This window comes from Bacteroides fragilis, from assembly GCF_019583405.1.
Classification (GTDB): domain Bacteria; phylum Bacteroidota; class Bacteroidia; order Bacteroidales; family Bacteroidaceae; genus Bacteroides; species Bacteroides fragilis_B.
This window is the reverse complement of the sequence record NZ_SZUU01000003.1, coordinates 576,714-634,384: the sequence shown is the minus strand read 5'-3', so window position 1 is coordinate 634,384 and position 57,671 is coordinate 576,714. Positions and strand designations below refer to the sequence as shown.

The 57,671-nt window shown below is 43.2% G+C and carries 49 protein-coding genes, 1 tRNA gene and 1 pseudogene (2 of these 51 cut by a window edge); 15 read left to right on the top strand and 36 right to left on the bottom strand.

All coding sequences use genetic code 11. The features are described from left to right. The 4 genes from FDF36_RS09940 to nudC form a co-directional block, all read left to right on the top strand. Positions 1-379, top strand: the 3' portion of a protein-coding gene (locus FDF36_RS09940; RefSeq protein ID WP_005786253.1) for a DUF417 family protein. The gene continues 224 nt to the left of window position 1, outside the view; 379 of the gene's 603 nt are visible here — the last part of the coding sequence; the start codon falls outside the window, past its left edge; it ends in the stop codon at positions 377-379. A gap of 56 nt (positions 380-435) precedes the next feature. Beyond that, positions 436-1,812 (top strand): FAD-dependent oxidoreductase, encoded by a 1,377-nt coding sequence (locus FDF36_RS09935; protein WP_195317091.1) that lies wholly within the window; start codon positions 436-438, stop codon positions 1,810-1,812. 273 nt (positions 1,813-2,085) lie between these two features. After that, the gene (locus FDF36_RS09930) at positions 2,086-3,675 is read left to right on the top strand and encodes an ABC-F family ATP-binding cassette domain-containing protein (RefSeq protein ID WP_220391222.1); all 1,590 of its coding nucleotides are present in this window, start codon (positions 2,086-2,088) and stop codon (positions 3,673-3,675) included. A 31-nt stretch (positions 3,676-3,706) separates the two neighbouring features. After that, positions 3,707-4,489, top strand: coding sequence for an NAD(+) diphosphatase (gene nudC / locus FDF36_RS09925; RefSeq protein WP_220391221.1), 783 nt, complete (start codon positions 3,707-3,709; stop codon positions 4,487-4,489). A 127-nt stretch (positions 4,490-4,616) separates the two neighbouring features. On the opposite strand, the gene FDF36_RS09920 is transcribed toward nudC, so the two are convergent. From FDF36_RS09920 to FDF36_RS09865, 12 genes are all read right to left on the bottom strand, one after another. Next, complete coding sequence (locus FDF36_RS09920) at positions 4,617-5,513, bottom strand: histidine decarboxylase, pyruvoyl type (protein WP_101602925.1); 897 nt, start codon at positions 5,511-5,513, stop codon at positions 4,617-4,619. Positions 5,514-6,122: 609 nt separating this feature from the next. Next, positions 6,123-8,138 (bottom strand): beta-galactosidase, encoded by a 2,016-nt coding sequence (locus FDF36_RS09915; protein WP_220391220.1) that lies wholly within the window; start codon positions 8,136-8,138, stop codon positions 6,123-6,125. A 232-nt stretch (positions 8,139-8,370) separates the two neighbouring features. Next, the gene (locus FDF36_RS09910) at positions 8,371-10,242 is read right to left on the bottom strand and encodes a family 20 glycosylhydrolase (protein WP_220391219.1); all 1,872 of its coding nucleotides are present in this window, start codon (positions 10,240-10,242) and stop codon (positions 8,371-8,373) included. Between the two features lie 46 nt (positions 10,243-10,288). Continuing rightward, positions 10,289-12,112, bottom strand: coding sequence for a right-handed parallel beta-helix repeat-containing protein (locus tag FDF36_RS09905; protein WP_220391218.1), 1,824 nt, complete (start codon positions 12,110-12,112; stop codon positions 10,289-10,291). A 201-nt stretch (positions 12,113-12,313) separates the two neighbouring features. After that, entirely contained in the window at positions 12,314-12,772 is a 459-nt protein-coding gene (locus FDF36_RS09900) for a DUF5018-related domain-containing protein (RefSeq protein WP_220391217.1), read from the bottom strand. A gap of 37 nt (positions 12,773-12,809) precedes the next feature. After that, positions 12,810-14,507: a RagB/SusD family nutrient uptake outer membrane protein gene (locus FDF36_RS09895; RefSeq protein WP_220391216.1), complete on the bottom strand. Its 1,698-nt coding sequence runs from the start codon at positions 14,505-14,507 to the stop codon at positions 12,810-12,812. Between the two features lie 15 nt (positions 14,508-14,522). Continuing rightward, positions 14,523-17,915, bottom strand: a complete 3,393-nt coding sequence (locus FDF36_RS09890) for a TonB-dependent receptor (protein WP_220391215.1) — start codon at positions 17,913-17,915, stop codon at positions 14,523-14,525. Between the two features lie 148 nt (positions 17,916-18,063). Next, positions 18,064-18,999, bottom strand: coding sequence for a FecR family protein (locus FDF36_RS09885; RefSeq protein ID WP_005776247.1), 936 nt, complete (start codon positions 18,997-18,999; stop codon positions 18,064-18,066). 52 nt (positions 19,000-19,051) lie between these two features. After that, positions 19,052-19,630, bottom strand: coding sequence for an RNA polymerase sigma-70 factor (locus tag FDF36_RS09880; RefSeq protein ID WP_005776245.1), 579 nt, complete (start codon positions 19,628-19,630; stop codon positions 19,052-19,054). A gap of 759 nt (positions 19,631-20,389) precedes the next feature. Further along, on the bottom strand, positions 20,390-22,135 hold the full coding sequence (locus FDF36_RS09875) for a phospho-sugar mutase (protein WP_220391214.1): 1,746 nt from the start codon (positions 22,133-22,135) through the stop codon (positions 20,390-20,392). 106 nt (positions 22,136-22,241) lie between these two features. Further along, positions 22,242-23,879: a C69 family dipeptidase gene (locus FDF36_RS09870; RefSeq protein WP_220391213.1), complete on the bottom strand. Its 1,638-nt coding sequence runs from the start codon at positions 23,877-23,879 to the stop codon at positions 22,242-22,244. A 70-nt stretch (positions 23,880-23,949) separates the two neighbouring features. After that, on the bottom strand, positions 23,950-25,602 hold the full coding sequence (locus FDF36_RS09865; RefSeq protein ID WP_220391212.1) for a M23 family metallopeptidase: 1,653 nt from the start codon (positions 25,600-25,602) through the stop codon (positions 23,950-23,952). A gap of 750 nt (positions 25,603-26,352) precedes the next feature. Here FDF36_RS09865 and ald point away from each other — a divergent pair. Next, positions 26,353-27,462 carry an alanine dehydrogenase gene (gene ald, locus FDF36_RS09860; RefSeq protein WP_032535982.1) on the top strand — a complete coding sequence of 370 codons (1,110 nt, stop codon included), beginning with the start codon at positions 26,353-26,355 and terminating at the stop codon, positions 27,460-27,462. Positions 27,463-27,560: 98 nt separating this feature from the next. Here ald and FDF36_RS09855 read toward each other — a convergent pair whose 3' ends face one another. The 7 genes from FDF36_RS09855 to FDF36_RS09825 form a co-directional block, all read right to left on the bottom strand. Beyond that, the gene (locus FDF36_RS09855) at positions 27,561-28,505 is read right to left on the bottom strand and encodes an NAD(P)H-dependent flavin oxidoreductase (RefSeq protein WP_032530194.1); all 945 of its coding nucleotides are present in this window, start codon (positions 28,503-28,505) and stop codon (positions 27,561-27,563) included. A 58-nt stretch (positions 28,506-28,563) separates the two neighbouring features. Continuing rightward, positions 28,564-29,268: a DUF4858 domain-containing protein gene (locus tag FDF36_RS09850; protein WP_005776237.1), complete on the bottom strand. Its 705-nt coding sequence runs from the start codon at positions 29,266-29,268 to the stop codon at positions 28,564-28,566. A gap of 151 nt (positions 29,269-29,419) precedes the next feature. Continuing rightward, the gene (locus FDF36_RS09845) at positions 29,420-29,932 is read right to left on the bottom strand and encodes a DUF4943 family protein (protein ID WP_005819122.1); all 513 of its coding nucleotides are present in this window, start codon (positions 29,930-29,932) and stop codon (positions 29,420-29,422) included. 36 nt (positions 29,933-29,968) lie between these two features. After that, entirely contained in the window at positions 29,969-31,009 is a 1,041-nt protein-coding gene (locus FDF36_RS09840) for an outer membrane beta-barrel protein (protein ID WP_220391211.1), read from the bottom strand. After that, positions 30,993-31,544: an RNA polymerase sigma factor gene (locus FDF36_RS09835; protein WP_005776233.1), complete on the bottom strand. Its 552-nt coding sequence runs from the start codon at positions 31,542-31,544 to the stop codon at positions 30,993-30,995. The genes FDF36_RS09840 and FDF36_RS09835 overlap by 17 nt, the downstream gene beginning before the upstream one ends. A 194-nt stretch (positions 31,545-31,738) precedes the next feature. Beyond that, positions 31,739-32,578 (bottom strand): carboxylating nicotinate-nucleotide diphosphorylase, encoded by an 840-nt coding sequence (gene nadC / locus FDF36_RS09830; RefSeq protein ID WP_220391210.1) that lies wholly within the window; start codon positions 32,576-32,578, stop codon positions 31,739-31,741. Further along, complete coding sequence (locus tag FDF36_RS09825; RefSeq protein WP_005776230.1) at positions 32,571-32,963, bottom strand: DUF4783 domain-containing protein; 393 nt, start codon at positions 32,961-32,963, stop codon at positions 32,571-32,573. Before FDF36_RS09825 ends, nadC begins: the two co-directional genes overlap by 8 nt. A 96-nt stretch (positions 32,964-33,059) precedes the next feature. On the opposite strand from FDF36_RS09825, the gene rlmH reads away from it, so the two are divergent. Then, positions 33,060-33,533, top strand: a complete 474-nt coding sequence (rlmH, locus tag FDF36_RS09820; protein WP_005776229.1) for a 23S rRNA (pseudouridine(1915)-N(3))-methyltransferase RlmH — start codon at positions 33,060-33,062, stop codon at positions 33,531-33,533. A gap of 9 nt (positions 33,534-33,542) precedes the next feature. On the opposite strand, the gene queF is transcribed toward rlmH, so the two are convergent. The 4 genes from queF to FDF36_RS09800 form a co-directional block, all read right to left on the bottom strand. Next, positions 33,543-33,998 carry a preQ(1) synthase gene (gene queF, locus FDF36_RS09815; RefSeq protein WP_005776228.1) on the bottom strand — a complete coding sequence of 152 codons (456 nt, stop codon included), beginning with the start codon at positions 33,996-33,998 and terminating at the stop codon, positions 33,543-33,545. 14 nt (positions 33,999-34,012) lie between these two features. Next, the gene (gene queC / locus FDF36_RS09810; RefSeq protein WP_005809507.1) at positions 34,013-34,672 is read right to left on the bottom strand and encodes a 7-cyano-7-deazaguanine synthase QueC; all 660 of its coding nucleotides are present in this window, start codon (positions 34,670-34,672) and stop codon (positions 34,013-34,015) included. A 40-nt stretch (positions 34,673-34,712) separates the two neighbouring features. Continuing rightward, a complete protein-coding gene (locus FDF36_RS09805; RefSeq protein ID WP_005776226.1) occupies positions 34,713-35,393 on the bottom strand; it encodes a queuosine precursor transporter in 681 nt (226 codons plus the stop codon). Positions 35,394-35,673: 280 nt separating this feature from the next. Further along, entirely contained in the window at positions 35,674-36,177 is a 504-nt protein-coding gene (locus FDF36_RS09800; RefSeq protein WP_065739595.1) for an RNA polymerase sigma factor, read from the bottom strand. 163 nt (positions 36,178-36,340) lie between these two features. Between FDF36_RS09800 and FDF36_RS09795 the strand changes: the two genes are divergently transcribed. Continuing rightward, positions 36,341-37,630 carry a DcaP family trimeric outer membrane transporter gene (locus tag FDF36_RS09795; RefSeq protein WP_005776129.1) on the top strand — a complete coding sequence of 430 codons (1,290 nt, stop codon included), beginning with the start codon at positions 36,341-36,343 and terminating at the stop codon, positions 37,628-37,630. 333 nt (positions 37,631-37,963) lie between these two features. Here FDF36_RS09795 and FDF36_RS09790 read toward each other — a convergent pair whose 3' ends face one another. Next, the gene (locus FDF36_RS09790) at positions 37,964-39,469 is read right to left on the bottom strand and encodes an OmpP1/FadL family transporter (RefSeq protein WP_195317097.1); all 1,506 of its coding nucleotides are present in this window, start codon (positions 39,467-39,469) and stop codon (positions 37,964-37,966) included. A gap of 221 nt (positions 39,470-39,690) precedes the next feature. Between FDF36_RS09790 and FDF36_RS09785 the strand changes: the two genes are divergently transcribed. Next, positions 39,691-40,701 (top strand): 2-hydroxyacid dehydrogenase, encoded by a 1,011-nt coding sequence (locus tag FDF36_RS09785; protein WP_032543272.1) that lies wholly within the window; start codon positions 39,691-39,693, stop codon positions 40,699-40,701. 101 nt (positions 40,702-40,802) lie between these two features. Here FDF36_RS09785 and FDF36_RS09780 read toward each other — a convergent pair whose 3' ends face one another. The 3 genes and pseudogenes from FDF36_RS09780 to FDF36_RS09770 all read right to left on the bottom strand — a co-directional run bounded on the left by FDF36_RS09780 (position 40,803) and on the right by FDF36_RS09770 (position 43,888). Next, on the bottom strand, positions 40,803-41,234 hold the full coding sequence (locus FDF36_RS09780) for a hypothetical protein (RefSeq protein WP_032543273.1): 432 nt from the start codon (positions 41,232-41,234) through the stop codon (positions 40,803-40,805). A 60-nt stretch (positions 41,235-41,294) separates the two neighbouring features. Next, positions 41,295-41,837 (bottom strand): protease inhibitor I42 family protein, encoded by a 543-nt coding sequence (locus FDF36_RS09775; protein ID WP_032543274.1) that lies wholly within the window; start codon positions 41,835-41,837, stop codon positions 41,295-41,297. Positions 41,838-42,077: 240 nt separating this feature from the next. Continuing rightward, a pseudogene (locus FDF36_RS09770) lies at positions 42,078-43,888 on the bottom strand (helix-turn-helix domain-containing protein). Positions 43,889-44,138: 250 nt separating this feature from the next. Between FDF36_RS09770 and FDF36_RS09765 the strand changes: the two are divergent. The 5 genes from FDF36_RS09765 (at position 44,139) to FDF36_RS09745 (ending at position 47,988) form a co-directional block, all read left to right on the top strand. Beyond that, positions 44,139-44,843, top strand: coding sequence for a pirin family protein (locus FDF36_RS09765; RefSeq protein WP_032530180.1), 705 nt, complete (start codon positions 44,139-44,141; stop codon positions 44,841-44,843). A 17-nt stretch (positions 44,844-44,860) separates the two neighbouring features. Beyond that, positions 44,861-45,568: a pyridoxamine 5'-phosphate oxidase gene (gene pdxH, locus FDF36_RS09760; protein ID WP_220391209.1), complete on the top strand. Its 708-nt coding sequence runs from the start codon at positions 44,861-44,863 to the stop codon at positions 45,566-45,568. A 71-nt stretch (positions 45,569-45,639) separates the two neighbouring features. Continuing rightward, positions 45,640-46,365, top strand: coding sequence for an MBL fold metallo-hydrolase (locus tag FDF36_RS09755; protein ID WP_005776118.1), 726 nt, complete (start codon positions 45,640-45,642; stop codon positions 46,363-46,365). A 19-nt stretch (positions 46,366-46,384) separates the two neighbouring features. Continuing rightward, the gene (locus FDF36_RS09750; protein WP_220391208.1) at positions 46,385-47,464 is read left to right on the top strand and encodes a DUF4468 domain-containing protein; all 1,080 of its coding nucleotides are present in this window, start codon (positions 46,385-46,387) and stop codon (positions 47,462-47,464) included. Between the two features lie 143 nt (positions 47,465-47,607). Next, positions 47,608-47,988, top strand: coding sequence for a VOC family protein (locus FDF36_RS09745; RefSeq protein ID WP_220391207.1), 381 nt, complete (start codon positions 47,608-47,610; stop codon positions 47,986-47,988). A gap of 85 nt (positions 47,989-48,073) precedes the next feature. Here FDF36_RS09745 and FDF36_RS09740 read toward each other — a convergent pair whose 3' ends face one another. Then, the gene (locus tag FDF36_RS09740) at positions 48,074-48,262 is read right to left on the bottom strand and encodes a hypothetical protein (protein ID WP_005776115.1); all 189 of its coding nucleotides are present in this window, start codon (positions 48,260-48,262) and stop codon (positions 48,074-48,076) included. 97 nt (positions 48,263-48,359) lie between these two features. Between FDF36_RS09740 and FDF36_RS09735 the strand changes: the two genes are divergently transcribed. Then, entirely contained in the window at positions 48,360-49,094 is a 735-nt protein-coding gene (locus FDF36_RS09735) for a class I SAM-dependent methyltransferase (RefSeq protein ID WP_220391206.1), read from the top strand. Between the two features lie 44 nt (positions 49,095-49,138). Here the strand turns inward: FDF36_RS09735 and FDF36_RS09730 are convergent, their stop codons facing one another. Both FDF36_RS09730 and FDF36_RS09725 read right to left on the bottom strand, forming a co-directional pair. Next, a complete protein-coding gene (locus tag FDF36_RS09730) occupies positions 49,139-51,004 on the bottom strand; it encodes an SLC13 family permease (protein WP_220391205.1) in 1,866 nt (621 codons plus the stop codon). Between the two features lie 60 nt (positions 51,005-51,064). After that, positions 51,065-51,661 carry a TlpA family protein disulfide reductase gene (locus tag FDF36_RS09725; protein WP_005776111.1) on the bottom strand — a complete coding sequence of 199 codons (597 nt, stop codon included), beginning with the start codon at positions 51,659-51,661 and terminating at the stop codon, positions 51,065-51,067. A gap of 140 nt (positions 51,662-51,801) precedes the next feature. Between FDF36_RS09725 and FDF36_RS09720 the strand changes: the two genes are divergently transcribed. After that, positions 51,802-51,875: transfer RNA gene (locus tag FDF36_RS09720), tRNA-Thr, on the top strand. Between the two features lie 159 nt (positions 51,876-52,034). Here FDF36_RS09720 and FDF36_RS09715 read toward each other — a convergent pair. The 6 genes in view from FDF36_RS09715 to FDF36_RS09690 are tightly spaced (at most 31 nt apart) and all read right to left on the bottom strand, a layout consistent with a single transcriptional unit that may run on beyond the window. Next, positions 52,035-52,622, bottom strand: coding sequence for a sugar transferase (locus tag FDF36_RS09715; protein WP_005776110.1), 588 nt, complete (start codon positions 52,620-52,622; stop codon positions 52,035-52,037). A gap of 31 nt (positions 52,623-52,653) precedes the next feature. After that, entirely contained in the window at positions 52,654-53,877 is a 1,224-nt protein-coding gene (locus FDF36_RS09710) for a DegT/DnrJ/EryC1/StrS family aminotransferase (RefSeq protein WP_220391204.1), read from the bottom strand. A 29-nt stretch (positions 53,878-53,906) separates the two neighbouring features. Then, positions 53,907-54,713 carry a glycosyltransferase gene (locus FDF36_RS09705; protein ID WP_220391203.1) on the bottom strand — a complete coding sequence of 269 codons (807 nt, stop codon included), beginning with the start codon at positions 54,711-54,713 and terminating at the stop codon, positions 53,907-53,909. Positions 54,714-54,721: 8 nt separating this feature from the next. After that, positions 54,722-55,693: a glycosyltransferase family 2 protein gene (locus FDF36_RS09700; RefSeq protein ID WP_032541495.1), complete on the bottom strand. Its 972-nt coding sequence runs from the start codon at positions 55,691-55,693 to the stop codon at positions 54,722-54,724. 7 nt (positions 55,694-55,700) lie between these two features. Then, the gene (locus FDF36_RS09695; protein WP_032543284.1) at positions 55,701-56,957 is read right to left on the bottom strand and encodes a nucleotide sugar dehydrogenase; all 1,257 of its coding nucleotides are present in this window, start codon (positions 56,955-56,957) and stop codon (positions 55,701-55,703) included. 10 nt (positions 56,958-56,967) lie between these two features. Next, on the bottom strand, positions 56,968-57,671 hold the 3' portion of the coding sequence (locus FDF36_RS09690; protein ID WP_220391202.1) for an EpsG family protein. 334 nt of this gene lie beyond the right edge of the window; 704 of the gene's 1,038 nt are visible here — the last part of the coding sequence; the start codon falls outside the window, past its right edge; it ends in the stop codon at positions 56,968-56,970.

Here is a 57,671-nt window from a genome sequence, read left to right as displayed (position 1 = left end):
AGGCGCATACGTCCCCGCCAACCGTGAATGGCACGAAGCGAACAGGACCTACACGTTCTCTTACGGACTGGGAGCTTTGATTATGTCCATCGGCATTCTGGTTTTCTTAGGCATCTTCTTCCCCAAAGTGGCACTTGTGGGCGACACACTGGCCATCATCATGACGCTTGGCACTCTCTCCTTCCTGGTGACTACTCCCGAAGTCTGGGTTCCGAACCTGGGAAGCGGAGAATACGGCTTCCCCTTACTGTCCGGTGCCGGACGTCTGGTTATTAAAGATATCGTAATTCTGGCAAGCGCCGTTACCCTACTCTCCGACTCCTCACAACGTGTACTGAATTCATTGAAGAAAGCCGACTGGGAAAAGCGAAACAAATAAGGGTTGCGGAATGTTATAAACTTACATAAAGATACATCCTAAAAGTAATAAGAATTATGAAACAATATGATGCCATTATTATCGGTTTCGGCAAAGGAGGCAAAACGCTGACTGCCGAATTAGCCAAACGCGGCTGGAAGGTCGCACTGATTGAACGTTCCGCTATGATGTATGGAGGTACCTGCCCCAATATAGCTTGCGTACCCACCAAGCGGCTTATCCACGAAGCCGAAAAGGTGAGTTGGCTCTATCCTACCGATTACGAGAAGCAGGCTGAGGCTTACAAAGCTGCCATAGCACGCAAGAACGAGATGACAGCAGCTTCAAGGGCCAATATATTCAATAAGCTGAGCAGCCTTCCCAACGTGACCATCTATACCGGAATGGCATCGTTCGTTTCAAAGGATGTAGTGAAAGTAACCCTCCCCGACGAAGTGATCGAACTTCAGGGAAAGAAGATTTTCATTAATACCGGCTCTACCAGCATTATACCGGCCATCGACGGGCTGAAAGACAGCAAGCGGGTATATACCAGCACCTCACTGATGGAACTGGACGTATTGCCACGCCATCTGATCATTGTGGGCGGTGGCTACATCGGCCTGGAGTTTGCCTCGATGTACGCAAGCTTCGGCAGTAAAGTGACCGTGCTCGAAGGAGGAAATAAGTTTATTGCCCGCGAAGACCGTGATATAGCGGATGCCGTTAAGGAAACACTCGAAAAGAAAGGGATAGAAATCCGCCTCAATGCCCGTGCCCAATCCATACAAGACACAGCCGACGGCGTGACGCTGACTTACACGGATACAGCCGACGGAAAACCCGTCACTATAGAAGGCGATGCCATCCTGATAGCCACAGGACGCAAACCGATGATCGAAGGTCTGAATCTTCAAGCGGCCGGAGTCGAAGTAGACAGTCACGGAGCTATCGTCGTGAACGGTTATCTGCATACCACTGCCCCGAACATCTGGGCGATGGGTGATGTAAAAGGCGGGTTGCAGTTTACTTATATTTCGCTGGATGATTACCGGATTATCCGGGACGACCTTTTCGGCAACAAAGAACGCACGGCCGACGACCGCAATCCGGTGGCATACTCGGTATTTATAGACCCGCCTCTCTCACACGTCGGACTGACCGAGGAAGAAGCCATCAAACGGGGATATTCCTTCAAGGTGTCACGCCTTCCGGCCTCTGCACTGCCGCGTGCACGCACGCTGCAACAGACTGACGGCATACTGAAAGCCATCGTCGACAGCCATTCGGGACGCATCATGGGCTGCACGCTGTTCTGTGCCGAATCTTCCGAAGTCATTAACATAGTAAACATGGCGATGAAGACCGGACAACATTATACCTTCCTTCGCGATTTCATCTTTACACATCCAAGTATGGGCGAAGGACTGAATGAATTGTTTTCAATAGATTAGTTTAACGAGAAGAGGGGAGAAGTTTCAGATTTCTCCCCTCTCTTTTTGTAATTGCCGGAATATCTTCTATCTTTGCGATCTAATTTCATACATATGGCCATGAGAATATCTAAGTAAGACAACACCTTCCGGTAAACATCACTTTTCCCAAATGCTTCTTTTCATGTACTGTTAAGCATCACGAATCCGTGTTGTTTAACCCCTATTGTGTTTGTCTCTCCCCTACCCGCTATCATCAACAGCAAATATTTACTTTCAAACCAATAGACAAGTATGTGTATCCAAGTACAACAAATCACCTATATCCATCCCGATAAAGAAGTTCTTTTTCAAAATCTCAGTTTCTCTGTCAGCAAAGGACAGCAATTGGCTCTGATCGGCAATAATGGTTGTGGCAAGTCAACATTGCTGCAAATCATATCCGGACAACTGCAACCGTGTTCGGGAACCGTACTCCGTCCATTCGCCCCTTATTATGTGCCCCAGCACTTCGGACAATATGATAAAATGAGCATTGCCGAAGCCCTCGGGATAGACGGAAAACGAAAAGCCCTCCATGCCATTCTGGATGGAGATACTTCCATCGTCAACTTCAATATCCTCGATGACGACTGGAACATTGAAGAAAAAGCCACAGCAGCTCTCAATGGATGGGGGCTCGGAACAATGTCTCTTGACCAGCCCATGCATACATTGAGTGGCGGAGAAAAGACACGCGTATTCCTAACAGGCATGGAACTGCAGGAAACTTCCGTGATATTGATGGATGAACCGACCAATCACCTCGACAGCCAAGGACGCAACAAACTGTATGAATGGGTGAAGAAATGCCGTTCTGCGCTGATTGTAGTCAGCCACGACCGTACTCTGCTCAATCTGCTTCCCGAAACCTGCGAACTGAGCCGTAGCACACTTGTGTTTTACGGAGGGAACTACGAATTCTACAAACAGCAGAAAGAGCTTTTGCTCAGTGCTTTGCAACAACAACTGGATGAAAAGGAGAAAGAACTCCGGCAAGTACGGAAGGTGGCACGTGAGGTTGCCGAACGAAAAGACAAGCAAAATGTACGGAGCGAAAAAACGGTCCTTCAAAAAGGCCTTTCCCGCATGGCCATCAATACCCTGAAAGACCGGGCAGAAAAAAGTACCACTAAACTGGCAGACATCCACCGGGACAAATCGGAAAAACTTGCCGCCGAACGAAGTCAGATACGCAACAGGTTGGCCGAAGTGTCACTGCTTAAAACCGATTTCAACGCTTCGGCTTTACATCCGGGAAAAATATTACTGACTGCCCGTGATATAAACTTCACTTATGAAATTTCGTTTTTATGGAAGGCTCCCCTAAGTTTCCAACTGAAAAGCGGTGACCGGATACGTATCGAAGGAGACAACGGGAGTGGTAAAACTACCTTATTAAAACTGGTCACCGGAGAACTATTGCCTGCTTCGGGCACACTGGAGCGCACCGCGTTCAGTTACATCTATCTCAATCAGGAATATTCCATCATCTGCAATCAGCTGACGGTGCTTCAACAAGCAGAATCATTCAATGTACGTGCCCTGCCGGAGCACGAAATAAAAATCAGGTTGAATCGCTTTCTCTTCCCGGCAACGAGCTGGGATCAACCTTGCATCCAACTCAGTGGAGGTGAAAAAATGCGACTCGCTTTCTGCTGCCTGATGATTAATAACAACACGCCTGACCTCTTTATCCTGGACGAGCCTACCAATAATCTGGATATACAAAGTATCGAAATCATCACAGCCACCATTCGGAATTATACGGGCAGTGTACTGCTTGTATCACATGATGAATATTTTGTAAAGGAAACCGGCATCAAAAAGAGTATCTTTTTATAATTTTGCACCGATTAAAAAGAATAATGCCCAAATGATAAATACAGAAACCAACTACTGGTGGTTTATCTTTTACCAAGATCAGTTACTGTTGGAAAAGAACGACAATGCTTTTTCCATCCCCACGGGCGAGAATGCCCCTGTCACCATTCCGAAAGGAACAACCGTACACACCATCTCCACGGCAACGGGTATGGTATGCAAAGCTTTCTACACCGACTCTCCGATAGCCGAAACTCCGGAATACGTGCAGATAGGATTGCGCACTTCTTATGATTACTTGTCGCAGGAACACTATCAGGCCGCAGGCAAGGTTCACGAAATTCTCTACTGGGACCGCAGCAACCGTTACTGCCCCACTTGTGGAACTCCGCTGGTACAGAAAGAACCCATTATGAAGAAATGCCCGAATTGTGGCAGAGAAATCTATCCGGTCATCTCAACAGCCATCCTGGTATTGGTGCGCAAAGAAGACTCCCTGTTACTGGTACATGCCCGCAACTTTAAAGGTACTTTCAATAGCCTGGTAGCCGGATTCCTCGAAACAGGCGAGACATTGGAAGAGTGTGTGGTAAGGGAAGTAAAAGAAGAAACCGGGCTCGATGTGAAAAACATCCGTTATTTCGGCAGTCAGCCCTGGCCCTATCCGAGCGGACTGATGGTGGGATTTATCGCCGACTACGCCGGTGGTGACATCCGCCTGCAAGATGACGAGCTCAGCTCCGGGAACTTCTATACCAGGGATCACTTGCCGGAACTTCCCCGCAAACTTAGCCTGGCACGTAAGATGATCGACTGGTGGATCGCACAACAGTAAAAACAGAACAAGCTACGGAAGGTACACCTACCACAAACGAACAACCAGGGACGAATAGAAAAGAAACCCGTCCTCAGGATCATAAACCTGTGTACCTGTCCGTAGCTTGTATTTGATTACAAAACTCCTATTCGAAGATCGTCAACTCTTCCAACCCCAGCTTCTCTTCCCAGTCACTGATAGTCATCTGGCAAAGATCGGCCGGTTTCATATCAGCAGGAATAGCGTTCTGCGCCATATAAATGGCGGGAGTGCACGACAGGGCACAACCTACCTGACCGGGCTCTACAAATGTATATTTATAACCGATGTAAATACGGTCGTAGATCACATCCTGATCTTCACCGCAAAGAGCAATACTATTGGTTGCCTTGCGGAGTATGCCTTCCAAAAAACCGATGGCTTCACCTTCTGTTGTCGAATCGTCTCCATAGGTGCCTGCATCTTTTACAAACAGGCAAGCTCCTTTACTACGGTCTTTCAGAATGGCCAGGCCGATTACAGACCATACCCATACGGGACCGCACGCCACAACTTTTCTGCTTCCTCCCGGTACGTAAGCTCCCGGAAGCACAGGGAAACGGCGCTCCTTGGCACGGCCGAACAGACGTTCGGTTGCCTCCAGCAACGGACGGATATTATAAACAGGGATGTCTACTCCATCGGGTTGCGCCTGCATATAGATAGGCATTTCTTTTCTTTTGGCAATGTCATCGTGCATCGCCAGATCAAATCCCCAAATAGCTCCATTCTGTCCGCAAAAAGAAGAAGCTTTCATCAGATTGACTTGCCCGAGATACGCGTCGTTCTTCTCACAACGATCTTTTGCTACAATCCTTTCGGTTATTGCATCGAGGTCTTTCACGTTGACTGTACCGACTGACAATTTCATAGTCGAAATATATCCTTCACCACCCACAACGCCGGGATTTAAATATCCCATGCAAAATTCTTTACTTGGCCCTATAGCCTGACTAATCACATTAGAGGCATCATACCGGATGCCGGACACAAGATCTTTCATACGTTTTTAAGTTTAGATGTTGCTGTAAGAACAATATATCCCTAAGAATGATTGCCCCTTACTCCCTAAAGAAAGCAAAAGAAGACGAAGAAGATAAAATGTTAAAAGAGGTGAGGTTACCAATTTGGCAAGTTCAAACAGATATCCCATCAGTCTGCCTATTACTTAAAGAGTGCGTTCCACGCAATGATCGGCTTTAAAAACGATAGTTTATCTTATAGATAATATCACATTAAGATTGAAGCTAATTCAAAATCAAATAAACCTGGACCATTCGGTTCAAATCGTTCTTTATCATGATGAATCCGGGAAAGGTAAATTTCGTGTTGGACATTTAACCCGGTTTAGGAAATAAATCGAAAGCAATGGAAAGCAAGAATTAAACTTGCGACATAATTGCCAATTCAAAACAGTTTCTAACACTCATAAAAGAATTTCTTTTCAAGTCCAAATTAATTCAGCCGGCAAACCGATAAAGCCTCAACCATCAGCACTTCTATAGACGAAACTATAATACTTTAATAAGTGGGACTTCTCATATAAAAGTACTGAAATTCCATCTATAAAAGACTGCCAAGGTTATCCACTGATTCTTTTTACCTAAATTCCTTATTTACACACTTCGCATGAAATTACCTTTTCACCAGGCGTAGTGTCCGCTTCACGGGGGAAGTAAACAGGTTCATTGGGTTGCATAGGCAAAATGCGTAATTCCAATTGCTTCACCCCCTTAGGCAGACGCCATAGACCGTACAGAAACTCACGTCCATTATAAAAATTGTCGCCTACCAGTTTACCATCGGCATAGAGGCGAGCACAATCGCCTTGATATTTAATGCGGAGCAAACCTCCCTGAGCAGGTACGTCTATGGTGTAAACCGCAGCCTGATCGAAATCAGCATCAACGGGCTCCTCGGCTACACCAGCCACACCAATAGTTATTTTGCGGAGTGAGCCAGCTTCTTTCACTTTGTGGTATTGTACGGGAGACATAGAGGGTATCTTGGGCAAATCCTTGTCCTCAAGGAAGAGAAGTTCGGCATCGAACGGGGTGAGCAAATAGATGTTCTTATACACAGGAGTTTCCACACCAAGTGGCTTTATATTACGCAATACCTTTCCATCAATCGCTATCTCGGTAGGGATACCTTCCACTTGCTCTAAGTAGATATTTCCGTTACGCTTGGCGATGATTTGGGCAGTAGCATAGCGCATTCCATCTATATTGACCGGAAAGATACAAGCCGTACCAGCAGGAATAGTCATAGCCTTGCGAGGGAACTTGACTCCGCATACATCGAAGCGCACACCTTTTTTGGCGGAAAGATTCTGTAAACGTTCATAATTGTTAATAAACACAAAAGCACTATTATCCTTCTGTCGATAACTCCAGCGCAAGTAACTATCTACACCTTTGACAAAGGGCTTGTCAGCTTGCGGAAATACCGCTTCCATCGGAGCCAAGGTCTCACCATAATCATGTGCGAACAAATGGAGCTTGCGCAAAGTATAATAGTGCGGATTCTTTTGTCCGAATTCTCCCAAGGGAGCCTGAAAATCGTAAGTTTTCACCGGTAGGTCATTCCAATTGGTGTAGGGCGTGCGTTGCATCTCGTTAAGGTACGTTTTGCCTTCCGGATTGGTACCACCATGGTACATATAATATCCCAACAAATTGGAACCCGAACCTAATTTCACGACACCTAACGAGTAGGCATCTTTGGGATACACGTATACCCTCCGGTGGTAACTGGTCACCATACCTCCACCCAGTTCACAAGTAAAATAAGGATAAAGTTCATCTCCTTCTGTGATACGTCCGTTGCCCTCTTTCAATTGTTCGCTGGCTATTGCCGAAGAGGAACGGTTTGCTTTGAAATTAAAGGCCGTCCAATGATCACCGACGGAAGCTTCGATACTGCGATCCCAGAAACCATCCGCATAATCACCATAGAGAGGTAACATTTCCCCATAGGGGATGGGACTTTTCAATTCCGGCCATCCTGTACGGGTGTAGAAAGGAAGGTCGAATCCAATCTTTTGAGCGATATGCTTCAAAGTCATCAAGTAGGAACCTTCTCCTCCGAATTCATTATCGAATTGGCAAGCCACTATGGGGCCTCCGTCTTTCCATAAGAGTCCTTGAACTTGGGTGAATATTTGTCGATATAGGGCTTCGACGTAATGTAGGAAACGTGGGTCTTCAGAACGCAACTCGATCCCTTTGTTTACCATCCAGTCGGGAATCCCTCCACATCGTGCCTCACCATGGCAGAAAGGACCGATACGCAAAACTACCGGAAAGTCTTCCTCCTTGCACAATTCAAGGAAATAGCGCAAGGAACGTTGCCCACTCCAGTTGAAGATACCTTCTTCTTCCTCAACGTGGTTCCAAAATACATAATTAGCAATAATGGTAACTCCACCGGCTTTCATCTTTTGTAACTCTTGTTTCCATTCTTCAACAGGAATGCGTGAATAATGTATTTCGCCCATGACGGGAACGATGCGTTTTCCATCAAAGAACAGGCTTTTTAAATCCCATTTTACGGATTGGCCTAACGCTTGTCCATAAAGACTGACAGTACAGCATAAAGCCAATAAACAGCATAATAAATGTTTCATAATATAAATGTTATTAGCATTTGTTTTGTTAAATAATAATTTTAGTGAACCACATTGTGTGGTCTGATTATTCACCTACAATAGCCGGCAAGCAACAGGATACTGATCCAGGCCGCATTCTAAAAGAAACAAGAGAACCTCATGGGGGAGACTGTCTGAGAACTCCATTAGCACTATCCCCCCAGCTTGTCAACCAACTAAAATACGGGTGTTCAGCCTAAAGCACACAACTTCATCTGAATTTGATTCCCTTGCTCTCCGATATATGTCCCTTGCCATCCACTGTAACCGGAATAAAAGTAATCATCCAGTTGTTTTTATTTGGGAAAACCCTCGGACAGTATACTTTTATCTGGTTCCAACCATTTTTTAGCGGAATACGAGCCGGCTCCCTTATCCAGCAAAGTTGTTCGTCTGTATATGGGGTTTCCTCAGGTCCGCGGTTATGCCATGTATGATCATGATAGCGATGTTTTCCTGGCTCGTTCCAAGATTTGGCCGGAAAAATCTCTTGATTTCCTGCAAACACCCGTCCTTGGGCTTCCCAATACCCTTGGTAGCCTATACCGTCTGACATACGGTCAGCCCTATCTGGAGCATCGAATCCTACCCATGCAGTAATTACAGTATCCCTCTCGGCATATATCTCGGTAGTCATCCATGCATCCATTGTCGGAAGCAACTCAACTCCGTTTTTTTTGCATATAGCCTGCATATCTATGACTCCGCCCCATGCTTTTGTCCATTTCATATCATCCGAAGCTGTACCTCTTGCTTGAGGAAGAGTAACCTGCCATGGAATTGAAGCATTGGCCACCCAGCGCATATCCCAATCATATAGAAAATTATCCCTATGAAAAGTAAGTCTCCGCTCAAAGTCTGATAATTTTTCATACCATTCTGTACCAGGAGCAGGTACAAGATTCTCTTCGGCAAGAGGAAGCCTTTTGCCTCCACACCAGAACGACTCGGAATATGCAGCAAGTCCATTTGCAAGGCCGTTATACGTAGAAATTAGATTTTTATCTCCAATTCTTACATCAGGGAACAAAGCTAAATTTCCTCCGAGCGCATACCCGTTTGTTTTCTCAAGACTACAAGGTTGATGAAAATAAAATTTCATCGTGTTGAGTACCGGATGTATGTGGTTCATATATCCCATATAGGAATCAAGATACGGAAACTTGTATCCGTTTGTGGCAATTTCTTCTCCCACGGAAGTGAACCATATCTGGCGTATTGTTTCAGGTGCCGTAGGAAGTCCCGGACTCCAAGCCATAGGAATACGTCCGTGTTCTCTTGCCATATTTTCGCAGAAAGCCATAAATTCCTTAGGATTGTCCACTGACACTTCGTCTGAGCCTATATGAATATAAGGGCAGTCATCGGCATTGATTTCCGTAAAAAGCTCTATCAGGCATTTTTCTAAAACCTTCATTCCTTCTACAGAAGCCATTCCAAAACCAAATGTATCTATGAAATACTGGCTATGTCCGGGCATATCGATTTCAGGTATTATCATAATTCCTCGTTCTTTCGCATAGGAAATGACATCCCGAATTTCATCGTAGGTATAAAATTTGCCTTCGTCACGTCCTTTCCTCTGATAATGCGGATCGTTAAGCTGTGGATATACCTTACATTCTATTCGCCATGCAGGATAGTCAGTCAAATGCCAATGAAAAGCATTGATTTTGTAGAATGACATAAGATTCAGCCAATTCTTAATCATTTCCACAGGAATAAAATTTCTTCCGGTATCATACATAAATGCCCTCATAGGGAAAGACGGATAATCAGTAATAGAGACTATAGGAATCATTCCATCCTTGTCCTTGAGTTGAGAAAGCGTTGATTTGGCCCATACAAGACCTCGTTCATCTTTTGCTCTTATGATGGCTTTTTCCCCTTTAATCTTAAGTGTATATCCTTCGGAAGGAAGATTCATACCAGAAGAGACTCTCGCATCGATAGCCTCTATTTTCACTCTATTTTCTTTTAATGTACGAATCTCTTTCGGAGCAGGGATAATCATTTGGGCTCCAGCATCCAAAGCAATAATCGCAAAAACGGATAGAGCGATAGTATTTAGTTTTATTTTCATCTCATTTTATGATAATTTATTTATTATAATCAAGGCAGATTTCGCCTTATTCTTCACTCAGCACATCCTTTTCCCTATCGTAACCGCCTTCGATGTCATTTTTTTCTATCAATGCTTTCTTTACCCTTTGAAAATAAAACAAATGGGTATTCCAGTGGAACGGAGGATAATCGGAATTGCGACGCACAACATTGTTCCTGAAAACGAGATTGTCAACCGATTTGGCATATACTACAGGCGAATCGTAAATATCAAACTCATTATTCTCTATCACAATACCACTATGAAAATATTTCTTCTGATGGGTGAGATCGGGAATTTCAGGGTAAATAGAAATGACTGCATTCGTGAACTGATACATACTGGTCAAGGAGTTGATAAATTTGTTTTTGCGTATCAGCACATCTTTACAAGCTCCGGTTTCAAACCATCCGTTACAGTCTCCACACAAAAGAATAGCTGTGCCAGAAGTGTGATCGAAAACATTATGCTCTACTATCACTTTCTTAGGAGTGCTGAACAAAGCGCCACGCGCACGGTTGTTCCGGATAGTGTTGTTCGCAAAACAAACTTCCGGAGTCCATTCCAGATTTTCTATTCCGTAAGTACCAGAGCCATTTCCTACAACAGAATCAACAGGGTAGCGGAACGTAATGACAAACTGTTTGACTCCATGTTCGTTGAGCTTGCCTGATGCACAGATAGAATCAATAACGTTCACACCGTCCAGCATTTCCATCGTTTTGGAATGAATGAACTGCACGGTATCGCCCGAATGTCCCCATTCAAAGCCATAACTCTGCGGATGCATATATTCCCCCATAAGAGTGTAGTCATCCATCCGTTTCTGCACTTTCAGATAAGTGCCGTGAACATTGATAGCATCATCCATCATACCTTCATAGAGACCACCGACAGAACGTATCATTCCTTTACAGCCGGAGAAGTGCGTGGCATCAGCTTGGGTCGTAAAATACCTTGGATCATCATCACCGCGCAGGCAAACAGAGAAACGATCCAATGTAATGTTTTCACTTAACTGGGCGAGTAGTCCCATGCCTTCAGCGTAGTGAACTTGTACATTTTCAACCGTTGTATTCTTTGCATGATAAATGAAAACACCTGGTGCCGGGCGTGTCCATGGACGCAAAGCAATGACAGTTCCGGGAATCAGACGGTTATCCTTCCAAGGCGCAAGAATCTTCCGCGGAGCAATCTCCTTAATTTTTTTAGTACCTACCTGAAGATCCCCTGTATTATAGACAAGACGTCTTGTCTTCTCCTCGAAAGCAATTCCAGTTTCGGGAACCAACTGCCATCCTTCTCCTTTTACCACAAGACATTCGTCTTTAATCTCATATTCCACCCAAGGTGCCACTTCATAAGTAATTAATCCCTTCTCAGCATCATTCTCAAGTATTTTTATTTGGGTAATATGAGGATTCTCAAAATCAATACTAAAATTCTTGAGGGTGCAGTTCTCAGAATCAATAAGCGATACCGGAAGCATTCTCCCGTGAAAAATCAGTTCAGCGCCCTGCCCATCAAACACCCAGTTTTTCATTCCCTCAAACGGAAGGCCCACATACTTGGGATTGGTTTGGTCATGATTGGAAATATAATACTCACGTACAGAGGACATTTCCGGATAGAAATCGTATCTACCTTTGGGGAGAGTAACAACGACCGTATCGGCATCAGCCTCCGAAGCAATCTTCTGTAGTGCTTCTGCTATCCGAGCAGATGAATTCTCACCTGTATTGGGAACTATACCATAGGCAGACAAATCATAAATCGCATTGCTTTTACAAGCAGTACATAGTATCGCCAAAAATATTCCGGCAATGAGAGTGAAATTATTTTTTTTCATAATTAAATGAGTGAGTCCACTTGAAAAAGTCTTTTTTATCAGAAATTAACGCCATACAGATACTTCTGAGAGGGGGTAAAAGTGCTAAAGTGTACTTTTTCAAGGGGACTCAATGAGTTGATATAAAAATTTAAACTTATTGCATTAATAAAAGCCTCATTCTAAGTTTTGTTGTAACAGAATAAAAAACGAGGCTTTTAATTAATACCTAAAATCCGTAATCTTTATTGTCCATTCTTTTTTCGTACCATCGGCAGCAGTCACCTGATATTTAAACTCCTTAGCTGAGAAATCGCCAGGAGTACCCAATTCAGGGGCTCCGTTCAAGGGCGCAATCCTGGCAGCAGTAGAAAGATCCATATAGGCAATAAGATTACTTAATGATACATTTTGCCTGACAGCATCTGTAAAGCTGCCACTGGCCGTTGGAACCGTTAGCTTGCAGGTAATCAGATTATCGTCTTTCGAAATTTGTTTTTCAATGTTGAGTGTTTTAACAGCCATCTGATTCTTAGCCTCATCCCACCAACGATATTCAAAGTTCAAATTAGTAATTTCAGCTTCATTATAGGCCTCCAAATCATCCAATCCTGATTTCAGGCACGATGAAACCGTACCTATTAGAAATATTAACAAAATAGTATTCATAAGTTTCTTCATATTCGTAATACTTTAATAATTAGACGTCAGCATTTTTCTACCATCCCTCGTTCTGGTCCAGATTTGGATTCAGATCACGTTCTCCTTGCGGTACAGGGAATAAATAATGTTTCTTGGTGAAAGTACGCTCATTATCACTTTGGTAAATGGGTAGTGGAATTATCTCAAAAGATCTTCCATCAGGAGCTATTTTCATGAACCTTTGTTCAACGGTCAGTTCCGGAACAACCTCCAGACCGTCAGCCTTACCCCAACGAAGTACACTCCAATATCGGTCGCCTTCACTGACCAGTTCTACACGGCGTTCACGTTTATACTCTTTCCACGTTTCTTGCAGCGATAAGGATTTTTGCAATTCCGGCAAACCGCCATGGGCCACCCTCGTCTTATTGATATAGTCAATAGCCGTTTCCTTATCACCTTGGCGCAACTTGATTTCCGCATAATTCAGATAAGAACGTCCCAAACGCAACAAAGTATAATGATAATTCGTTTTTTCCGAGTTCAGCAAACGCTTGGCTTCATAAACACATTTCCGATAAACATATCCTGATACCGGCATCCCCCAGAATTCAGTCGTTTTGGAAGTATAATAAAGATTACCTCCCTCACGAAGCCACACCCTATTAGCGAAATAAGAACATCCGTCGTAAACGATAGAAGCCTTGAATCGTTTATCGCGATTCCTGTAAATAGCATCTTCAACCGTTCCTCCGTCAGCCAAGAATTTCTGATAGTAAGAAGTCTGGTCCCATTCTTTGGCTTTTCCATCCTCATCAACTACAAGATAATCATTCACTAAATCAACAGAAGGAAATCTTTGCGGCCAACCAGCCATCTCCTCTACCAAAGGATATTTTGCCTGCACATCGGCAATCAATTTAGAGGGATCAATATTAGGAACCAGTCTCTGCATCCAAGTATCTGAAAAATTCGTATTTTCAGCACTTCTCCATTGTGCCAGAATTATCTCGCTTGAAACCAATGAATGATCGTAATCATTGAAAATACCAGCGTAGTCACCATCCAGTGAGTATTTGTCCAGTGCAAACAGATCTTCACAGGCCTTTGCTGCTATCCTGTAATACTCTTCCTGTCCATTTTCAATGTATGCAGCTCCATGCAAAGCTGCTTCTCCCAACAATGCGTAGGCAACACCGCGTGATAGTGCACCGGATGGAGCATCTACAGGCAGATCAGGAGCAGCCTCCTTGAGGTCATTCAGTATGAAATCATAAGTTTCTTTCACTGTAGCCGTACGAGGGAACTTCATATCCGCTTCCGGATCAATAAGTTCTTTCACTAACATCAGTTTACCGAACAAGCGAGCACGTGTAAAATAGATCATAGCACGTATCGTCTTAGCCTGTGCTATAAAATTAGCTTTTTCTGCATTCGTAAAGGGAGCTTCCGGAACACGTGCCAACACCATGTTGCAACGACGGATATCTTCATACTTATTCCATCCCGCATCATAATAACGGTCTATCAATTCCGCATTCACATCCCGCCCATCTTCCAAAATAGCTTCATTATCCGTCCAATTGTCTTTCCAAACCATCATATTTGTAGCATTGGCCAACGCAGTATAAATGAATGCTTGTGTCAGGTCTGTACTTTTCCACACGTCATTCTCCGAATATTTGTCAAGTGGTCCCTTGTCCAATATATCACTGCAGGAAAAGGCGACCAAGGCAAATAGCATAATTACAAATAAATTCTTTATCTTATTCATATTTATTCCTCCCTATTAAAAACCTATTGTTACACCAATTGAATAAACTCGCTGTACAGGATATCCGTCGCCACTGGTACTCGATGTTTCCGGATCGAAGAATTTGCCGACGCCCGAAATGGTAAATAGATTGCTACCACTCAGATTTACACGACACGTCTGCAACCAGTCGCATCTCTTCAGGTATTTATATTTGAAGTCATAGCCCAACCGCAAATCCTTCAAACGAAGATACGATGCATTTCGCATCCAGAAAGTTGATCCTGCCTGATTGTTATTTCCGTTCACACCGGAACTGATCGAAAGTCTTGGAAAATCCGCACCTGTATTGTCCGGTCTCCAATAGTTCAGTTGGTTTTCATAATACAGGTATTTCCCTTCACCTTTCTGATAACGATCACCAAGGGTCATGTAGCGTTCGCCTGTTCCATAAAATAAACCAGACAAAGTAAATCCTTCATAGCCCAAAGAAAAATCAAAGGCATAAGTAAAGTGAGGCATTGTCGGCTTTCCGATACGCACTTGGTCTTCGCCGTCTATTTTACCATCACCGTTCACATCCGTATAGCCAATATCTCCGAGCTTAGTTTGGGTAGATCCCAATCTTCGAGGGGAATTCAGAATATCCTCTTTGTTTTGGTAGAGCCCTGTATCTATATATCCCAATCCATAGTAATCGGTCTGATGTGTCTGGCGTTTGTAAGGATTCATCAGGTCAGATAATGCTTCATCCGCTTTGACTTTCCACAGGCTATTAAAGTAAGTCATGTTGAATCCTACCTCATAAGCGAATTTACGTGGAGTCGTATCTGACCAACGCATTGCCAATTCCACACCTTCACGACGTTGTTCGCTATTTGATTTTATTTGTGGCAGAGGTTTACCCAAAGGAGTTGTATAACGGTCTCCCGGACTCATCAAACCACCTTTGGTTACGTAATAAAAATAATCAAAAGTACCTTTCAGGCGACTGTTGAAGAAAGCCATATCCAATCCCAGGTTAAAAGAATTCACCTGATACCAACTCAACAGTTCCGGAGACACCAAAGCCCCTTCACTAAATCCTGATTGTAATTTTCCCCCGATCACTATTTTCTTCTCTTCCAGACTATAGGTAGAAAGATAACCGAAACGGTTTACTCCATTTTCCGCACCAGTCTGTCCATAAGAAGCGCGTAGCTTGAGCAAGTCGAATACATGTTGATCCCACTCTTTGAAGAAAGGTTCTTCACTGATGGCCCACGCCACCGCTCCAGAAGGAAAGAATCCCCAACGGTGTCCTGGTGCGAAGTTATCCGAACCATCGTAACGGAAACTACCTTCCACTATATACCGATTCATAAAGTCATATTTCAAACGGCCTACCAATCCCATACGTCCTCCTTCATTTGAATTACCGCCATTCTGTTGCGTATCTGCCGCACCGGCAAATAGCTGATCCACAACCGTAGATAAGTATTCCCCACGATATGCATTAAAATTCCATCCAGTATTTTCAGCAATATTATAAACGAATTTGGCATCAATCGTATGCTTTTCGGCAAAGGTTTTCACATAGGCGGCACTTACTTCAAAATTATAGGATTCTCCCCAATAGCCTTCTTCATTCAATGTCGGTTTACCTATTGGATATACAGATCCATCTGCGTAATACTGAGGGGCCTTAGTACTGAATTTCTTCACATGTGAGTCGTTCAGACGATAGTTGAACATAGCACCCAAGGTTAACTCCTTTAACCAAGGCAATGTCCAGTCTGCCGCCAGTTGCGTATTAATGAATTTACCGTAATTCCTGTCATATCCCGAACGCTTGTCCATTTCCGCCAACGGATGGTTGGTAACCGCCGCATAAGTACCATCCTTATTATAAGCCGGATTCAACGGAGACTGGTTATAAAGATCTCCCCATATATTTGCCGCTGAGAAAGAAGGATATTCCTTTTTTTCATAAGCCCCGTTCAGATTCAGGCTGACTTTCAGACCAATCTTGTCAAAAGTTGTGTTAACATTACTGCGAACTGTATAGCGGTCATAGTTCAATGCATCCGAAGTATAGATGCTACCTTGATTGAGCATGCCCAGAGAAATATAATAATTCACCTTATTGCCACTCCCACTTAATGATACTGTATGCTTGTATTGAGGAGCAAAAGTTTTCAATCCTTCTCCCAACCAGTCTGTATCAGCATGTCCAGACGTATAAGGATCTGACTGATTTTTAATGATATCCAACACTTCTTGATTAAAAGGCAAGTCCGCCTCGTCCAAACCATCATTGATACCGGCAAGCATTTGATTGTAAGCATAGTCATAGCCACGGGTCTTCTTCAGTAATTTAGTAGGTTGACTAAATTCAGCGTTAAACGTATAAGTTACCGCTGTCTTTCCTTTACCTCCCTGCTTGGTTTTCACCATTACGATACCATTGGCAGCCCGTGAACCGTAAACAGCCAGAGATGCCGCATCCTTAAGAATTGAAAGGCTTTCAATATCATTCGGATTCAGCGTATTGAAATCCCATGCATCGGAAATAACACCATCTATGACATAGACAGGTGCACCACCACCGCGGATCGAGATAGAAGGGGTAGATCCCGGTTCACCACCTGATGATTGTACAATAACACCTGTTGCGCGTCCGGCCAGTGAAGCTGTTACGCTACTAAATGGCAGGTCCTGCAATTTCTCACCTTTCACGGCTGTAACCGCAGATGCCATCTTGCGTGTAGAAGTAGTTCCATAACCAATTACAACAACCTCGTCCAACATTTTATTATCCTCAGACAACGCCACATGGATATGTTTTTGTCCGGCTATGGGAACTTTTGCATCCAAATAACCTATATAACTGATAATAAGCACATCCTTTGGAGCAACCTCCAAGGTGAAATTACCATCGAGGTCAGTAATAGTTCCTTTATCTGTACCTTGTATTTTGACATTCGCTCCAATAATGGCCTCTCCTGTCTTATCTACCACTGTTCCGGCTATCTTTTTAGTTTGTTGTTGAACAACAGATGAATTATTGTGCACTTCTTCTGTTTTCTTCTCTAATATAATATGCGAGCCTTCCAACTTATATTCAATGCCAGTATTCTGTAATATTTGATCTAATACCTTTGAAACGGCCTGCTTATTTGCCTTAATAGTAACTATCTTATTGACATTTATCTGACTATTATAAATAAAAAGATAATCAGTCTGACTCTCTATCGCCTCTAAGACCTTATTTAGTCCTACATTATCCATGGCAAGACTAACTTTTGCATTTTGAGAATAGGAATTTCCGGCATACAAAGAAAAAACACATGCCATCAATAGGAATAATGTAATTCTCATAATTCTAAAAAAATGTTTTATTTGGGGATTTTTAGGGTAATATGACCCCGACAAAGTGTTATTTTTCATACCTTTGTATAGATTTTAAATTGATACATTTTTAATAAAAAATTGTGTTGATTTCTTATGCCGGTAGGTGCGGGAACACTTATCGGCATTTTCAATAGGTTAACTTAGATCATTTTTCATAGGCATTTCGCTTTTAAGAATTAATACTTTATTTTATATAGATAATTTGTTTTTCATTATCTTTCTCATATTGGAAATCTATATTTTTCTGTAAGATACGAAGTGCATAATCTATTCCGTCGGTTTGTCTGAATTTCCCCGTAAAATTAATCTGCAATACATTTTTATTCTCTATCACTATTTTCACTCCGTAATACTTTTCAAAGTCTTTCATAATAGTAGGAAAGGATTCGTCAGAGAAACAGATAAGCCCTTCTTTCCAGCGATAAGGATTATAATCTTCCACTTTAGTCATTACGAACCGTCCTTTTTCTAATGACAATTTATGATCAGGTTTTAATATTACTGTTTGCGACGAATCTGCTTTCAAAGTAACCTTAACACTACCATGCATCAATGTAGTTTCAAATTTTTCTGTTCCCGGATATGCATCTACATTAAACTTTGTACCTAATACTTCAATGCTATAGGCATCTGTGTGCACTATAAACGGTTTGCTTTTATTCTTTTTCACATCAAAATAAGCTTCTCCTTTTAGTATAACGAAACGCTCCCGGCTGTTAAAAGAAGTCGGATATTGTATCGTTGTACATGCATTTAACCAAACATTACTACCATCGGGTAATATGACATTGGTCCTTTGTCCTTCAGGAACAGAAATCGTGTTCATTGCCATTGAATCCAGATCGGCTTTATGCTCCTGATAGAAATAACTAAGCAGAAGTGTCAATATTACAGCAATGGCAATTTTCAGCCACTCTATTCTTTTATTATGTGTAAAATTGAAAAAAGAGATTTTCTTTACCGGAAGCGGATTATTAAGCATCAAGGCATCAAAAATTTTGCGCTCCCTATAAAAGGTACGTTCGTTTTCGTCTGATGCTTCTACCCAAGCCTTGACCCTTTGTCCTTCCTCTATGGAAACCTTTCCTTTATAAAAATTATATAGTAAATCTTTGTCCATGACAATGTATTAATGTCCCTTTATGTATAAGGCACTTCATGGAAAAGGTATCCTAGTGAAATTTCATCAAAAAATAAAGAAATAATGGAAAGTAATCTTTTAGGTTAATCTGTAATGCCTTTAAAGCCTTACAAATATGAAAGTCTACACCTTTGGTGGTCATATTCATTAAAGCAGCAATCTCCTTATAAGATTTGTTTTCATAACGGCTTAAAATAAATATTTTGCGTGTACGTTCCGGCAATTTATCCAAAGTTTGCTGAATCAACTCTTGCATCTCTTTGACTAAAAGTTCATAGGGTTCACAAGCATCTAAAGAAACGATACGTGCATTGAGTTCCCACTCAATATATTTTCTAATATTTTCAGAATGTTCTTCCCGTATCTGCAAATGACGAAGATAATTAAGACTTTTATTTTTTATGATGGTAAGTATATATGCAGGAATATTGGATACTTCAGATAAAGTATTTCTGTTTTCCCAATAGTAAATTAACGCTTCTGTCGTTATATCTTCCGCTACATCCCAATCTCTGACATAGGTATTAGCAAAATTCACAAACCGTGTCTGATAATCATTATATAGCTGATTAAAAGACATTTTATCATTCGGATTGGTCTTAATATGCATTACATAGAATTAAAAGGTTCTAAAATATTTTCATTAACATCGCACAAGACTTCTTCATTTCGTTGTGTATCTTTGATGTGCGAAGGTCACAAATTAATTATAAAACAAAGAACATTTAAAAACATTTTAATATATAATATCATATATTATAATAATAAATTTACTAATTATTATTTATAATTTACAAAAAACTTTGCTTATATATTATTAACACATCAATCACTTTTTACGATAAAGAGTGCATACTCCTGAAAAAATAGATTTACACACCACTTCCCTCTAAAGTAAACTCACTGACAGAAAAAACTATATTTCTATTAGCCATATCTCAATAGCCCTTTTAAATCTCGATTAGGTTGGTAGTAAGATGAAGGACAAACGCAAGAGTTTGTATTCTAAGTAATACCATGGATATATCATCATTTATAGTCGCAAGGTTGACATACACAGCAGTTCTATAAGTGTCTCAGGCAGCACCTCCAAGCTAAAAATTTTTGGACTACTACCAAAAGTACCGTAAAAATATAATAACTACACTTCAGCCGAATAAACAAAGCACAATGAAAAAAGCGTGATTAAAAAACAATTCACAACACAGCCCGATACGCCAGAACACAAGTGCTTAACTGTCGGCTTGCATTCGATAGAAAATCAAATGCCCCATCCAATTCAGAACAGGGCATTTCGATAATACTATAATACTATGGACACATTTATATTACCCAAAGTATCTGTTAAAAGAGTGCTTAAAGAAGTTCCTTAAATACCCAACGATTTCTTCACAGCTTCCACTTTTTCAGTAGCTTCTGCATCGGCAGTGGCAAAGCAGTTGCGGCATCCCATCTGGCCTTTCACTTCGATGTAGAATTTGATCTTCGGTTCCGTTCCTGACGGACGAACAGACACTTTACCACCATCTGCGGTGAAATATTGCAGCACATTCGATGGTTCCGGCATATCGATGTCACTTACATGACCTTCTGCATCTGTCTGCTTCAGAGTTTTATAGTCTTTTGACAGAATCACTTTCGAGCCACCCAACTCTTTCGGAGGATTAGCACGGAAGTTTTCCATCATGGCTTTAATCTCTTCGGCACCGCTCTTACCCGGTTTCACTACGTTTACAGTAAATTCTTTAGAGAATCCATATTCAACGTAAATGTCCATCAGCAACTGATACAGAGTCTTTCCATTGTCTTTAGCCCAAGCAGCCACTTCGGCAATCAGGCAGCAAGCAGAAACAGCATCTTTGTCACGAACAAAGTCTTCAGCCAGAAAACCGTAGCTCTCTTCACCACCACCGATGTATTTCTTCTTACCCTCACGTAAACGAATTTCACGGGCGATCCATTTAAAGCCGGTATAACAGTCGAGCATCTCAATTTGATTTTTGTCGGCAATCTTCTTGATCAGTTCGGTAGTAACAATGGTCTTCACACAGAATTCATTACCGGTCATCTTACCCAGTTTATTGTATTGAGTGATGATATAATACAGATACATCAGGCAAGTCTGGTTACCGTTGATCAATACCCACTCACCCTTATCGTCCTTGCAAGCGATACCTACACGGTCAGCATCCGGATCGGAAGCCATTACAAGGTCGGCATCGATTTCTTTAGCCAGATTGAGAGCCATTGTCAGGGCTTCCGCATTCTCCGGATTCGGCGAAACAACCGTCGGAAAGTTACCATCCTTAATCATCTGCTCGGGAACAGTGTATACATTTTCAAATCCCCACATCTTCAGTGCACGGGGAATCAGCATCATACCCGTACCATGAATCGGAGTGTAGACAATCTTCATATCTTTATGACGAGCAATAGCTTCAGGATCGATAGAAACGGTTTTCACCATATCCAGGTATATTTTATCGACATCTTCCCCGATAATCTGAATCAGATCCGGATTACCCTGGAACTTAATGTCGGCAGCAGAGGCAATCTTGTTCACTTCGTCAATAATACCTTTATCGTGCGGAGCCAATACCTGTGCACCATCATCCCAGTAAGCTTTATAGCCGTTATATTCTTTCGGGTTGTGTGAAGCAGTCAGAATGATACCGCTCTGACAACCAAGGTGACGGATGGCAAAAGACATCTCCGGAGTAGGACGCATCTCCTCGAACAGATATACTTTAATGCCATTGGCAGAGAAAATATCCGCAGAAATCTTAGCGAACAGAGAACTATTGTTACGGCAATCGTATCCTACCACAACAGAAATCTGTTTCAGATTCTTAAAGTTTGCGTTCAGATAGTTAGAAAGTCCCTGAGTTGCGGCTCCAACAGTATAAATATTCATACGGTTGGTACCTACTCCCATGATACCACGGAGTCCGCCCGTACCAAATTCAAGGTCTTTGTAAAAGGCTTCAATCAATTCTGTCTTATCTTCGTTCTCCAACATGCGTTTCACTTCAGCCTGAGTTTCGGCATCATACGCCGGGGTCAGCCACTTCTCGGCTTTCTCAGTCACCTGTTTGATTAGTTCTTCATTCCCCATGGTTATATCTATTTTTAGAGATTAATAATTATTCTATTCAAAATACAAATGTAAAAGAATAAGTTTGAAATTCCTATCTTTTAGCGAGAAAACTCTCCGGAAGCGTTTATTCAGTCACTTTATAACGTTCGCCGGTTTGCTTCACATATTCCTCAAGGAATTCTTTTGAATAGCCCGGACGTACCACACCGGCGGGTTGGCCGATAGCGTTGCGCTCGAACTTACCGTCCTTCATCTTGCGGATGACACCGTCATTATACTTCACAATGATAAATTCTCCCAGACGTTTCCAGGTGTCGAAAGTGCTTTGCGCCGTCATGTTGGTATAATTGGTCAGAAGCGCCACAGCTGCTTCCGGATTTTTCTCGTACAGTTTAACGGCAGCAGACTCAATCCCCTCCTGCGCCTCGTTGAAGGTGGTTTCAAGTTCATTCTGTGTGGAACGTACATCACCGATCATCAAATCGTAACGGGGATATACCATATTAGCCACCCAGTTGAAAATCCAGAAAGCAGAATTCCATGAGAAAGTGATATAATCGGCACCATCCACACGGGTATAGCATACCGGAACTTTGGTAGTACAGCAATATACGGGAGTGAAAACGGTCATGTTGGCATCATCCGTACCGAACCAGAGTACACCGCCTACTGCATCAGGCAGATTGGCACGCATCTGGGCCACAAAAACGAACCCACTCTGCTGTGTAGAAATAGGACGTTCGTTGAAGTATTCCTGATCGCCCACTTTAAAAGTCAGCGGAGAGAGGCGGTAAGGTGTTTTATAAGGTCCGGCACCAAAGTCATTGCTGATATCAAGAGCAGTTCCTTCATAATGGTCACGCATGGCATTCTTTACGTCCTGAACTGAAAGTTTGCGTTTCGGTTTCACGAACAAAGGCATCGGTTCGTTGGTATTTCCCTGGATATAAGGCAGATAAGCCTCACCCTGATCGGTAAACATATTGAAATAGCTCCATACACGGGCCTCGCAAAAACGGCGGGCACCGAAATCAAGCGGCGCATAAGCATCGGCAAAACTGAAATCTTTATTCACTCCGTTGAAATATCCTTTTTCACGGGCAAAGGAAATGACATCGTTGGAGTACATACAGTTTGCCTTGTCATTCATATCAAACTGATGGATACGAGACTGGTTGGCATGTGCCGAGATGCAGTCATCGGGCACACGAACAGCTACCCAGACGGCTCCCCGTATGCCGGGCCCTTTCCCTATCATTTCCATAATCCATATTTCATTAGGATCGGCAATGGTAAATGACTCACCACTGCTATAATATCCATATTCCTGAACCAGCTCAGTCATCACCTTAATGGCTTCACGGGCAGTGCGCGAACGTTGCAGTCCTACGTAAATCAAACTTCCGTAATCGATAATGCCCAGTGTATCTACCAATTCAGGACGGCCGCCAAAGGTAGTTTCACCAATGGTTACCTGAAACTCGTTCATATTGCCGATCACATTATAAGTCTGACGCGCCTGCTCAATCTGTCCCAGATATTTTCCGGTATCCCATTCATGGATATCCATCATCGTACCCTTGGGATAGGTAGCTGCGGGATAATGATATAACTCGCCAAAGAGTCCGTACGAGTCAGCCGAATAGGAAACAATGGTCGAACCGTCGGTAGAAGCATTCTTACCGACAATTAAGTTAGTACAGGCGAAGGTTTCCGCCACTGCCGCAGTCAAGAGAGCGGCAAAGAGAAAGATTCTTTTCATATAACAAATTATTAATACAATATCTTATTCTGTTTTACCCGGATAATATCCGGTTATTTGGTTTTGAAAGCTACCAGACGAAGGTTTCACGAACCGTTGTCTCGTTCCCGCAATCGTCCGTAGCGGTCATCTCTACCGTATGGAGTCCACCTTTCTTTACATATTCAGGATCGAGTTTACACTCCCAATACGATTTTGTCAGGTTAGGACGTCCGAACAGAGCGAATTTTCCATCAATCGTGCCACGATAAGACCGGATGCCGGTTTCTTTGTCCTTCAGCCGATAAACAATTTTCCCATTACGTCCCCAGACATTCTTGCCCACCGGAATAATTTCGGGAGGCACTGTATCTACTCCTACCGTATAAGTGCCCAATTCACGGATACGGGTTTTCATAAATCCACCCTCGTAAGTTCCTCCGGCACTATACATACCACCTTTGGGAGTAACACGAGCCACGTAATATTTCGTTGTATCGGCAACCGGCTGATGACGAAGCCCGATACGCAACTCACAGCCACCGTGCAACGGCACTTTCTCATCATTGAGCTGATAGGTGTAAGCAATTGCCCCGCTGTCGGAACGTACTTCATAATTGAGAGCCACATTGTCGTATAACATCCCCCGGGGGACGGTAAGGGTCAAACCGGGTTCTTGCAAAAAGTTCGTTTTGTCCCAGGCAAAGAAGTACTTCTCCCGATGTTCAGACGGCTTTATCGGCTGTTTTTTTCCACGCACCGTAAAGTGATAACGGGAAGTGTTGCCAAAAGCGTCTTTCAATTCATATTCGAACTTGTAATCCCGTTCTTCATTGATGGTCACCAATCCACGGTTATCATTCGAAGCCCGGAGCATACGCAGCGTATTGCCCGGATCAATAAATGATTTCATATATTGCCCGTAGGTCCAGGAGTTTATCATCCGGTTCTCATCCGGAGCAAAGCGATCGACCACACTGCGAAACACTTCCGTTCCATCTACCTTGAGCACAACAGTATGCACACCGTAACGGTTGTGAACACCGTCCATGTAATCATAAGCCTTGATACCCGATCCGATCACTCCCCATGCCTCGATGGGACGCGTCCCATTGGGTTGGAAGGTTTGCCGCTCCGAACTGCCTTGCACGATTCCGGTTCCCGGCTGTGGAAACAACATAACGCCCTCAGCCCGGGGAGCAGTGGTATCTTTTATTTTTGATTTGAAAAAAGGCATCGGATCGACAGATTCACCGGTAGCGGTTTCCAGCAAGTCCAGATGCAGGTGCGGTCCGAATGAATAACCCGTATTACCGCTCCAGGCTATCTGTTGTCCCGCCTTTACCGGATATTCCCCCGGTTCGGGAACAATCTCTACTTCCCAATCTTCTTTTTCGTATTGAAGCTTCTTCACTCTTCGGGCAATGCCCGGCATAAATCCGCTCAAGTGCCGGTTAATAGTTGTATAACCGTTATTATATACCACATCGAGTACATGTCCCGAACCATTGGTGACACGAATACGTGAGATGTATCCGTCGGCCAGCGCGCGCACCGGTTTACCGACAACTCCCTGAGTCTTAAAGTCAAGACCACCATGAAAATGATTGGCACGAATTTCTCCGAAATTACCGCTCAGAGTCAGTGTAAAGTCAAATGGAGGAACAAAAGCAGCCTGCTTCACATCTTGTGAATGTCCCTGAATGCTGCAGGCAAGCATCAGAGCAACTATATACTGTTTCATGTAGTTTGCTTAAAAATGGAATCTTTGCAAAAATACATTATTCCTGCCATATCAGAAAACAGAAAGATAGATTTTATTCCTGCCTGCCACGGCTCTTTATCCCCCGCCTTCCTCTCATACAAAAAATACGTTTCGATCTTCCATCTTCCACCTTTTAGAATGCATATCGTTGATTGTAAGATGTATAGATTGGTGGAAGATGCGGTTTTTATGCCATTTATCTTCCACCCCCATCTTCCATCTTCCACCCGCTGTTTTAGGGAGCATTTTAGTAGTAACTATTTGGGAAACAAATGGATATATCCAATTTCTTATCCGTTAATCTCTCTAAAAGCATTTCATTTCCCTTACTTTCTTTAGTGCAAATGGTCGGATCCTTATCTCAGCCCCGGCATGCGGGCTCATCGGCCCGGGTATGCGGGCTCATCAGCCCGGGCATGTGGGCTCATCAGCCCGGGTATGCGGGCTGGGATAAAGAGTTGTATGACATTGGTTAATCTACTACACTTCTCCGGTAATAGCCGGCCGGATTCTTTCTTAAAAAAGAAACAACGAAGCACTGCTTCCGCATCGCTGTGTGCGAATGGAAGATTTTGTGGGGGGGGGACAAGGGAGGAAGGCGGTTGTTAAATGAAAGAGCCGTGCCTGCACCTCTACTATCATTCTGCTGTAAAACATCCGTATAAGGATAACAACATAAGCAGAATTTTCTTACATTGTGCCATGTTTAACCCTTAATAGAGTAACGTTATGATTATCGGAGTACCTAAGGAGATTAAGAACAACGAGAACCGGGTGGGCATGACACCCTCGGGAGTTGCCGAATTAGTGAAACGCGGACATACTGTATACATACAGCACACCGCAGGAGAGAACAGTGGTTTTCCGGACGAGGCATATATAGCCGCAGGAGCGCAGATCCTGCCCACTATGGAAGAGACGTATGCCGCAGCCCAGATGATAGTGAAAGTGAAAGAACCTATCGCACCGGAATACAAGCTGATCCGCAAGGGACAGTTGCTGTTCACTTACTTCCATTTTGCCTCCGATAAAGAACTGACTCTTGCCATGATAGAAAACGGCTCGATTTGCCTTGCTTACGAAACGGTAGAAAAAGCTGACCATTCTTTACCCTTATTGATTCCTATGAGTGAGGTAGCCGGACGCATGGCTATACAGGAAGGCGCCCGTTTCCTGGAAAAGCCGCAAGGTGGAAAAGGTATTCTGCTGGGAGGTGTACCGGGTGTGAAGCCTGCCAAAGTATTAATTCTCGGCGGAGGCATCGTAGGCAGCAATGCAGCCCAGATGGCAGCCGGACTGGGAGCAGATGTCACAATTGCGGATATCAACCTGGCCCGTCTTCGTTATTTGAGTGAAACACTGCCCAAAAATGTAAAAACCTTATATGCTTCGGAACTGAGGCTGAAGAAAGAGTTGCCGGACGTAGACCTTGTAATAGGCTCGGTCTTGATTCCGGGAGACAAGGCTCCGCACCTGATCACCCGCAGTATGCTGAAGATGATGCAACCGGGTACAGTATTAGTGGATGTAGCTATCGACCAGGGAGGATGTTTCGAAACTTCGCACCCCACTACCCATAGTGAGCCGACGTATGTGGTTGATGGAATCGTACATTATGCCGTAGCCAATATTCCGGGAGCAGTGCCTTACACTTCTACATTGGCACTGACCAATGCCACTCTGCCTTATGTAACAGCACTGGCAGGAAAGGGGTGGAAACAGGCATGCAAAGAAGATCCGGCACTGGCTTTGGGATTAAATGTGGTAGAAGGGAAAGTGGTATATAAAGCAATAGCTGAGGTATTCGGGCTTAAATACGAGCAATTGAATTTAGAATAACAAGTAATACCACGGAGTAACACAGAGTTTCACGAAGCAGAATCATAAAAAGAAGAACTCCGTAAGACTCTGTGTTACCCTGTGGTGGAATGATCCGTTTATAACAAAAAAGAAGATACCTTGTCCGAAGCTCTGCGGTATCCCTCCAACAATTCTTTCATTACCTCGTCCACACTTTGCCTGCGGCGGAACAGAGCAGCCACCTGCCCTATCTCAAGCTCTCCTTCTTCCAGATCACCTTCGAAGATGCCTTTCTTGGCGCGTCCTCTGCCCAAAAGTTCACGAAGTTCTTCGGCAGAAGCTCCCCGCGCCTCAGCCACTTCCACCTTATCACGGAACGAATTGGTCACAAGACGGGTAGGCGCCAGTTTCTTCAACAATAATTTGGTATCGCCTTCGTTCAACCGCAAACAATATTCCTTGAAAATATCACTTGCCGAACTTTCATCCGTCAGAGCAAAACGAGTACCTATCTGAACTCCTTCGGCCCCTAACGCCATCGTGGCAAAGATGGCCTCACCGGTACCAATCCCTCCGGCCGCAATCAAAGGTAAAGTAGTGGCTTCACGTACCGCAGGAATCAGACAAAGCGTTGTTGTCTCCTCCCGGCCATTATGCCCACCAGCCTCAAAACCCTCAGCTACCACGGCATCGACTCCCGCCTCTTCGCATTTCATGGCAAACTTAGAAGAAGAAACGACATGTGCCACCGTGATGTCACGCTCTTTCAGCCAGCCAGTCCATGTCTTCGGGTTTCCGGCAGAGGTAAATACGATTTTAACCCCTTCTTCCACAATGATATTCATGATCTCCTCTATCTGGGGATACATCAAAGGAATATTTACCCCAAAAGGTCTATCTGTGGCTGCACGGCATTTACGAATATGTTCACGCAAAATATCGGGATACATCGAGCCGGAGCCTATCAACCCCAAACCACCCGCATTACTGACAGCCGAAGCAAGCCTCCAGCCACTACACCACACCATACCGCCCTGAATAATGGGATACTGAATACCGAAAAGAGAAGAAATTCTGTTCATAGTCATATCGTTTTTGAAAAAAGAAGGCAAGAATCCCCCTATTTATCTTTTAACAAATTCAATGTATAATCGGTTCAGGAAGCAACACCGTTGTCGAATCACCATACGCTTTCAGAACTTCCAGTGTACGCGCCCTCCGTTCACGTCCTTTTTTGTCCCAGAAATCTTTTGTGAAAATAGTCATCAGGTCAAGACCTCCGATAGTGCCTCCACTCACGGTTACTCCACTTTTGCCAAGCTTCATGGCAGAGGTATGCACCATGCTCTGCGTAGTCACCATCCTGCCATTGGCACGTTCGCCAAACAGATTATGCCGCAACCCACTGGAACGGATTTCCTCGTATGAACTGCGGATACCTTTATCGTATACATTTTTAGCCCAGTTGGAAGGAACGGTCTCATAAAACTCGACAAACGGATCTCCCCGCCACGTATCGGCATCCACCTGTATCTTTTTTTGGTAAATAGGGTCCCAGTTATATTTGGTATTGGCCGTATAAGGCCGGAGAGTCAACACAATTTTCTTTCTATCAAGCACTTGTGGAAGCGTCTCGTCCAATTTCAGACCGGGCTTCTCCTTCGACATTTTGGGAGCACCCGGCAAGCTGTTGAAATCAATCTGTTTCACAGCATCCATATTCAGCTTGATATCCTCTTGGCCGTTCAGGATGCGTTGCAGATTCAATGAATCCTTCGCAGTCCATTGGGCACGGGCTATCAGGACCATCGGACATAACCATATAAACAATATCAAACGCTTCATTCTTCTACACTTATTTAATAAGATGAAAGTACCTGCTTCGCATGTTCCTGTCTTTGAATTCCTTTACGTGGCTGTTCATCGGGCATAAAGGATCACTGCCGCCCCTGAAGACAGCACCAGAAAGTCGATACGTTTCATCTGATTTAGTTTTTTACCACCAACGGTATCCACTCCCGCAAAGGGGCTCGTCAAAGCATGCGTCAATGGTCCATGCCGTACGAGGATACTGCCTGTTTTCCCACCAGCGACGATACCGGGCAGCAGCATCAAGTAACTCTTCATCGGTCAGGAAATAGATGCCCTCGTAGTTCTCGGCATTGGCTCTCACCATTTTGCAGCCAAACGACGCATAATGCCCTAACCGAATGGTTTCTACGATCCACAACATGCACTCGCCCAACCGGACCTTACCGCTATAGTAAGCAGATACCGGCGGAAGCGGAAAAGAAGCAACCTGAGTCAGGTCTTCCGCATAATTCAGCAATGCCGGAATATCCTTCTCCGTAAATTTAGGCACTTCTACAAAGCCCTTCGGGCTCTTGGTATTATAGTTCCCCGCTTTGAGTTGCCTTACGAAAAGGTCTACATCCGGGTTATTGTAATCTAATGTCTCTTCGCTGCAACTTACACAAGTAAGCAATGATAAAACAACCGTGAGCAGCATAAAAAATGTTTTTTTCATAACGTCCGTACTAAATGGTTAATAGGTCATGCGCAGACCGCAAATCAGGTTAAAATTCGTAGGCCGTGCCGAACGTACTGTTTCCAGCTTGGAGTCTGTCTTGAAATGGTGCGACACTCCCGGTTCGGCAAATAAAGCCAGTTTATCATTAATTTTATAGTTCACTCCCACTCCTGCGGTAAGGGCCAGTTGCACAGGCTCCTGTTTGAAGCTGTTATCGGGTGCTCCCGCTATGCACTTATCCGCAACTCCACCTACAGAAGCATATATATCCAACTTCGGCATTTCCGCAAGTGTCACGTTCAGTTTTACGGGAATTCCCAGATAATGCAAGTTCTGTCCGGCACGCAAACTGGAATATAATAAACCGGTTTCTACGGCTAAATGTTTATTTATTTTTTTCTCTACCGTCAGACCGACCGTAACAGGCATCTTATATTTACCATCTCCGGCAGGCAATGCGGTACCGACTGCCGCCTTTACAGCCCATGTCCGGGCTTTAGCGGTCATAGCCATATAATCGGAAGACGGGGATTCATCAGCAGAATTTGCCAAGGTCTGTCCATCTCCACTGGCCTGCCAATAGTTTTTATCCGGATGATTATTTTGTCCTCTGCGTGTAGTCGTTGCAGAGAAGCTGAATGACATGGAAACCGTAACCGAAACCGAATCATCATCTTCGTCCTGATATTGGGCCAGAGTACCGAAACGCTTAGGCGTCGGTTTACTCAAAACAGGCTCGGAATGTACGGGAGTGAAATCCTGTTTCACCACGTCACCATCCAGGTGAGTCGCATTTCCACTGACAACCGCTACCTGGGTAAAGGCTTCTTCTATCTCCTCTTTCGGAGAGAAGAACCAAAAAGCAGCCGATGAAGCAGCCAGTACCAGCAGTACGGAAGCGGCTGCCGCTACGCGGAAGAAAAACACCTTCCGACGATGGCAACGCACCATCACCTCAGAATTCAGTTCTTCCCAGAAACCATCCCGCACAGTCATCTCGGCGTTGCCGAGACGGGAACGGAACAGATCGGTTATTTCATCATTTTCTCTCTTCATGATTTCTATATTCTTTAATCCTTTTTGCCAATAAAAACTTTGCACGGTGCAACTGCGAAGTGGATGAATGCTCCTTGATACCCAACATATCGGCTATCTCTTTGTGAGACTTTTCCTCAAACACGTAAAGGTTAAAAACCGTCCGGCAGCCATCGGGCAAGTCTGCGACAAACTTCATCAACTGTTCTTCGGATATCGGTCCTGCCTCCCCTCCTTCCGGAAGATCAGGAATATCAGGAAGCTGATCCTCGTGTATCACCAACTGACTGATCCGTTTTTGCCTTCGCAGGTAATCCAGTGCCTGAGTCACCATCACCCGGGTCACCCACGTTCCGAGCGAAGACTCACCACGAAACGAAAAGTTGGTGAATATTTTGATGAAACCGTCATGCAGTACATCGTGCGCCGCTTCCATATCGCCCGTATAGCGGAAACATACCGCCAACAATTGCCTCGAGTATAGGGTGTAAAGTTCCTTACGGGCCGAATCCTTTCCTGCCCGACAGCCCTTTATCAGTTCTATCTCGTTTTCCAATGTCAATTGTCTTTTTAAAATCGAACGTATGTCTGCGTCGTTTGTCTATTAGACGCAAGGATGCAACGAATGCTGCAAACAATAGTGCAAAAAGAAGTTAAAGAAACAATAAACGATGAATAAGCCTTTGCATCAATGCGTAGCCTGTTCATCGTTTATTACTTAAGAACGTTTATCGCCGACCGTTCAAAATGTCAGCATGCCTTAAAACTCATATCGAGTCCCTTTACCGAATGGGTAAGGGCACCTACCGAAATAAAGTCTACACCACACTCGGCATAGTCACGGAGTGTATCGAACGTGATACCACCGGACGATTCGGTCTCATATTTTCCGCCGATCATCTCGACAGCTATCTTTGTATTTTCGGGAGTGAAGTTATCGAACATGATGCGGTCTACCCCACCGATATTCAACACCTGCTGAAGTTCGTCAAAATTGCGCACTTCGATTTCAATCTTGAGGTCTTTTCCTTTTTCCTTGCAATATTCTTTAGCGCGGTTGATGGCCTTATCAATGCCACCGGCAAAGTCCACGTGATTATCTTTCAGAAGAATCATATCGAAAAGTCCGATACGGTGGTTGACACCCCCGCCAATCTTTACCGCCGCTTTCTCAAGCATACGGAGTCCCGGAGTAGTCTTACGGGTATCCAACACACGTGTTTTGGTGCCTTCCAGCTGCTTCACGTATTTGCGTGTCATAGTGGCAATGCCGCTCATACGCTGCATCACGTTCAGCATCAGACGTTCTGTCTGAAGCAGAGCCTGAATTTTACCTTCCACAACCATTGCCACATCACCCGGCTTCACTTCGGCACCGTCGTTGATAAACACCTCAACCTTCATAGTCGGATCGAAACGGTGAAATATTTCTTTGGCTATTTCGATACCGGCCAATACACCGGCTTCTTTAATCAAAAGTTTCGATTTTCCCATTGCAGTGGCGGGAATACAGGAAAGTGTTGTGTGGTCGCCATCACCTATGTCTTCGGCAAAGGCCAGATCAATCAGTCTGTCTATTAACTCATTCATTGGTTTTATCTATTCTTATTTGATTTATAAAATATTTGTTCTGTACCCTGCGGAAAAAACAGTTCACCCGGAAATTGCCGTTGGCAGTGGTCAGGGTACCGATAATAAAACTCGACTCCTCTCGCTTACCTTCGTGATTTACATTAAAACCACTCACCTTGTTGCTATTAAAGAAAGAAGCAAGTGTTCCTTCAGCAGTCTGTTTGTCGACGCTTGTCGAGCGATTCTGAATTACCAGATCCACCTTCTCTCCCAAATACTTGTTCAGCTCTTGGGAGTTTCCTTTCTTAAACGCCACGACCACGCCCACCGGTATGTCTTGTGCGAAGAGCGAAGTTACAGCGAATACGAGTCCGGCCATCCATAAAAGTACCCGTTTTTTCATAATCACAAGTATTATCGATACGCAAAGGTAAGTATTTAATGCTAAAAACAACATTTTTTTCTTATTTTTGTGCAATAAACAAGAGTTTGCACTTGAATGAAAACAACCCTTATCGTCGTAGGACGGACTGTAGAGCAGCATTATATCACTGCAATTAACGATTACATAGAGCGTACTAAACACTTCATTTCTTTTGATATGGAGGTGATTCCCGAACTGAAAAACACGAAAAGCCTCACCCCGGAACAACAAAAGGAGAAGGAAGGCGAACTGATAGGCAAAGCCCTCCAACCGGGAGACGTGGTAGTGTTGCTGGACGAGCACGGAAAAGAGATGCGTTCGGTGGAATTTGCACGCTGGATGGAGAAGAAGCTGGTAAACGTCAACAAACGCCTGGTATTTATCATAGGAGGACCTTACGGATTTTCACAAAAGGTATATGATGCGGCACACGAAAAGATATCCATGTCGAAAATGACTTTTTCGCACCAGATGATCCGCCTGATCTTTGTAGAACAGATGTATAGGGCCATGACCATACTGAACGGCGGGCCCTATCACCATGAATAGGGTTATCCCCTATTCATGATTCATCAACCGCCGGGCAGCCATCTCTTCATATTTCGTTCCGGGGCGACCATAGTTGGCATACGGATAAATCGAAATACCGCCGCGGGGTGTAAAGATACCGGTCACTTCAATGTATTTGGGGTCCATCAGACGGATCAGGTCTTTCATTATGATATTCACGCAATCTTCATGAAAAGCACCGTGATTGCGGAAGCTAAACAGATATAGCTTAAGGCTCTTGCTCTCCACCATCTTCACATCGGGCAGGTAACTGATACGTATTTCGGCAAAATCCGGTTGTCCCGTTATGGGGCACAAGCTGGTAAACTCCGGACAATTGAAACGTACCCAATAATCGTTCTCAGGATGCTTGTTATCGAAGGATTCCAATACTTCGGGAGCATAATCCTGCTTATATTCGGTCTTTCTTCCCAGTAAAGAAAGCTGGTCTTTCAGTTCAGTCATAATCTATTAATCATTTAACGGTTTCTTTTACTTAAATACTCTTCCAGCCCCTGTTTCCGCAATTTGCATGCCGGGCAGTGTCCGCACCCGTCGGCAGGAATCCCGTTGTAACAGGTCAGCGTCTCGTTCCGTACAAGATCGAATACGCCGAGTTCGTCCGCCAATGCCCAGGTTTCGGCTTTATCAATCCACATCAACGGTGTATGGATAACAAACTGTTCGTCCATCGCCAGATTCAGAGTGACATTCAACGACTTGATAAACGAGTCGCGGCAATCGGGATAACCGCTATAATCGGTCTGCGAAACTCCGGTAACCAAGTGGAAAGCCCCCTGTTCACGGGCAAAGACAGCAGCAATACTCAGAAAAAACAGGTTACGTCCCGGAACAAAGGTGTTCGGGAACGAATCTTCCGGCTTGTCTTCGTCCATCGAGATGCTGGTATCCGTCAACGAATTGCTTCCAAGGCTCCCGATAAAAGAGGTGTCCATCACATGAAACTCCACTCCTGCCCTTTCGGCTATTCCCCGGGCCAGTTCTACCTCGTGTGCATGTTTCTGTCCGTACAGGAAACTAAGCGCATATACTTTGCTGAAATGTTTCTTCGCCCAGAAGAGACACGTTGTAGAGTCCTGTCCGCCACTGAACAGAACTACTGCTGAATCATTTTTCATCATTTATTTTCTTGAAAAAAGTGTTTTTAAGTTCTCCTTATTATATATCCTTTACCTTAAGTACATTATAGGAGATGTCGGTATCATAAACATCGCTCCCGTCAATTCTCTTAACGGCTTTCACGACACGGATGGTGATCGGAAGGATAATCACTTCGTAAAGGGACTTCAGCACAATCTGAGTGCCCATCATTACCAACAGCTCGGGCCAGGCAATCAGTCCGCCGAATGCGATGGGAAAGAAGATCAGTGAATCGGCCGTTTCTCCCACTACCGTAGACCAGATGGCACGGGCAGAAAAGTTACGTCCTCCACTGGCCACTTTCATTTTACTCATGACATAGGCATTGAGAAACGAACCGACCAGAAAGGCCAACAGACTGGCTACAACAATGCGGGGAGCCATGCCGAACACAAAATCAAAATGCTGTTCGCCTTCCCAGAAAGGTGCTGCGGGCAACGCCACGGCAATCAGCCCGAGACCTACCACAAAGAAGTTCATGGCAAATCCGCTCCAAATAATCAGACGGGCCTTTTTAAATCCCCATACTTCGGCTATACAGTCATTGATAATATAGGATATGGGAAACACCAGCAATCCGGCAGTAACAGTGATACTGCCAACCTGAATCACTTTGGTTTCGAGAAGGTTTGCTGCAATCAGACAGACGTTGAACAGAATGCCGAGCAACATGAAGGGTATAGATACTTTTTCTTTCATAATTCCTGTTTTTTACGTGGTGTTCTAGAATACACGACCGCTATTCACGGCATCATACGTTTACGGGCAGCAAAGGTAGCAATTCTTTTTTAATCGACAAAATAACAATATATGTAACGGGGCATTACATATATTGTTATCGCGATAACATATAATGTAATGCCCCGTCCGGGTACAACATAACAAACACTTAACACACTATTCTTTTTACTCTTGTCACAGAGTTACAAAAGCCCATTCATACTTCCGGAAAATCCGGCATCAATCTTAATAAGCGCTCTTACGAGAAGTCTTTCAAATCCTGCTGTAATCTTTTGCGGATCAGGAACAGACGGCTCTTGATAGTCCCTACCGGCAAATCCATCTTCTCAGCTATCTCACGATACTTGAATCCGGCAACAAACATCAGGAAAGGCTTCTTCAACTCTTCGGGAACGGCATTAATCACCTTATAGAGTTCCTTCAGATCGTAAATTGTTTCAAAGCGGTTGCCGTCCTCACCTTCCGTCAGGGTTTGCGCATAGAGATTATAGGTGGAATCGGTCATATCCACTTCACGTAACGACTTACGGTAATTATTGATAAAGATATTGCGCATGATGGTATACATCCATCCCTTGAAATTCTGGGTATGCACAAATTTCTCTTTGTTGTCCAATGCCTTCAACAGACAATCCTGTACCAGATCATTGGCCGACTCCCGGTCAGCAGTCAGTTTATAGGCAAAATGTTCCAGTTCGGGCTGCATAGCCACTATCTTATGGGTAATATTCATCTTTTCCATTGCTCTTCTTTCTTTCTGATTATCGAATATGCAAAGATTCGCATTTTAAACGGTCTGTCCTATAGCAATTCTTCCGCATAATTTGGCGATTTTTCCCTCGGCCCTTCAACCATTTCCCATTTAAGTTGTTCAATAGGGCAATTCACCTAAAACTTAACTTATAATGAAAACATTTTTTAGATCTGTAGCTATGCTACTCGGATTGGGACTCTTGCCTGTAGCGGCACATGCCCAGAAAAAAGTAATCATCGAAGATGAAGAACCGAACTCCGTGATGTTTGTATCGACCGACAAAGCCGGAGACGAGATTATCCGGATCATGAACGAGACGCGTCTTCCACGTTTCCAGGAACCGAAGGCTCCGCGCTTCGTACTGACCGACCGGCAAGGAAAGTTCGCACTGGGTATCGGCGGATATGTACGGGCAACCGCCGAATATGACTTCGGGGGAATTGTGAAAGATGTAGACTTCTATCCGGCGCTGATTCCTAATAAAGGCTCTGCCGACCGTGCACGCAATCAGTTCCAGATGGATATCAGCACTTCGACTCTTTTCCTGAAACTGGTGGGACATACCAAACGTCTGGGTGACTTCGTGGTTTATACTGCTGCAAACTTCCGTGGAGACGGAAAGACTTTCGAGTTGCAGAATGCTTATGCTACCTTCCTCGGCTTTACTCTGGGATACAGCTATGGTAACTTTATGGACCTTGCCGCCCTGCCTCCTACCATCGACTTTGCAGGCCCTAACGGCTCGGCTTTCTATCGAACCACTCAATTGAGCTATATGTGTGACAAGCTGAAGAACTGGAAATTCGGCGTCGGTGTCGAAATGCCATCGGTAGACGGTACCACGAATCAGTATCTCACCATCAACACCCAGCGTATGCCCGACTTCACTGCCTCAGCACAGTATAACTGGAATGCCAACAGCCACCTGAAGTTAGCTGCCATCGTTCGCAGCATGACTTATTCAAGTTCCGTAGACAATAAGGCGCACTCAAAAGCCGGATACGGACTTCAAGCTTCTACTTCCTTCAACGTGACTCCGAAATGGCAAGTATACGGACAGGTGAATTACGGAAGGGGCATCGGACAATACCTAAACGACTTGAGCAACCTGAATGTGGATATTGTTCCTAACCCGGAAAAAGAAGGGCGCATGCAGACGCTCCCCATGTTGGGATGGTTCGCCGGATTGCAATACAACATCAGCAAAGATGTATTTGTATCGGGCACTTACAGTTTGTCACGCCTCTACTCGGAACACACGTATCCAAGCGACGTACCCGATATGTACCGGAAGGGCCAATATCTGGTAGCTAACCTGTTTTGGAACGTAACCAGCAACTTACAGGTAGGCGCCGAATATCTGAGAGGATGGCGTACGGACTTCAGTAGCAATACCCGTCATGCCAACCGCATGAACGCATTGGTACAATATTCGTTCTAACTTTTTATAAATCTCTCTGAACTCTAACGTAAAAAAAGTCCAAGGACGAACCCAGCCCCGTCTCTGTTATTACCCTACGGAGATGGGGCTAAAAATAAAATTTCACCACACAGGGATTATCATCTTCCACTCTTTTACTTAATGCCCGGCTGCAAGAAACGCATGCAAAGCTCAATGCTGCAAAGAAAAGAAAAAATGTGTCTCTCATATCGTTCGGGATTAGAACACAAAGATAATCTTAATATAGGAGGTTAAATGAAAAAGGACCGGATTATTTGAGTAATCCGATCCTTCTTGAGAGTTATATTAATAAAGATTAGTAGAAGCCTTGTATCAGAACTTATAGTCGAGACCGATACCGAATACTTTATTGGTACGAGTAAAGACATCCTTTCCGGAGATTCCTGTACCTCCATAATTAGGAGTCTCTTTGGTATATTTATCGTAATCAGTCCAGAAATAAGCAACGTTCAGTTTCAGGTTCTTCGCAATGTCGAATCCGGCACCAAAACCGTATGAATAAGAACTAACTGCAAAGCTCATATCGCTTTGGTAATTATCACCCACACCATATTTGGTACGTTGCATACCGACACTTACCTGGGCCCATTTACAAACATCCCATTCGATACCACCCAAATATTCGTTAGTACCTTGTTTGATGAAATGCTGTTTACCCATAGTCTGGCCGGTCACAGGATCTTTAGCATCGGCCATACGTGCACTGGTATCAAAGAAATGATGATAACCAACTGAAGCACGAAGTACCGGAAGAATTTCATAAGAAACACCTACTGTCAACAAAGCCGGAATATCGTGCGGAGTATTTACTCCATTCGCAAACAGCCCTGTATTATCTATACGAGTCTTGTTCTCTACATTCAGTTTGGTGTTGAACTCATATTTTACACCAATGTTCCACTTATTCATCTTAAAGTCCAAGCCCAAAATAGGAGTTACCCCCCAACCTGTCTGGTCGCAGTCCAACTCTTTATCAGCCGTCAATTCTGCAACACCGGTCGCTTTCTTTGCGATAGCATCATATTTTGCATAATTAACCATATCATTCGCTGCCAGATAAGCATCTGCAGCTGTTCTGGCTTGCTTGGCATAATCGCTGAAATATTTGTTCACATTTACCATTTCTCCTCCACCGATATTAGCTTCAATATTACGAATATGTCCTTCATATCCATTGCTTACGTAATTCATACGTACACCGGCAAATGCAGACAAGTAATCGGTGATTTTATAAGATGCTCCCAGTTGAAGACCAAAAATCATCTGCTTACCACGCATATAGCTGTCAACCGAGTATTTATTGGTACCTTCAAAGATATTAATCGGCAGAATGCCTCCGTCTACCATTTCTTTACCGGCAGCTACCATCATTCCGGGCACTACAGATACCAATGACTCGAATGAACCCAATCCCTCATTAAAGGTAGCCTTACCACCACCACCGGTTACTGCAAAATTCCCGGAGAATGCCCACTTATCCTTCTTATATACTGCAAATACACTGGGGATGAACGGAGCCGAAGCTTCACCTTTATATACTTTTGTAGTGTTTCCGCCAAAGCCTGCAAACGGAGCGAAAGTAGAAGTGATGGTTCTTGTCTGGAAAGCACTCTGTCCGTTGAGAGACAGGTGAAAACCATCTTCCATGAAAGCAACACCTGCCGGATTGGAATATACCGCGTCAATTTGTGTAGAAGCATCACGAGCCAACATTCTCAAAAACAATACGTGCTGATTAGTATTTGTCAGGAGACCTCCCGCAAAAGTTGAAGTTGAAACGATTAGCAACCCGATGCTAATCAAGAATAATTTTCTCATCTAAATCTTTTTTAAGTTATTTCGGGCGCAAAGGTACAATAATATTGCACATGACGAATATTTCTGTGCATCTAATTACGTTTTCACCAACAAATTAATTGAAAACACAAACTGTTTCGATTGAAACGAACAAGAAAGCATCACAAGAAAAGACACTCGGAAAGCCAAACATTACTCCATTGCTAAACGTTTTTATATTATAGAATATAAATAAGAAAACTATGGCATATACAATCGCATTTTTTGGTACCAAACCCTACGATGAAGCTTCTTTCAACGAAAAAAACAAAGAATTCGGATTCGAACTCCGATTTTTCAAAGGTCACTTGAACCGGCACAACGTGCTGCTGACCCAGGGAGTGGATGCTGTCTGCATTTTCGTGAACGACACAGCTGATGCTGAAGTAATAAAAACAATGGCCGCCAACGGGGTGAAATTACTCGCTCTTCGCTGTGCCGGATATAATAATGTAGACTTAAAAGCCGCTGCCGAAAACGGAGTAACCGTTGTCCGCGTCCCGGCCTATTCACCGTATGCCGTAGCCGAATATACGGTTGCCCTGATGCTTTCACTCAACCGGAAGATTCCGAGAGCTTCGTGGCGTACACGGGATGGGAACTTCTCTCTGCATGGACTGTTAGGTTTCGATATGCACGGAAAAACAGCAGGCATCATCGGTACGGGAAAGATTGCAAAGATACTGATACACATCCTCAAAGGATTCGGCATGAACATATTGGCCTATGACCTATATCCGGATTATAACTTTGCACGGGAGAACCAGATAGTATATACGACGCTCGATGAGTTATACCACAGCTCGGATATCATATCATTACACTGCCCGCTCACTGAACAGACAAAGTATCTGATCAATGACTACTCAATCAGCAAAATGAAAGACGGAGTAATGATCATCAATACCGGACGGGGACAATTGATCCACACCAATGCGCTGATAGAGGGATTGAAAAATAAGAAAATTGGTTCTGCAGGACTAGATGTATACGAGGAGGAGAGTGAATACTTCTACGAAGATAAATCGGACCGTATCATCGACGATGATGTATTGGCACGCTTGCTGTCATTCAACAATGTGATTGTAACTTCACACCAAGCTTTCTTCACCCGCGAAGCATTGGCAAATATAGCAGCAACGACTCTGGAGAATATACGGGATTTCAAGAATCTCAAACCTTTAGTAAATGAAGTAAAATTGGGGAATACTTAAAATCCTCAACAGCAATAGTGCCACCGCTTCCTGCGAAAGAAGCGGCAGACCTTATCAGGTTTGCCCGGACGGTAACGCAAAGTGTCCGGAGTGGCTATTCATTAATCAAGCACTAAAACAGTCAGTACTGTTTCCGAGTATTCACCGATATGACAGCCTCGGTCTTGAGTTCCATTCTCGTTACACCACATTCCTTTAATAACAAATCTCTGATTGTCGTCTACATCAACAACAGTTTGCAGTGTGATAGGAACGCGTTGTCCATCCATTCCACTATAATATACACCTCTGGTTTTGATTTCATCGTTTACAGATATAGCAAACCATCCTCCATCACCAGCTTTGTCACACCACGTATCCGGAACATTCAATGTTATTAATAGTTGATTTCCTCTTACGGCATCTAACGAAATCGGACTAAGTTGTTCGATGGGCTGAAAACAAGAATTCTTGTCATTCGCATAATAATGGCCTCTCGTTGTAAGAATAGAACCATTATTTCTTCTCTTGGATGAAAAATACAACTGACTCATAACTATTTCTTTTAATTAATTTCCTACTCTATTCTGGATTTTCGGTTCTTCCGTTCTATGTCAATACTCTATAATGCTCTCTAACAAAGGTTCCCCCTTCAGCGGAGCATAAATAGTTACTTTAGCAAAACCATACTTGGGCTCGCGGGTTACTGTTTTAGTCATACAGATGAAGCGGTAGTTATAGCCGCTTACCAGTTGTTTGGCAACCAGAAGTGGAGTGTAATCCACCCCTTTCAAAGTCATGCAGGTCTGGAACAATTCTTTGTCCTGATCCGTCAACGGTTCAAATTCTCCCCAGCCTCCTATTATTATATTCGCTTTCTCGGAAGTAACCACCGTATAAGGGAATACGTCTTCGTAAAGGACTCCCGTGACATCACGATAATAGGCAAACTGAATCTCTACCTGTCCCGGCTGCAAAAACTGGAAGGTAAAAGACTGTACAGACATTCCACCCAAGGTATCGGCATCTTCTGACAATTCCTCCACAAGGGCAACTCCACCAGTCAGGCGTACTAAAGCGTAACGATAACCAGTACCTGCATGTGAGGTACGTTTGATGGTGATTGTATCACCTACTTTGAATGCTTTCCTAATCATAACAATACGTGTTTTTTAAAAGATTAACTCTGTGAAATTTTCTAATAGCCTGATGCAGTGACCGGCCTTGCTGAGAATAATCTGCCGGGAGAAAACTCCCAGCAGATTTTGGGTACAGTACATCACCTAAACCAGATTCGTTGATGTGGTTCAAAGGTAAAGGGAAAGATTTACAGATCAAAATACCTGAAGTGGGTTATTCTCTCATTTTTTCACTCTTAGTCTCTCATTTTTTCACTTTCACTCAGTAATTTCCTTATTACTAACACGTTGTACTCCTACCTGAAAATCGGTAGGAGTCACCCCAAATTTACCGGAAAAGAGACGATAAAAAGATTGGGTAGACATTCCACACTCCTGGGCTATCGTGTCTACTGTATAATCGGGGTAATCTTTCAGCATCTTGGCAGCATACTCCAAACGAAGATTATTAATGTATTTTGAAAAACTCATTCCGGCATATTGCTTAAAAAGCGGCGCAAACTTATTCTTGGGAATGTAGATTGTCTTGATTAACTCCTCTCTCGAAAAGTCCGGCTGAAGATATAACTGCCGGTTAATGATTTCACGCTCCAGTTTGTCGAACAGCATTTTATCGTGTACCGCATTGTTATCTTCCGTCTCGGGTTCCGGATCGACAGGAACATCCGACTTTCCGGGCTCTTCTGCCTGCAATGCATTTCCATCTATATACGCCCGTACTTCCCGCTCTTTCTGTAACTGTTCTTTCAATAGATGGTTCTCCTCTTTTTTCCGGTAGAGTTCTTCTTTGTGAACCAGCAAATCCTCGATGGTTCCTACCATTGCCTTATTCTTACGGCGTATGGTACGGTTATGTCGGATGGTTCTCCATAAAAGTACCCCTAACAGAAAAACAATACAGACCACAAATATCAGCAAGGCATTCCTCATCCGCATATCAGCGGCTTGCTGCTGAATAAACATATCCTTTTCATTCGTTTCATAAACCGCTGCCAGTTCCAATGCAGCACTTTTCTGCTCTCTGGCCTTAATGCTATCACGCAACACAGCCAGCTGTTCAAAATATCTTGCAGCAGTCCGGTAATCACCTTTATCCCGATAGGCACGCCCGAGGGACTTCTTAATGGTGACCATATAATAATTTACCGTATCTTTCCGCGTGACATATACCTTTTCACGAGCGGAATTCATGCGGATCACCTGATCATACATCTTCCGATCGAACAGATAAGGCATAATCAGGTAGTCATCGCGATCGTATTCCTTACTTACTGACAAAAATAGCCGGTAATAGCGGTCAGCCTCTTCCGACCGCCCCAACCGGAAAAGAACCACAGCGTAATGGGCGTACATCGCCTTTTTTTCCTTTCCGCTCAATCCCTCCATCGGTATCTCACTGCCGGTCTCTTCCGTCACAATCCTTTCTAATGCAGCCAGTGTTTTCAGGGCCTCTTCACTACGCCTGTCCGACTCCTGGAATATCAGCAAAGTATTGTAATTATAGCGCAGGTTATCGTACTTATATGGGTAATCTGTTTTTCCATCATCGCTACCGCCTGCTCCATAAATTCATATCCCTTATCCTTATTACCCTGATAATAGAGCATCTTCCCCATATTAAACAGAGCAACGGACTGCATCGCTTTATCATCACACAACTCAGCTCTCTTCAAAAGCAAGTCCACATACTGTGCCTTTTTATTCTCATTGTGCAAACAGTCGTAACACGAAATCATACGGTGCACCTGTTCCATATAGTTTTTATCACTATTGAGCACCGAGTCACTTTCCAAAGCACGCTTATAGAATTTCAACGCCCAGTAGTATTGCCCTACATTGAAATACAAATCGCCTTCCACCACATCCAGCCGGAACGGAGGAAGCGACTTCTGTTTCCTCAACTGCTCCATGATCTGCTGCGCTTTTTCAAAGTCGGAGAATGTATACTTATATACGTTGTCATCTGTAATCAAACTGTCCGGTAAAGAAAACGTTCCGGCGCAAACAGACACCGGAGATATAAAACAATGAAGCAGTACTAACAGAATAACATACAATAACTTTCTCATATCTTCTTACTATTGGCAGATTTTGAAAGCACAAAAATAAGATAATAATATTTTCAACAAAATTTTCTCCGGCTCATATTTACCGAACGCATTCAAATCTCTTCTGTTTGCCGGATTTCAAAAGCCTGATTCTTTCACTTCTGGAACCGCCTCCTTCCCCTTGTTCCTAATAAAAAAGTGAACGCTTCAAACCATTTATACTTCCCAATTGTTTGGCTTATAGAATACATTTTAAAAGAAAGGATACATTATGAAAAAAGTAGTTCACCGCTCGGATACCCGCGGACGATCTTTATATGACTGGCTTGACAGCCACCACAGTTTCAGCTTTGATGAATATTATAATCCCGAACGCATCCACTTCGGCGCTTTACGGGTGCTGAATGACGATCGTGTTGCACCGGGAGAAGGTTTTCAGACCCACCCACATAAGAATATGGAAATCGTCTCCATCCCCCTAAAGGGATTTCTGGCACACGGAGACAGTAAGAAGAACAGCCGTACCATCACTGTTGGCGATATTCAGGTGATGAGTGCCGGGACAGGTATCTATCATAGTGAAATGAACGGCAGCAAGTCGGAACCTGTGGAATTTCTGCAAATATGGATCATGCCCAAAGAGCGAAACACCCACCCACTCTATCAGGACTACGACATCCGAGGATTGCTGAAAAAAAACGAACTGGCCCTGATTCTGTCACCGGATGGCAGTACACCAGCCAAACTGCTACAGGACACCTGGTTCTCGATGGGTGAAGCAGAAGCCGGAAAAACGCTTGAATACAAGATACATGGAACGGATACGGGAGTCTACGTTTTCCTCATCGAAGGAGAAATAAAAATAGACGATATCATCCTGACCCGCCGCGACGGATTGGGAATCTCTGAAACCAAAAGCTTTGAGATAGAAACCCTGAAAGACTCCAAGATATTACTGATAGAAGTACCGATGTAAATTTAAAGTAATTGCTTATGTCAACCGATCATACGTCCACACATCCTGATTCCCCTCTTCACGGAAGAGGGGTCGGGAGTGAGACTATCAACCTCGCTGCCATCCGGCAGGAGTACACTAAAGGCGGGCTGAAGGAAGGAGATCTTCCCGACAACCCGCTTTCTCTTTTCAACCGATGGCTGCACGAAGCTATCGATGCACAGGTAGAAGAGCCTACAGCCATGCTGGTAGGTACCGTATCCCCCGAAGGGCGACCATCGACCCGTACCGTATTGCTGAAAGATTTGCATGACGGAAAATTTATCTTTTATACCAATTATGAAAGCCGTAAAGGCAGTCATCTGGCAAAGAATCCGTATATTTCCCTCTCTTTCGTCTGGCACGCGCTGGAAAGACAGGTACACATTGAAGGTATTTCCTCAAAAGTCCCTGCCGGTGAATCCGATGCCTACTTCCGCCAACGCCCCTACAAAAGTCGCATCGGAGCACGCATCTCTCCTCAAAGCCGTCCGTTGAAAAGCCGGATGCAATTGATTCGCAGCTTCGTTGCAGAAGCTGCCCGATGGGTAGGCAGAGAAGTGGAACGTCCGGTACACTGGGGAGGCTATGCCGTCATCCCTGAACGAATCGAGTTCTGGCAGGGTAGAGCCAACCGACTGCACGACCGCTTTCTTTACACCCTCCAAGCGGACGGAAGCTGGCGGAAAGAGAGGCTTGCCCCTTGATATTTCCGGTTATTGTGCTTGCGCAACCAACAAATAATACGTAATATTGCATTCATAAAATACATCCGCTTATGATTCTGGATTATATATACCACAGCGGGTTTGCCATCGAAGCAGAAGGTGTAACCCTTATCATTGATTATTACAAGGACTCTTCGGAAACGGAACGAAATAAAGGTATCGTACACGACCGTCTGCTCCAACGACCCGGCAAGCTGTATGTACTTGCCTCACATTTTCATCCCGACCATTTTAACCGGGAAATACTGACCTGGAAAGAGCAACGTCCCGACATCATCTATATCTTCTCAAAAGATATCCTGAAGCATCATCGGGCACAAAGTGAAGATGCGATCTATATTAATAAAGGTGAGGAGTACGAAGATGATACACTGCGCATTCAGGCTTTCGGTTCTACGGACGTAGGCATCTCCTTCCTGATTCATCTGCAAGGGAAAAGTATCTTCCATGCCGGTGACCTCAACAATTGGCATTGGAGCGAAGAGTCTACCGAACAAGAGATACGCAAAGCCGAAGGCGACTTTCTGGCAGAAGTAAAATTTCTCCGGGAATCTGCTCCGGCCGTCGATCTGGTAATGTTCCCCGTCGACCGCCGAATGGGAAAAGATTATATGAAAGGCGCCCAACAATTCATCGAACGAATAAAAACTACTATATTTGTACCCATGCATTTCAGCGAAGACTACGAAGGAGGTAATGCTTTCCGGTCTATAGCCGAAGCCGGTGGATGCCGTTTTATCACCATCACCCACCGGGGCGAAAGCTTTGAGATATAACTAAATAAAACATACGATTATGAACAAACTGACACATTTTTTTCTCGTGTTATTTATGATTTGCCTGCCTGCAACCCTTTGGGCAGACAATGACAAAGATGATGATGACAGCAGATATCTTGCAGGCGCCGTGCCCGAAGTTGACGGACGGGTAGTTTTCAGCCGCGAATTCAGCATTCCCGGTATGTCACAAGACGAAATCTATGAACGGATGCTGAAGTGGCTCAACGGACGCATGGAGCAGAATAAAAACAATAGCCGCGTGGTATATAAAGAAAAAGGCGTCATCGCCGCAGCCGGCGAAGAATGGCTGGTATTCAGTTCTACCGCTCTTTCTTTGGACCGTACTTGGCTGACCTATCAAATCACCGTTAACTGCCAGCCGCAGAAGTGCACAATGGAAATAGAAAAAATCCGCTACACTTATCGTGAAAAAGAAAAATATACAGCCGAAGAATGGATCACCGATAAATACGCATTGAATAAAGCCAAAACCAAACTGGTACGTGGTCTTGCCAAATGGCGCAGGAAGACGGTAGACTTTGCCGATAACCTTTTTGAAGAGGCGGCAAAAGCACTGAGCCAAAAACCTCAGGAAGCCGCAGCAGCAGAAGCCGCTCCGAAAAAGCCGGCAGTAGTGACCGCTCCGAAAGTTGTGGTAATCGGTGGTGAAAAAGAAACTGAAAAGGTAGAAAAAGCAGCTACGGTTACCCCCGCAATCCCTGTTACCGCTCCAAGCACAATGCCGGGCTATAAAGAGGTAGCTCCCGATCAAGTTCCTGCCAACGCCATCCAGATGGGTGCAGGCCGACTGGTGATCGCTATCGGCTCCGATCCTTTCAACATGACCATGATGACAGCTAACGCCGGAGGATCCATAGGAAAAATTTCCGGAAGCCCTGTTGTATTCAGCATCCTCTCGCCCGACCAGCCTTACGAGCAACTGGAGAAAGCAGAGACATATAGCATACGTTTCTATCCTACAGGACAAAGCGAGCCGTCTGTCATACTGGAATGTCAGAAGCTGCCTGCCCCGACACCAATGGAAGGACAGCCCAGAACTTATGCAGGTAAAATAACAAAAGCATTTATGAAATAAATCAGCCACCACAGATTACACGGATAAACACAGATTGAATTTTAATTAGATTATTAATATAAACAATCTGCTCTAATCAGTATAATCTGTGGTGCAACTTTATAAGTTCTATTTTAACCTAAAACAAAATAAACTTAGCAACAATGGAAATAAAAAGTAGATTTGACCACTTTAACATTAATGTGACTGATCTGGAACGCAGCATTGCTTTCTACGAAAAAGCACTGGGATTGAAAGAACATCACCGGAAAGAAGCCGTCGACGGCTCCTTTATCCTGGTATATCTCACAGATAGCACCACCGGATTCTTATTGGAACTCACTTGGCTGAGAGACCATACCGAAGCATATGAATTGGGAGAGAACGAAAGCCATCTCTGCTTCCGTGTAACGGGAGATTATGATGCCATACGCCAATATCACAAAGAAATGAACTGCGTATGCTTTGAGAATACTGCCATGGGACTGTATTTTATCAACGATCCGGATGATTACTGGATCGAAATATTGCCGGAGCGGTTCTAAAACGATAAACGACGCATGTTTCTAAACAATGAACGATAAACAGGCTGCACATTAATATTGCAAACAGTTTATCGTTCATCGTTATTTACCGTTTATGTCTATTCGCCCGCTTTCTCCGGATTTCAGCTTTCATCTTGGCTGCCCCGGAACCATGGGTTCCCTTTATATAAGTTGTTTTCTTCGCTTTTGTTTTCACTTTATTTTCATCTTTTTTCGGACCTTCTTTCTTTCCTTTAAAGACAATCCCACCCATAATTGCATCTTCTAAACTCATAATCTTTCCTTTCTTATTCTATATTTTCCGTGGACAAAGATACTCTTTTTCTGTGAATTCCCTATCTTTGCCCGCTGTAACAACTAAAAACCAATCAATGGATACATTCCTGCTCCCGGCAGAAAAAGACCCGATGGGTGCCGCCATAACCGATTATTATCACAATCACAAGGCAGACAGACTGCGTGTATTTTCTTCTCAGTTCGATGAAGACGAAATACCCGTCAAACAACTTTTCCGCGAAGCCGGACAGATGCCCCTGCTCGAACGCACAGCTCTTCAAATGGCTACCGGAAGAATACTCGACGTAGGCGCCGGAAGTGGCTGCCACGCCCTTGCGCTTCAGAAAGCCGGCAAAGACGTTTCTGCCATCGACATCTCTCCTCTGGCCGTCGAAGTAATGAAACAACGGGGAATAAAAGATGCCCGCCAGATTAATCTGTTCGACGAACACTTTGCCGATACTTTCGATACCATACTGATGTTGATGAACGGTTCCGGTATCATCGGACGCTTGGAAAATATGCCTGTCTTCTTCCGTAAGATGAAACAAATACTCCGCCCGAATGGTTGCATCCTGATGGATTCAAGTGACCTCCGCTATCTGTTCGAAGATGAAGACGGAAGTTTCCTGATCGACCTGGCCGGAGATTATTATGGAGAAATCGACTTCCGCATGCAGTACAAAGACATTCAAGGTGATTCTTTCGACTGGCTGTATATCGACTTCCAGACCCTCAGTGCCTATGCTGCAGACAATGGCTTCAAGGCCGAAATGATAAAAGAAGGCAAACATTATGACTACCTGGCCAAACTGACTGTTGTCCCGTGACCGGGCAGGCATGAAAACTCCCGATAACCGGTCCTCCTAAAAGACTAAAACGGAAACAATAACGGCAACACGAACACCATCACCACGCCCATAATGATCTGCAACGGAAGACCAACTTTTACATAATCCATAAATGTATAGCGTCCTGCCGGCATCACCAGTGCATTAGGCGGCGTGGAGAAAGGTGAAGCAAAACACATACTCGCCGCCACCGTCACGGCAAACAAAAACGGATAGGGACTCAGTCCCAACTGTACGGCAGAGTGAAGCGCAATAGGAGCAAGCAGCACCGCAGTAGCCGTATTGCTGATAAACATCGTCATCAGCGAAGTAGTGAAATAGATGCCTGCCAACAAAGCAAAAGGCCCGTAAGTACCCAGACCGTTCACCAATGATTGCGACACCACTTCCGAGGCCCCGGTTTTCTCCAATGCCAATGACATGGGCAACATTCCCGCTATCAATACAATACTCTCCCAGTTAATTGTTTTATAAGCTTCTTCCACATTGCGGAAACATCCGGTCAGCACCATCAGCAGAGCCGCGACAATTACTGCCGTCACAGGGGCCACCGGAATAAAGTCGAACATCATGGTTACAATCATCCCCAACATGATCAGTGCCGCTACCGGTGCTTTATGGTTCAAGGTCACTTTAGCTGCTTCAGCCAATGGTTGCCCCAGAACGACCCATTGCGACTGGTCTTCACCAAGCCTGGCAATGTTTGCCCAACTTCCCTGTACCAGCAAGACATCTCCCGAATGCATTTTTTCATCCTTCAGGTTCTTCAACAAGTAGTCACGCTTGCGCTGAATTCCCAATATATTAATGCTGTAATTCTCCCTGAATCCGGAAGCTTTTACCGGTTTGTTTATCAAATTGGCAGTAGGCAGCAACAAGATTTCGGCAATGCCTATCTCCTGAAAATCGAAACCTTCATCCGTATTATGCAAATTACCTTCCGTCTTATGTGTATCCAATAAAGCCAGATGGTTCTCACCGACAAAACGTTTCACATTCTCAAACTCCCCTAATACATAAAGAATATCTTCTGCTTCAATCAGGGTTCCCGCTTCTGCCATCTCCTGCTTTTTTGTCTTAAAAAAGTGTCGGGATGAAACCGATCGGCGACGCACTTCCAGAATTGTCACATGATACCTCTGCGGAATCCCTAACTCCTGTATTGTTTTACCGACAATTCCTGAAGATTCTTCGACCTCCACCCTATATAGGTTCTGCGATAACTGATATTCCCCCGCCAATTCCTGAAGCGACTTATTCTTATGCTTTCCCCGCGTTTCTTTATCTGTTTTCTTCGTCAGGAATATCTTGCTCAGCGGGATCAGCACAATCAGACCGACAGTAACACATACCAGTCCCACGGGAGTGAAGGTAAAGAAAGAGAGCCGTTCATATCCGGCTTCAATCAAGGCATTCTGTATCACAAGGTTAGGCGGAGTACCAATCAACGTCATCATACCACCCATACTGCTGGCAAAAGCAAGAGGCATCAGCAGACGGCTTACATTGATATTGGCACTCATGGCCATGCTGACCACAATAGGCAGCATCAACGCCACCGTTCCCGTATTACTGACAAAAGCACCAATAGCCGCTGTCACCAATATGATCAGTACAAAGAGTTTCAACTCGCTTGTTCCCGCAAACTTCAGGATACGACTACTGATCATCTTTGCCAGCCCCGTTTGGAAAATAGCTCCGCCCACCACAAACAGAACGATCATCATGATAACAACAGAATTGGAAAAGCCCGAAAGCGCTTCCTCCGGAGTAAGGATATCGAAAAGTATTAATAATACCAGCGCACACAATGCCACTAAGTCAGAACGTACCTTTCCACTCATGAAAAAGGCAGCCGACAGTACGAGAATAATAATCGTTATAGCCATAAAATAAAAAGATGGGGTGATTCCATGTTAAAAACAAAAAATCCCCCCTGCTTGTTCAACTTATTTCTTCAGCATTTCATCAATTTGATTTACCAGTGAAGTAAATTCCTCTTCGTTATACAAACGAGTCAGCTTCACAATCTTGCCTTCCCGGTCTATCAGTACATTGCGGGTGATACCCGATTCACGCAATGCATATTTTGCAAATATATCCGCTCCCGGATCCAATCCCAACGGGTAAGTCACCCCTACCGACTTACCAAATGCAATCACTTTGTCAAGAGGTTCGTCACGATCAATACCGATCAAGGCAAACTCCGGATTGCTTTGATGTTTCAGCCAGATATCTTTCTCTATAAAAGGCATCTCTTTACGACATACTCCGCACCAACTGGCCGTGAATTGCAACATCACCACTTTGCCACGAAGTGCAGAAAGCTCTATCTGCTTTCCGTCTGTCAGAGTAATAGTAAAATCGGGGGCCATCTCTCCTACTCTCACAATATATCCTGTGCTGTCTGCCGCAACACTATCCGTTTTCACCACTACACTATCCGCAACAACGGTTGCTTTATCCGCTTTTCCCTGTCCGGAACATGCTGCCATACCCCAAAGAAGCAATGACAGACCACATACATAAAAAAAGTTCTTCTTCATACTTTTCTATAATTAATTGATTTGCAAAAGTAAACAAAGAATCCGATTTATCAAACACTATTTTTATGAAGCATTTTTTGCCAAAGTATTTGCAAGTTTAAAAGTTTTTCCTACCTTTGCACCCGCAAAACAGAAATGATGCCTCTTTAGCTCAGTTGGCCAGAGCACGTGATTTGTAATCTCGGGGTCGTTGGTTCGAATCCGACAAGAGGCTCAATAAAAGAGAAAGGATCAGCAATTGCTGATCCTTTCTCTTTTATTGAATTAATTTCTTTCCGGAACTTACTCCCGAGCTACTCCTCCTTCTTCTTTCTCACGTAATAAGGTACAAAAACAAAAAGAAGAATTTTCCCCACTTTCTTTAAAAACGTATCTAACGAATGATGCTCCAAAATGTCAGAAATATAATTTTAAAATATTCCTTCACCGAACGATTACATATATATTTCATATTATACCGTATTTTATCGGGCATAATCTGTTCTATATATGCCTTGTCGGGATCCGAAGCCTTTCCAAGAATCGTATTTTCATCCACATATTCAATAGAAGCATAATCCGTAATTCCCGGACGTACGCTCAATACCTTTTTCTGGTCATCAGTATACAAATCCACATACTTACGAACCTCAGGCCGTGGTCCCACCAGACTCATATCACCTTTCAGTACATTGAACAACTGGGGTAATTCATCTAATTTATACTTCCGGATAAAATACCCGGTACGGGTTATTCTGGGATCTCTCCCCCCCACCGTTATCAGTCCCTTCTTATCAGCCCCCACACGCATTGAACGGAATTTATAGACATAAAAGTCCCGCCCGTATTGTCCCACACGAAGTTGTTTATAGAAACCGCCTCCTTTACTTTCAAGGCAGATGGCTATATAAAGAAAGAGAAAAACGGGAGAAAGCAGAAGAATTCCCAAAAGGGAAAAAACAATATCAAAAAAACGAATCAAGAAGCTTATCTGTTTAGTGTTTGTAAATATACTATCTGTGTTCTGCGATTACGGTCGTATAGGCCGCCTTTACAGTATCAATAATGAAATTCAATTTTTCACTATCCAGTTGAGGATATATCGGCAATGATATCTCACCCTTAAAATTCTGATAAGCCTGTGGATAATCATTCATATCATATCCCATCGATTTGAAGAACGACAACATCGGCATCGGTATAAAATGTACATTCACAGCCACTTCACGTTTAGCGATCTCGTCAATCATCCGGTCACGTTGCTCTTCTGTAAAGTCTTTCACACGCAAAGCATAAATATGATAAGAGCTTTCCTTTTCTCCATCTACAGAAGGCGGAACGATGGCCCAGTCACAAGTCGAAAAAGCATCATTGTAAGTATTGAACACCCTTTTTCGCTCCTTCAGCAACTCCGGATATTCCCGTATTTGCGCCAGTCCGATGGCAGCATTCACATCGGCCATATTGATTTTCATTCCGAAACCGACAATATCATAACGCCATCCTCCGGCTTTAGATTTCGAAAAAGCATCCTTAGTCTGGCAGTTCAGGCTCATCATCCGGAGTTCTTTATACAGTTCTGCATTATCGAACGGCTTGGGCAAGTTCAAACAAATGGCTCCGCCTTCGGCAGTAGTCACGTTCTTCACGGCATGGAGTGAAAAGATAGCCACGTCAGTTTCGCAACCGGTACGCTGCCGGTTACTGTAACGTGCCCCCAAAGAATGTGCAGCATCATTCATCACCAAGATACGTCCTAATTTTTCTTGCACGGGAGATTCCGCACGGAACAATTTTATCATTTCAGATTCCTGTACCAGTGCCATGATCTTTTCATAATCGCAAGGAAAACCGGCAATGTCTACTGGGATAATTGCCTTTGTTTTAGCAGTAATAGCTTTACGAACAGCCTCTACCGAGATATTAAAATCCATTCCGGAATCCACCATCACCGGTTTAGCCCCGGCATGAAGCACGGCCAATGCCGTTGCGCTATAAGTATAAGCAGGAACAATTACTTCATCTCCCTCCTTCACTCCCAGCCAACGCAACATCATAATAGCTCCTGATGTCCAGGAATTGACACAAAGTACTTCCTTTGCTCCCGAGAAAGATTTTATTTCTTCCTCCAAAGCCTTCACTTTCGGACCGGATGTGATCCAACCGGAACGTAACGAATCAACGACTTCGTTGATGACCGCCTCGTCAATATAAGGTGGTGAAAATGGTATTTTCATGAGTTATATATTTTATAAGAAAAGTAAAATTAACGAACTGTTTTGTAGATTATATCAAGAACTGATTTAGGCATTAATTTAGCCATAGCATACAACAAAGCATAACAGTCTTCTTTCCATCCAAACCCCAACATTCTATTGACGCGACGACGTAAGGTATAAATAGATTTGGCATGTTTCCACCCCCGCCTTCTTTCAAAAAAGTTTAAATCTAATCTAAATTTGAATAAGTATTCGGGTACATTGTCAAATTTACATCCACTTTTAAAACCCTTAGCCCACATCATAGTATCTTCTCCAAAGTAGGTGTCTTCCGGATATAAACCAGCTTTCTCAAAATATGAACGCCGAAACATCACAGTAGGATGAATCATACAATCCCGCTTCTTAAATAGTTCCAAACATTCCTCATGGGTTATCGGCATTTTTTTTCGGAAGTATTCTTTTCCCTCATTATCAATTTCTATTGCCCAAGTACCAAGACAATCAACATCTGGATGTGAGTCCATAAATGCGATCTGCTTTGCAAAACGTTCCGGCATGGAAATATCATCAGCATCCATACGAGCAATATAAGTACAATCCTCCTTTTTCAAGACAACATCTAACAACTCATTTAATGAATAAGCCAACCCCAGATTCTTTTGTCTCGTATTTATACAGATTTGTTCTGTTAACAAATTAGTTACATAGGAAGCTACACCATTTTCTATAGGACCATCACAAATAATATATAAATAAAAAGAAGTATATGTCTGATTAAGCAAACTTTCTATCGCTTCTTGAACTTTCAATAAAGTGTCTTTCGCATACAAAGACATGATAACATATAACATGAATATAATTATATAATATCTTTTTTAAATCTGTTAAACTTAAGATCATAAATTGAATACACTACAATCATAAAAGATGGAATGATACCAACGATACAAGACAATATAGCATTAAGTATATCCCTCTTCCTAAAAGAAGTCTTTGAAATATTCTTTTGAGCAAAAGCGATAGCTGTACTATATTTTTTCTCTTTTAAATAATTATATATAATTTCTTTCCATTGTGCCTGATAAATATCAGCCTGCTCTTGAGTCCCCAATATTTCGATATCAGTGGCAAACGTTTGTAACAACTTCCTCTTCACCTCCAACAAAACATCAGTACGAGGTGTATTTCTTATTCCATCAGCACAAATTACTACATCTACATAAGGAAGAATTTCTATTTGATAGAATCTAAATAGACGAATCAAAAACTCCCAATCCTGATGCCGCTTAAAAGAAATATCAAACAACCCCACCTTATTTAATATCTCCCTTTTAATTATTAAAGTAGAACCAGCAGCATAATCAATTTGTGCTGACAACAACTCATAACATGAATTAAAGCAGCCCACGTTTCGACTTACTTTATATATCTTATTTTTATATTTCTTTACGTAATTACAACAAGTACCACCACAATCCGCACTTGAATTTTGTAGAAAATGTATGGCTTCCTTTATTCGATCTTTTAAGAAATAATCATCATCATCAAGAAAAGCAATATACTCTCCTACAGAATTTTGAATACCTGTATTACGAGCGGCAGAGCCATTCTGATTTGTTTTATGTTTTATATATTTAACTCTATAATCGTTAGCATACCTTTCCATATATTGGATTGTTTCCAATCGATATTTATCACCATCAGAATTGTCATCTACAACCACCACCTCTATATTAGTATAGCTTTGACCGAGTACACTGTCTATAGCTCGTCCCAACATATTGGGACGTTTATAAGTTGGAATAATGACACTAACTAATCCAGAAATCATATTAATCTTACAGCCGTCCATCAACAATTGCTCTGTCTAAGAAGCATTTGACATCAAAAACAACAGAAATATCATTGCCAAGTGCTTTTATATCAATTGTTTTAAACTCATTATGTCCAACCGCCAATATTATAGCATCGTATTTTTTTTCATTAACATTATCAATCATACGAATACCATACTCTTCATACACTTTTTCTGCATTTGCCCAAGGATCATAAACGGAAATATTCTTAGTATACTCTAACAAAGTTGAATATATATCAACAACTTTTGTGTTGCGTATATCAGGGCAATTCTCTTTGAAAGTAATACCAAGTAGTAATATATTAGAATCTTTCACCAATACTCCCTTTTTATTCATCAACTTGATTACTTGATTAGCAACATAATCGCCCATACCATCATTTAATCGCCGGGCTGAAGACATTATTCTTGGTAAAACCCCATACACTTGCGCTTTTTGTATCAAATAATATGGATCAACGCTAATACAATGTCCACCAACTAATCCTGGTCTCAATTTTATAAAATTCCATTTTGACGAAGCAGCCTCAATCACATCATTGGTATCAATATCCATTGCATTAAATATTTTCGCTAATTCATTCATAAATGCAATATTAACATCACGTTGAGAGTTCTCTATGATTTTAGATGCTTCAGCAACTCTGATAGAAGGAGCTTTGTGTGTTCCATTTATCAAAACAGAATTATATACTTTATCTACTATGTCAGCAATTTCTGGAGTAGATCCGGATGTCACCTTCTTTATTTTTTCAACAGTATGTTCTTTGTCACCTGGATTTATTCTTTCTGGTGAATAGCCAGCAAAAAAATCGAGATTAAATTTTAATCCAGATACACGTTCTACAACAGGTAAACATTCTTCTTCAGTAACCCCCGGATACACAGTCGATTCATAAACAACTATGTCGCCCTTTGAAATTACTTTTCCCACAGTTTCACTAGCTGATATCAACGGTGTTAAATCAGGGCGATTATTTCTATCGACCGGTGTTGGTACAGCTATTACATAAAAATTACAATCACGTATATCTTCCAAGTTAGAAGTGCATTTAAAACCACTATCTAAAGCTGATTGTAACAAAACATCAGCAACTTCTAAAGTAGTATCATGCCCCCCCATTAAAGATTCTACTCGTTTCTGATTCATATCAAAACCTATTGTTTGATATTTTGTTGAAAATAAGCGAGCCAAAGGCAGACCTACATATCCAAGGCCAATAACAGCAATCTTCATAATATGATATTTATTTAAATAAGTTGAAATTCATAGAATAAGGAACCAAATCATACAAATGTCCATTAAAACAAATGGTACGGACAAGGTATAATAACAGCACTAAATGAAGGCTGAAATACATACCAATACGCATATGGACATTCTTTATAGATGATATAACGGCTGGAACCAATATGATATACACAAAGAAGAAATAACTATTCATTCGGAGAGTCATTTGAATAAGCACTCCATTAGATTGAAGTAACACTACTAATAATGACAAAAAACAAAAAAGATTCATATTCTCCATTATAAGCTTACTTTTAAAAGAATTAAGCTTATTCCAAAAGATGATAAATAAGATTGAAATGCCCGCAAAAATATAAGTGAATGAGCTTATATGAGTTTCTCGATCTCTTGTCAAATACACAATATATGGAGTATAGGAAATAAGTTTATCTATAGCCAAGCTACCCGCAATAGTCAACAAAAACGCAAGTAATTTGCCTTTTATAGATATAGTCTTATTTAATATATAATATAAAGGAATAAAAACTAAAATCGATTCATGAAAGAAGAATCCTCCCAACAAAAGAGAAACGATATACTTAAATATTTTTTTTTGTTCAATATACTTTAATGAAACAATAAAAACAGCGATTGCTAAGTATTGCCTCATCCCATTAAAGGTTGCAATATAAAACGGAGAAATACAATAATAAATAAAAA

Bases quoted from the DNA above. Each gene is read 5' to 3' on its own strand.
- FDF36_RS09935 (WP_195317091.1), top strand. From the start codon at position 436: ATGAAACAATATGATGCCATTATTATCGGTTTCGGCAAAGGAGGCAAA.
- FDF36_RS09930 (WP_220391222.1), top strand. From the start codon at position 2,086: ATGTGTATCCAAGTACAACAAATCACCTATATCCATCCCGATAAAGAA.
- nudC (WP_220391221.1), top strand. From the start codon at position 3,707: ATGATAAATACAGAAACCAACTACTGGTGGTTTATCTTTTACCAAGAT.
- FDF36_RS09920 (WP_101602925.1), bottom strand. From the start codon at position 5,513: ATGAAAGATCTTGTGTCCGGCATCCGGTATGATGCCTCTAATGTGATT.
- FDF36_RS09915 (WP_220391220.1), bottom strand. From the start codon at position 8,138: ATGAAACATTTATTATGCTGTTTATTGGCTTTATGCTGTACTGTCAGT.
- FDF36_RS09910 (WP_220391219.1), bottom strand. From the start codon at position 10,242: ATGAAAATAAAACTAAATACTATCGCTCTATCCGTTTTTGCGATTATT.
- FDF36_RS09905 (WP_220391218.1), bottom strand. From the start codon at position 12,112: ATGAAAAAAAATAATTTCACTCTCATTGCCGGAATATTTTTGGCGATA.
- FDF36_RS09900 (WP_220391217.1), bottom strand. From the start codon at position 12,772: ATGAAGAAACTTATGAATACTATTTTGTTAATATTTCTAATAGGTACG.
- FDF36_RS09895 (WP_220391216.1), bottom strand. From the start codon at position 14,507: ATGAATAAGATAAAGAATTTATTTGTAATTATGCTATTTGCCTTGGTC.
- FDF36_RS09890 (WP_220391215.1), bottom strand. From the start codon at position 17,915: ATGAAAAATAACACTTTGTCGGGGTCATATTACCCTAAAAATCCCCAA.
- FDF36_RS09885 (WP_005776247.1), bottom strand. From the start codon at position 18,999: ATGGACAAAGATTTACTATATAATTTTTATAAAGGAAAGGTTTCCATA.
- FDF36_RS09880 (WP_005776245.1), bottom strand. From the start codon at position 19,630: ATGCATATTAAGACCAATCCGAATGATAAAATGTCTTTTAATCAGCTA.
- FDF36_RS09875 (WP_220391214.1), bottom strand. From the start codon at position 22,135: ATGGGGAATGAAGAACTAATCAAACAGGTGACTGAGAAAGCCGAGAAG.
- FDF36_RS09870 (WP_220391213.1), bottom strand. From the start codon at position 23,879: ATGAAAAGAATCTTTCTCTTTGCCGCTCTCTTGACTGCGGCAGTGGCG.
- FDF36_RS09865 (WP_220391212.1), bottom strand. From the start codon at position 25,602: ATGAAACAGTATATAGTTGCTCTGATGCTTGCCTGCAGCATTCAGGGA.
- ald (WP_032535982.1), top strand. From the start codon at position 26,353: ATGATTATCGGAGTACCTAAGGAGATTAAGAACAACGAGAACCGGGTG.
- FDF36_RS09855 (WP_032530194.1), bottom strand. From the start codon at position 28,505: ATGAACAGAATTTCTTCTCTTTTCGGTATTCAGTATCCCATTATTCAG.
- FDF36_RS09850 (WP_005776237.1), bottom strand. From the start codon at position 29,268: ATGAAGCGTTTGATATTGTTTATATGGTTATGTCCGATGGTCCTGATA.
- FDF36_RS09845 (WP_005819122.1), bottom strand. From the start codon at position 29,932: ATGCTGCTCACGGTTGTTTTATCATTGCTTACTTGTGTAAGTTGCAGC.
- FDF36_RS09840 (WP_220391211.1), bottom strand. From the start codon at position 31,009: ATGAAGAGAGAAAATGATGAAATAACCGATCTGTTCCGTTCCCGTCTC.
- nadC (WP_220391210.1), bottom strand. From the start codon at position 32,578: ATGAATGAGTTAATAGACAGACTGATTGATCTGGCCTTTGCCGAAGAC.
- FDF36_RS09825 (WP_005776230.1), bottom strand. From the start codon at position 32,963: ATGAAAAAACGGGTACTTTTATGGATGGCCGGACTCGTATTCGCTGTA.
- rlmH (WP_005776229.1), top strand. From the start codon at position 33,060: ATGAAAACAACCCTTATCGTCGTAGGACGGACTGTAGAGCAGCATTAT.
- queF (WP_005776228.1), bottom strand. From the start codon at position 33,998: ATGACTGAACTGAAAGACCAGCTTTCTTTACTGGGAAGAAAGACCGAA.
- queC (WP_005809507.1), bottom strand. From the start codon at position 34,672: ATGAAAAATGATTCAGCAGTAGTTCTGTTCAGTGGCGGACAGGACTCT.
- FDF36_RS09805 (WP_005776226.1), bottom strand. From the start codon at position 35,393: ATGAAAGAAAAAGTATCTATACCCTTCATGTTGCTCGGCATTCTGTTC.
- FDF36_RS09800 (WP_065739595.1), bottom strand. From the start codon at position 36,177: ATGGAAAAGATGAATATTACCCATAAGATAGTGGCTATGCAGCCCGAA.
- FDF36_RS09795 (WP_005776129.1), top strand. From the start codon at position 36,341: ATGAAAACATTTTTTAGATCTGTAGCTATGCTACTCGGATTGGGACTC.
- FDF36_RS09790 (WP_195317097.1), bottom strand. From the start codon at position 39,469: ATGAGAAAATTATTCTTGATTAGCATCGGGTTGCTAATCGTTTCAACT.
- FDF36_RS09785 (WP_032543272.1), top strand. From the start codon at position 39,691: ATGGCATATACAATCGCATTTTTTGGTACCAAACCCTACGATGAAGCT.
- FDF36_RS09780 (WP_032543273.1), bottom strand. From the start codon at position 41,234: ATGAGTCAGTTGTATTTTTCATCCAAGAGAAGAAATAATGGTTCTATT.
- FDF36_RS09775 (WP_032543274.1), bottom strand. From the start codon at position 41,837: ATGATTAGGAAAGCATTCAAAGTAGGTGATACAATCACCATCAAACGT.
- FDF36_RS09765 (WP_032530180.1), top strand. From the start codon at position 44,139: ATGAAAAAAGTAGTTCACCGCTCGGATACCCGCGGACGATCTTTATAT.
- pdxH (WP_220391209.1), top strand. From the start codon at position 44,861: ATGTCAACCGATCATACGTCCACACATCCTGATTCCCCTCTTCACGGA.
- FDF36_RS09755 (WP_005776118.1), top strand. From the start codon at position 45,640: ATGATTCTGGATTATATATACCACAGCGGGTTTGCCATCGAAGCAGAA.
- FDF36_RS09750 (WP_220391208.1), top strand. From the start codon at position 46,385: ATGAACAAACTGACACATTTTTTTCTCGTGTTATTTATGATTTGCCTG.
- FDF36_RS09745 (WP_220391207.1), top strand. From the start codon at position 47,608: ATGGAAATAAAAAGTAGATTTGACCACTTTAACATTAATGTGACTGAT.
- FDF36_RS09740 (WP_005776115.1), bottom strand. From the start codon at position 48,262: ATGAGTTTAGAAGATGCAATTATGGGTGGGATTGTCTTTAAAGGAAAG.
- FDF36_RS09735 (WP_220391206.1), top strand. From the start codon at position 48,360: ATGGATACATTCCTGCTCCCGGCAGAAAAAGACCCGATGGGTGCCGCC.
- FDF36_RS09730 (WP_220391205.1), bottom strand. From the start codon at position 51,004: ATGGCTATAACGATTATTATTCTCGTACTGTCGGCTGCCTTTTTCATG.
- FDF36_RS09725 (WP_005776111.1), bottom strand. From the start codon at position 51,661: ATGAAGAAGAACTTTTTTTATGTATGTGGTCTGTCATTGCTTCTTTGG.
- FDF36_RS09710 (WP_220391204.1), bottom strand. From the start codon at position 53,877: ATGAAAATACCATTTTCACCACCTTATATTGACGAGGCGGTCATCAAC.
- FDF36_RS09705 (WP_220391203.1), bottom strand. From the start codon at position 54,713: ATGTTATATGTTATCATGTCTTTGTATGCGAAAGACACTTTATTGAAA.
- FDF36_RS09700 (WP_032541495.1), bottom strand. From the start codon at position 55,693: ATGATTTCTGGATTAGTTAGTGTCATTATTCCAACTTATAAACGTCCC.
- FDF36_RS09695 (WP_032543284.1), bottom strand. From the start codon at position 56,957: ATGAAGATTGCTGTTATTGGCCTTGGATATGTAGGTCTGCCTTTGGCT.